We start from the raw sequence: 56,533 nt of genomic DNA on the forward strand, positions 1-56,533 counted from the left end.
CGGCCAGCCGCGGCAGGCCGAGCGCCCGGTAGCCGTCGAGCGCGGCGCTGTACGCCTGCTCGGCCTCGGCGGGGCGTCCTGCGTCCTGGTAGGTCCCGGCCAGACCGAGCGACGCGTCGGCCACCTGACGGTCGAGGCCGAGGCCCGAGTACAGGTTCCGGGAGTCGACGTACGCCACCTCGGCCTCGTCGTACCGCTCGAGCTCCCGGTACACCAGGCCGAGACCGATGGTGCAGTCGGCGACGCGCTGGCTCAGTCCGTGCGACTCGTAGTACGAGCGCGCCGCGAGGTACGCCTCTTCCGCGATCGCGTAGCGACGCGAGCTCGCATAGATGCCGGCGAGGCTCACCGTCGCGCTGGCGACCTCACGCTGCAGACCGTGCGCCTGGTAGTACTCGCGGGCCTGCTCGTACGCAGACTCCGCCTGGGCGAGCTGCTGGGTCCCCCAGTAGACGAGCCCGAGGTTCATCCGGCTGTCGGCGACCTGGCGGTGCAGCTGGAGGGCCTCGTAGTACTCGAGCGCTGAGGTGTAGGCGCGCTGGGCGTCGCCCGCGCGGTCCGCCTCCCAGTAGAGGTCCCCGAGGTTCACGGCGCACGTGGCGGCCTCGTGGTGGAGGTCGTTGCCCTGGAAGTAGTCACGGGCCTCACGGAACGCCCGCTCGGCCTCGGCGTGGCGACCGCTCGCCTGGTACACGTTGCCGAGGTTCGCCGTGCAGTTCGCGACGAGCCGGTCCATGTCCTTCGACCGGTAGAAGTCGCGGGCCTGGACGTAGGCGACCTCCGCCTCGTCGTACCTTCCGGTGGCGCGGTAGACGACCCCGAGCTTGACGGTGCAGTCGACCGCTCGCTCCTCAAGCCCGACGTCGTTGAACTCCTCCTGCGCGCGCAACCAGTCACGCTCGGCCCGCTGGTGGTCTCCGGTCGTGAAGGCCTCGATGGCGAGCTGAAAGTTCTCTTCGGCTGCGCGTCGTCGCGCTACGGGGTCCAGGGTGCGCTCCATGGCGCTGACTTTACGGGTAAAGGCGGGCACGTAGGGAGATTCAGCGGGTGATGAGGGGATGGAGTTTGGGTGGCCACCGTCCCGGGTGGCACGTTCTCGGGCACAGCGTAGTTTCGGACAATGGAGACAATTACCGCACTCCTCGGGGCGGCTGCCGAACCAGCGGGTCTGCTGCCCGCGCGTCAGCAGATGGCCCTGTCCCTGGGCTGGCACATCATCCTCGCGTGCTTCGGGGTCGCCTTCCCGGCGATGATCTTCGTGCTGCACCGGCGTGGGATCTACCGGGACGACGCGGCCGCGCTGGCGTTGGCCCGCCGGTGGGCCAAGGTGGCGGCCGTGCTCTTCGCCATCGGCGCCGTGTCCGGGACCGTCCTGAGCTTCGAGATGGGTCTGCTGTGGCCCGGACTCATGGGACCTTTCGGGGACGTGCTGGGCCTGCCCTTCGCCCTCGAAGGACTGTCCTTCTTCACCGAAGCCATCTTCCTCGGCATCTACCTCTACGGCTGGGGGCGGATGCCTCCGCGCCTGCACATGATGATGCTCGTGCCCATCGCCATCGCCGGCGTCGTGGGCACGTACTGCGTCGTCTCCGTCAACGCCTGGATGAACGAGCCCGCCGGGTTCCGCCTCGTCGACGGCGAGGTGACCGACGTCAACCCGTGGGAAGCGATGCTCACCCCGCTCTCCTTCCTGCAGTTCGGACACATGTGGGTGGCCGCCTTCATGGTCGTCGGGTTCACCGTCTCCGGCGTCTACGCCGTCGGCATGCTGCGGGGCCGGCGCGACGACAGGCACCGCCTCGGCTTCACCGTCCCGTTCGCGTTCGCGAGCGTCGCTGCCCTCGTCCAACCGTTCGTCGGGCACGTGCTGGGCATGAGCCTCGGTGACCGGCAACCAGCGAAGCTCGCCGCGTTCGAGCTCGCACTCACCACCGAGAGCCCGTCCCCCCTGCGGCTGGGTGGCGTGCTCGTCGACGGCCAGGTGCGGGGCGCGGTGGACATCCCCGTGCTCGGGTCGATCATCGCCCACAGCTCGTTCACCGAACCGGTGCGCGGGCTCGACACGTTCCCCGCCGACGACCTCCCACCCGTGAACATCACCCACTGGTCCTTCCAGACGATGATCGGGATCGGGTCCTTGTTCTTCCTGCTCGTCCTCGTGTTCTGGATCGCACGACGGCGTCGGCGGGACCTCACGGACCGTCGGTGGTTCCTGCGCGTCGCCGCCGTCTGCGGCCCGCTCGCCGTCGTCGCGCTCGAGGCGGGATGGGTCGCGACCGAGGTGGGCCGCCAGCCGTGGGTCGTCTACGACGTGCTGCGGACCGCCGACGCCGCCGGGGACAACCCGTGGGTGCCGTTCGTGCTCGGTGCCAGCATCGTGCTGTACACGGGCCTGACGATCGGTGCTGTCGCCGTGCTGAGATCGATGGCGCGCCGCTGGCGCGCCGGCGAGGAGGACCTGCCCAGCCCCTACGGACCGCAGGACAGGACCGTCGACGCAGCGGAGGAGGACGGACGATGACGGTCGCGGACATCGTCGCCGGCGCCCTGCTCGTCGGCATCATGGCCTACGCCCTGTTCGGCGGGGCGGACTTCGGCGCAGGGTTCTACGACCTCACCGCCGGCGGTCCCCGGCGCGGGGCACGGCTGCGCACCCTCGTCGACCACAGTATTGGGCCCGTGTGGGAGGCGAACCACGTGTGGCTCATCTACGTGCTCGTCATGTCCTGGACAGCGTTCCCGCGGGCCTTCACCGCCGTGATGACGACCCTGGCGTTCCCCCTTCTGCTGGCCCTGCTCGGCATCGTGCTGCGCGGCGCGAGCTTCGCGTTCCGCAAGTACTCCGCCACGCTCTCCCAGGCACGCCTGTTCGGCACCGTGTTCGCGGCCTCCTCGCTCATCGCGCCGTTCTTCCTCGGCACCATCGCGGGCGCCATCGCCTCCGGGCGCGTCCCGGCCGGGGGACGGGGAGACCTCGTGTCGTCCTGGGTGGCTCCCACCCCGCTCATCTGCGGCGTGCTCGCCGTCAGCACGAGCGTGTTCCTCGCGGGGACGTTCCTCACCGCGGACTCGGAGCGTGCCGGGTGGGCGCTGCTCACCGAGCAGCTGCGGCGGCGCACCGTCGTCGTGGGGATCATCACGGGCGTGCTCGTCGTCGGCGCGCTCTACCCGGTCTCGCAGGACGCGCCGACACTGGCAGACGGGCTCACCGGGCGAGCGGCCCCACTCATCATCCTCGCGCTCCTCGGCGGCTTCGGTGCCCTCGTGCTGCTGCTCCGACGACGCCTGGCAGCGGCCCGGGTCGCCGCCGTCGTCGCGGTCGCCGCGGTCATCGGCGGGTGGGCCGCCGGCCAGTACCCGTGGATGCTCGTCGACCAGATGACGATCGACGACGCCGCCGGAGCACCGGCCACCCTCCGCGCGCTGCTCCTCGTCGCCGTGCTCGCCGGGATCATCGTCGTCCCGCCGCTGGTCTACCTGTTCCGGCTCACGCAGTCCGAGTCATGGGTCGCGACGGAGCACGACGCGACCTGACCGCGTCCGCCGGACCCTCGGTGACCTCGGACCCCTCGCGGGCGTGCGCGAGCTCGGCGTTGACGACACCACCGGCGAGCACGACGATGCTGCTCAGCCACAACCAGAGGATGACTGCGAGCGCCGCGCCGAGCGTCTGGGCGGCCACCGTCACCGCTTCTCCCGGACGGCCGAGCTCGGGCACCGCCGGCCCGGCGAGGCCGAGGTACGCCTGGAGCGCGAACGCCACACCGACGAGCCCGACCGTCCCGAGGACCGCCCCGGGAAGGCCGGCCCGCCACGTGGTGACGACGTTGGGTCCGTGGCGGTAGAGCAGCACGAGGGAGCCGACGCACACGAGGCCGATGACGGGCCACCGGGCCAGCGTCCACACGACCTCGAAGGTCTCCCCCTGACCGATCCAGGAGGCGATCTGCCGGCCGCCACCCAGCAACGGGCCGACGACGACCATGGACAGCAGCGCCGCGAGCGTGACGACCGCACCGAAGGACAGACCGAGGCCCAGGACCAGCTGAGCACCGAGACCCCGCCGCTCCGGCACCTGGTACGCGTCGTCGAGCGCCCGGATCGCCGCCCGGAACATGCGGCTCGCGAGCCACAGGGCCACCGCGAGGCTGCCAAAAGCGATCCCGGAGCGCTCCTCCCGGAGGAGCCCCTCGACGAGCGGCCTGACGACCTCGTCCGTCACCTGCTTCTCGAACACTCCCGCGAGAGAGTCGACGACGGTCGTCTCGAGCCGGGTCACCTGATCGGCGCCGAGGACGCGCTCGAGGAACCCGAGCGTGGCGCCGAGAGCGGTGAGAAGGGGCAGCAGCGAGATGATCGCGTAATAGGTCATCTCGGCGGCGAGGCCCGTGACGCGCACGTCGATCATGCGACGCCAGCCGCGCGCGGCGACATGGGCGAGGTTGTACTGGCCGAGCTTCACGGGACGGCGGACGGCGAGCGCCTCGGCATGGTCGACGAGGGTGCCCTGCGCCTTCCAGCGCGCCCACCTGGAGCGCAACGCCGCACGTCTCATGACGGCGACCCTACGTCTGCGGCACCCGGTCGGCGAGGCGCACCCGTTAGCGACCCTGCACCGGGTGGGCCGGGGCCCCCGTCGTGCCACGGACCTGCAGCGACGGAACGGCCTCGAGGGCCGCGACGGGCTGCTCGCCGCCCATGACGTCGAAGAGCCGCCGCGCGACGTGCGCGCCGTAGGAGCCGACGTCGTGGCTCATGGCGGACATCGCCGGCATCACGAGCTTGCACATCGCCGAGTCGTCCCACGCGAGGATGCTCACGTCCTCGGGGACGCGCAGCCCGAGCTCGCTCGCGATCGGCAGGCTCGCGATGGCGATGGAGGAGTCGTCGTAGAGCAGTGCGGTGGGCCGGTCGGCCGAGCTGAGCACGCTCCGGGTGGCCAGCGAGCCGTCCTCGAGGTCGAAGCTCGCGTCGCGCCTGATCCCGGTGATCCCGGCCCGCTCGGTCGCCCGCGCGAACGCCTCGTTGCGGATCTCGACGTGGGACAGCCCGGGTGTGCCGGCGATGCGGGCGATCCTGCGATGACCGAGGCCGACGAGGTACCCCACCGCCTCCTCCATCGCCGGCCCGTCGTCGGTCCAGACGCAGCCGAGGGAACCCGCCGCCTCGGGCGGCCCGGCAACCATGGCCGGCAGCCCCAGGGACTCGACGAGCGTGACCCGCGGGTCGGACATCCGCAGGTCCATGAGCACGATGCCGTCGACCCGCCCGGCACCCGCCCACCGCGAGTACACGGCGAGCTCCTCCTCGACGTCCGGCACGACCTGGAGCAGCAGCCCGTAGCCGTGCTCGAACAGGGTGCGCTCGATGCCGCCGATGAACTCCATGAAGTAGGACGAGGTCCCGAGCATCCGTGCCGTCTCCGCGACGAGGACGAGCCCGATCGTCTCGTTGCGCGCTCCCGCGAGGCGGCGCGCCGCGACGTTGGGCGTCCAGCCGAGGGTGTGCGCAGCCTCCAGGACACGGTCACGCGTGGCTGCCGAGACACCCGGCCGGCCGTTGAGCGCGTACGAGACCGCCCCGGTGGACACGCCCGCGAGCGCAGCCACGTCCGCGATCGTCACCCGGGCCCTGCGGCCCCGGGCGACCTCCGTCGTACCGGTCCCCGAGGTGGCCGACGGGACGGAGTCGTCCGTGGCAGCGTCGGACCCAGCACCGGCCTGCCGATCGTCGGACACGGTCATGCGAGGAGCCCGTCGGCGACGGCGCGGCCGATGGCCGGAGCGAGCGGCAGCCGCGGCACGAGCACGGCCTGGACGGCGTGGTAGAGGTCCGCCTTGCCCGGCCACACGGTCGCGGTCGGCCGGTTCGCCGGGTCGAGCTGGTGGTGCCACGAACCCCGCTCGCGGTCGAGGACGTGCTCCTCGGCGTAGGCCCACCACCGGCCGTAGTCGTCGGCGAAGCGCGCCTCGTCGGTGCGTCGATGGAGGACCGCCGCGGCCGCGGTCGCCTCCGCGACGACCCAGTGCATGCGGTCACGCACGATGGGTGCGCCGGACCAGTCGGTCGTGTAGACGAAGCCGGGCGCCCCGTCGACAGCCCACCCGTCCGCGACCGCCCTGTCGTAGAGGCTCGTCGCCGCAGGCAGGGCGCCGCCCGGCACGTCCGCTCCCGCGGCCTCGACGTGCAGGAGCAGGCGCGCCCACTCCAGGCCGTGCCCGATGGTGGCGCCGTACGGCTTGAACTTGTCACCCGGCTTGTCGGCGTTGTACTCCAGCTGAGGACGCCAGGCCGCGTCGTAGTGCTCCGGGATGCGCCACCCGTTGGAGCCGGCGTGCCCGACGACGTTCGCCGAGATGCGTGCAACACGGTCGAGCCAGGCGTCGTCGCCGGTCACGTCGTGGGCGGCGAGCATCGCCTCGACGGCGTGCATGTTGCCGTTCACGCCGCGATAGGGCTCGACGCTCGTGAAGCCGCGGTCCCACGCGTCGACGCACATCCCGGCCTCGTCGTCCCAGAACCGGTGGAGCAGCACGCCGAGCGCGTCGTCGAGGAGCTCGCGCGCACCGGGGAGACCAGCGAGGGTCGCCGTCGAGGCGGCGAGCACGACGAACGCGTGCTCGTAGCAGCTCTTCGTGCCGTCGAGCGTCCCTGGCCCGGCGTCGGCGAACCACCCGCCGTGCTCGTCGTCCCGCAGGGGGCCGGTGAGTCCCGCGAGGGCCGCGACGGCGGTCGACCGGGCGCCGGGCACGCCGAGCATCGTCGCCAGCGCGTAGACGTGCGTCGTGCGCGCGGTGATCCACGTCTGCACGGGCTCGGACGTGCGCGGGTGGCCGTCGTCATCGAGCCACGCGGCACCTCCTCCGGGGACGGGCAGCTCACGACCGAACTCGAGCAGCCGCAGCAGCTCGCGGGCGAGCCGGTCGTCATCGGTGAGCAGGTCGGGCGTGCTGGTCATGCGTCTCCTTCAACAGGCGCTGAGTCTCGATGAGTGTCGGCCAGGGGCGCGCGGTGCCCCCCTGCCCGGCCTCCTAGGTCCAGTCCCTCACGAGCTGGTTGGCGGTCCGCAGGACGTCGGGCTGCTCGAAGCGGTCGAGCGGGACCGTCACGTCCGTCGTCACACGGAAGGTCACCTCCTCGCCCGGCAGCAGGGTGACGAGCATGTCGTCGACCAGCGCCGCGGGGTCGATCTTGTCGACGAGCAGGCTGAGCTCGCGCACGAGCGAACCCGCGCGCACCATGACGTCGTATCCCGTCGCCGACCGCGTCGCGACGACCGTGAGGTCGGCCGCGGGGAGCGCCGAGTCCCGGTGCTCCGCGAAGAACCAGAAGGCACGCTGCTCGCCCGACTGCACGACGACGAGCTCGTCGCCCGCGTTCTCCGCGACCGCGACCGACCCCGGCAGCGCGGTGGCGTGCGTCGACCGGCTGTCCAGGGTGTCCTGCCAGCTGTGCTCGGCGAGCACCGTGCCGTCGAACCGCACCCGTCGGGCCACGGTGAGCTCGTCCCAGCCAGCTGGCGAGTCGTTGACGGCGATCGCGGCGAGGCCACCGTCGCGCGGCTGGACCGTGAGCAGCCTGTCCTCGTACGCGTGCTTGAGGGCGTAGAGCAACGGCTTGGGGCGTCCGTAACCGTCGACGGCCGCCCACGAGACCACGGGCCAGCAGTCGTTGAGCTGCCAGACGACGGCCCCCATGCAGCGCGGCGACTCGGACCGCATGTGCTCGATCGCGACCGTCATGGCGAGCGCCTGGTTCACGGACATCGCCCAGTGCCAGTCCTCCATCTCGTCCGGGAGCGGCAGGTGCGCCACGAGGCCGTCGGTGAGCTTGTCGTTGCCGTCCACCGCCTTCTGGTGGTGGATCATCCCGGGTGACTCCGGGGTGAGCGGGTCGTCGGAGATCGACTGCGTGATCGTCGACCAGGTCGGAGGTCCCTGCCACCCGAACTCGGCGACGAACCTGGGGTGGACGTCACGGTAGGCGGGGTAGTCGACCCGGTTCCACAGCTCCCACAGGTGGACCGACCCGTGGTCGACGTCGTTGGCGAACCTCTCCGGGTCGCCGGACCAGGGGCTGCCCGGCGTGTAGGAGCGCGTCGGGTCGAGCTCGGCGACGAGCCGCGGCAGGAGGTCGAGGTAGTACCCCAGCCCCCAGGTGCGCTCGCGCAGGCGCTTGGCCCAGCCCCACTCCTCGTAGCCCCAGATGTTCTCGTTGTTCCCGTTCCACAGGGCCAGGCTGGGGTGGGACATGAGGCGCGTGATGTTGTCGCGCGCCTCGGCCTCCACCTCGGACCACAGGGGCTCCTCCTCCGCGTAGGCGGCGCAGGCGAACAGGAAGTCCTGCCACACGAGGATGCCGCGCTCGTCGCACAGCTCGTAGAAGTCGTCCGACTCGTAGTACCCGCCGCCCCAGATGCGCAGGAGGTTCATGTTGGCGAACTCCGCCTGGTCGAGCCGTTCCGCGAGCCGCTCCCGGGTGACCCGCGTGACGAACGCGTCGTCGGGGATCCAGTTGGCGCCACGGATCCACACGCTCTCCCCGTTGACGATGAACTCGAAGGACGTGCCGTCGTCGTCCGGGGCCAGCCGGACCTCGATCGACCGGAACCCGACCCGCAGCTCGCGGTCGGCGAGCGGGGCGTCCTCACGCAGGAGAGCGACCCGGAGGTCGTAGAGGGGCTGCTCGCCGTAGCCACGGGGCCACCAGCGCTGCACCTGCTCGACGGTGAGGTCGACGGTCGCGGTGGTCTCGCCGCCCGGAAGGGTGACGCTCGCCTCCGCCGCGCCCGGCACGCTGGCGACGACGGTGAGGTCCCCCTCGGAGCCGTCGCGCTCGAGCTCGACGTGGACCGTCGCGGTGCCCTGCTCGCCGTCCACGCCCGTGACCGGGCGGACGCTCGCGAGACGCGCGCCGGTCCAGCCCTCGAGGCGGCACGCCTTCCAGATGCCCGACGACGCGGCCTCGAGTCCCCAGTCCCACCCGAAGTTGCAGGCCGCCTTGCGGACGGCGTTGAAGGGGTGCGAGTACGTGTGCGCGCGGTACCCGATCTCGAGGCTCGCGCGGTCGGCCTCACGCACCGGGGACGCGAACGTCACGGTGAGGTCGTTCGAGCCCGGACGCAGGAACGCTCCGACGTCGAACCGGTACGTGCGGTGCTGGTTGCGCGTCGTGGCGACCGCGACGCCGTTGAGGACGATCGTCGCGAACGTGTCCAGGCCGTCGAACACGAGGTCGTGCCGCGTGTGCCCGTCGGGCGCCCAGTCGAACGTCGTCGAATACTCCCAGTTCGTCTCGCCGATCCACGTCACCGTGTTCTCGTTGCGGTCGAGGTACGGGTCGAGGATGTGACCGGCGGCCAGCAGGTCGGTGTGCACGAGCCCCGGCACCGTCGCGGCGACAGTCACGCCGACGAGCTGGGCCGGTACGGGCCCGTCGAGGGCACGCAGCATCCAGTGGGCAGGCAGGAGCTGCGCCGTCTGGGCGGTGGCCGGGGAGGTGGGTGCGGTCGTCACGGGGTGGCTCCTGACGTCGTTGCGCCGCCGACGTCACCATCGACGCGGACGGTTCCGACATTAACCGCTTAAGTAAGGGCGGTCAATGACCGTCCCCGGCAGGGAGATCGGCGGAAAGCCGTCGGCGGTCCTCTAGGCTTCGAGCCATGCTCATCTGGATCAACGGCGCATTTGGTGCGGGGAAGACCCAGACCGCGTTCGAGCTTCGGCGTCGCCTGACCGACGCGCACGTCGCCGACCCCGAGCTCCTCGGCTTCGCCTTCCACCGCACGCTCCCGCCCGGAGCGCGCCACGACTTCCAGGACCTCGCCCCCTGGCGTTCCGCTGTCGTCGACGTCCTTGAGTAGGCCGTCACCGCACACGCTGGCCCGGTGCTCGTGCCGATGACGATCGTGCGCGACGACTACTTCGACGAGATCATCGGTGGGCTTGTCGACCGCCGGGTGGACGTCCGCCACTACGCCCTCGTCGCGAGCCCGGAGACGCTGCTCAAGCGACTGAGCACCCGTGTCACAGCGGTGCGCTCCGGCCTGCGCCGCGAGACCTGGGCCGTGCAGCAGATCCCGCGATGCGTCTCCGCCCTCGCCCAGGGCGCTACGCCACGCACGTGCACACCGACGAGCGGACGACCGACGAGGTGGTCGAGTGGATCGCCCGTGACGCCGGCCTCACGCTGGAGGCGCCGCGGCTCACGCCGTGGCGGTACCAGGTGCAGCGCCTCAAGGTCGGCATCAGCCACATCCGGTAGGGACGCGGCGTCAGTCGGCCTCGTCCGGATTCCGCCGCGGCGGCCACGACCGCCTCGAGCGCCGCGCGGGCGAGACCGCGCCCGCGCGCCGACTGGCGCTTTCCGACCAGGCCGACGTACATCTCACGGTCGACCCACTGGCTCGTGAGCGCGTACGCGAGCACGGTGCCGTCGTCGTCTCTCATGACGCGGGAGTCGGCCGCGCGGAACGGCCGCGCGCCCACGAGGTCGGCCCACTGCTGCGAGCTCTGCGCCGTCGACCCCCAGTGGGTGGCGAAGGCGTCGTTGTGCGCGAGCCGCACGGCCTCGGACAGATCCGGGGTGAGGACCTCGACCCGGGCATCGACCGTGCCGAGGGGTGCTCCGGGGAGCACGACGATGTACAGTGCAAATTTCCACTATCTCCACAAATCGACGTCACCGCCGACGTCGTGAGGCGTCGGCGGGACGGACCCAACTCAGCACTGTGAGAAGGAGCCCGACGATGGTGCGAAAGATGATCTCGACCCTGGCGGCATCCGCCCTGCTGGCCCTGAGCCTGTTCGGCGCGACACAGCCCGCGCAGGCCGCGACGCCCGGCGCAGAGCTGCGCAACGAGGCCACCGGACTGTGCGTCGACCGCCGGGAGCACCCCGAGCGGCCGGTAGCGGCGTTCACCACGAAGTGCAACGGCTCGGCCACGCAGCGCTGGGTCTACTCGGCGGCCGACGACACCATCCGCACCCCGGACGGCCGATGCCTGGCCACAGGGAGCACCTCCGGCATCTTCGTCACGGACTGCGACAGCGGCCTGCTGGTGCGCTGGGGCTTCACCAGCGACGGCCGCATCCACCAGCTCGACTGGGGCATCGGTTGCATCGAGGACTTCCGCACGACCACGCTCACCTGGGGTACCTGCAACAACAACCCCAACGAGATCTGGTCGGCCCTGCCCACCGCCTGACCTGCCGACGTGCGCGTGCGGCAGGTCAGGCGGTGGGCTGCCGGACCGCACCCCTCGCCTCGGACTCCCCACCGGCCTCGCCGGGCCTGCCGTGGACCGAGATGAAGCCCTCGCGGTGGTGCGGGCGCGGTGTCAGTCGACCTCGATCTTCGCGTAGGCCGCCGTCGTGCGGATCGGGGTGAAGCCGACGGACTCGTACAGGCGACCCGCCCCGGTGGGGTGGTCGGAGTCGACGGTGAGCTCCACGCTGTCGTAACGTCCGGAGTCCGCCGCGGCCGCCACGACCGCCTCGAGCACCGCGCGGGCGAGACCGCGCCCATGCGCCGACTGGCGCGTTCCGACGAGGCTGACGTACAGCTCACGGTCCACCCACTGACCGGTGAGCGCGTACGCGAGCACGGTGCCGTCCTCGTCGCGGACGACGCGCGAGTCCTCGGCGCGGAACGATCGGGCGCCCAGGAAGTCGGCCCACTGCTGTGGGCTCTGCGCCGTGGATCCCCAGTGGGTGGCGAAGGCGTCGTTGTGGGCCAGCCGCACGGCCTCGGACAGCTCGGGCGTGAGGACCTCGGCCCGGGAGTCGACCGTGCCGAGTGGTGCTCCGGGGAGGTCGCGCCGCATGTCGGTGAACCACCGCACCGCGCGGTAGCCGTGCTCCTCGAGCAGGCCGCGGGCGTCGCTGCCCTCCGTGCCGCCGGCGGCACGGAGCTGCACGGGTGCGCCGGGGTGCCGCGCGGCCGCCAGCTCGCGGGCGCGTGGCTCCATGCGGGTGAGCAGCTCCGTGCCGATGCCCCGGCCCCGCCAGTCCGGGTGCACCCCTCCGTCGACGTTCGCGCGCGCCCAGCCCTCGGCTGTCAGAGCGCTGCTGACCCGCAGCTGGCCGTAGGCGACGAGCGTGTCCCCGTCCCACACGGCCCACGAGTCCCGCTCCGGGTCGAACCCGTGCTCCTGCAGCTCCTCAGCGAGGTCCTCGGCGGAGTAGATCTCGTCCGTGTCGTCATGGCGCGCGAGCACCTCGGTCAGCTCGGCCCAGGCGGGCGTGTCGGTTGCGGTCAGGTGGGTCCATGTGACTGTCACGGCGTACTCCTCGGGTTGGGCGGCCCACAGCATCGCCAGCAGTACCTTGGCTGGTCAACGTCATTTAACAAGCAGACCGGCGAGCACCACGCACACCACGGCCCATGACGTCGCGCCGCAAAGTGACCCGGCGACGGCGACAGAGTGGAGGCCCCGCACTCAACACATTGCCCCGGTCGGCCGGGGCGACCGCGCAACCCACCTCCGCGTGAACAAGCGATCGAACAGCGTCGCCACCTGGACGAGCTCTCACCGGGTGTCGATGCGCCTCTCCACCAACTGCGACGACTCCGTGTACCTCAGGGGGATGCATGTGGAGCCTGAGTCTGGCTTGGTTGAGCCATGACAGAAGACCGCGTCTCGCGCTTCGGGGCACCACTGGCGGCACCTCCCCTGTGGGCGCGTGTTGCCGCGCATGCTGCCGCGATGACACCGCTGCCCTCCGCACTCTGGCGGCTGTCTCTGGTCTTCGGCTTCTCCGGCGGTTTCACTGAGCAGGGGTTGCGAGACCTCGACCTCGCTGGATGGGGCTGGCTTTGGCTCGTTGCACTCAGCGTGCTGACTGAGCTGGCAGCTCTGCTCACTCTCGGCCTCGTTCAGCCGTGGGGTGACGTCCTTCCCCGTTGGGTGCCTTACGTCGGCGGCTACCGCATTCCCGCGACAGCCGTCGTCTTGACCGCATCGACAGGCGTACTGATCCTCGCGTTCCTGTGGACCCCGCTCCTCCTGTGGTGGAACCTGCCACACCCGGACATGACGGCGGAGGGAGCAAACGTGGTCGGCTTCCTCTATCTCCCCCTTGTCGCCTGGGCGCCACTCCTGGCCGCGGTCACAATCTCCTACGCGCGAAGACATCGCACAACGGCGGCGAGCCAGCGGTCGCAGAGGCCGACAGGTTAGGTCACAGGGTCCCGCGCAGGTCCTGACCGCCGATCGCGGGGGACCACGAGGTCACCGATGAGACTAGTGAATGCGAGGTCGTCCGCGTGCGCACCGGCGGTCGCGTCCGCACCGGATGCTCTCCTTGATTCAGGCCCACAGCCGGTGGACGGGCCGGCGTTGACGGATACCTCTAGCTCGACGCCGTTCCCGTATGTGTGGCGGGGGCATGAGACTGCAGGAGCTGTGGGAGGTCTGTCATCGAGGTGAACACGGTGGCCCCTTCGTCCTCGAGCCACTCGCGCGGAGTGAGGCCGCCGGCGTAGCCGAACGCGTGCATGCCGGCCGCGTGCGCTGCTTGCACGCCGTACTTGCTGTCTTCGATGACGACGCATCGGCTCGGCGGTACGCCCATCTGTGCGGCTGCGTGCAGGAAGAGGTCTGGCGCGGGCTTCCCCTGGGCAACCTCGGTGGCGCTGAATATCCGTCCCTCGAAACGCGGGTACAACTGCGTCAGACCTAGCGTCTTCCGGAGCTTCTGATGACTACCGCTCGAGGCGATGCATGTCCGTGCGGAAATGTTATCGAGGGCGTCTCCGACACCGTCAACCGGCTTGAGGTGAGATTCGAACGCTTCGGAGAACCAGTGTGTGTATTTGGCGTCCCAGTCTGGGGGTAAGCGATAGCCGAGGTGCTCCTCCAGGTGAGCCGTGAAACTCGCGGATGACTTCCCCATGAATTTCTCGACAACCTCTTCGGTCGACAGGTGCCAGCCGAATTCCGCAAGGACGCGCCTGTCGACCTCGACAGCGAGGACCTCGCTGTCAACGAGAACGCCGTCACAGTCGAAAATGACCAAGTCAAAGTGTGCATTCATGGATGATTCCTTGCGTGGCGTTGTGAAGCTCGAGGTCGGCTTCGATCTCCGTTCTCGGGCGCTGGGTCCGAGGCGGTCTAGGTGGATGCGCGAGGCACGGTGCAGTGGCGGGTGGGGGCCTCGGAGCGATCGACGCCTGTTGCGGATGGGTCGTCGAGCGTGGAAGGGCATGTGGCGTCGTCCGGGTGCTCGATCACTCCGATGAGCGCCGCGAGACGTCGCTCCGCCGCTTGCAGCTGCGTGATCTGGGACGTCAACCGGGCCTTCTCCGTGAGAAGGCGCCGGGACAGGTCGGGGGTGATGTGGCGCGCGTCGATCGCTGGCAGCAGCGTGACCAGAAGCGTGCTGCTGAGCCCGGCGGTGAAGAGCTCCTGAATCAGCCGGACCTTCGCTACGGCCGAGGCCGGGTAGATGCGCTGGCCGCTGGGAGTGCGCTCAGGCTGCAGCAGACGTTGTTCTTCGTAGTAGCGCAGCGCCCGGGTACTGACCCCGGCCTGACGAGCGACCTGCCCGATGCGCAGGGAGGCCGTCTCCGCTCGATCGTCGCGGCTCACGGTGGCGCCCATGCGATTTGCCCTTCACGTCGACGTCAACTCCTAGCGTACTCAGCACGGTCGCTGAACATCCGCGTTCGCTGCCGAGAAGGAGGACAACCATGGAGATCAACGGAGCTGTCGCGCTGGTGACCGGTGCCAACCGAGGCATCGGCCACCACTTCGTCGAGCACCTGCTGGCCGGCGGTGCTCGCAAGGTCTACGCGGCAGCCCGACGCCCCAAGCTCATCCAGAACTCTGACCCCCGGGTGGTACCTCTTCGCCTGGACATCCTCGATCCGGCGTCCATCGCACAGGCGGCAGCAGCTGCCGACGACGTCACCCTGCTGGTCAACAACGCTGGGATCACCACCGGGGCCACCCTGCTGTCCTCGCCCGTCGAGGAGATCCGGACCGACCTCGAGACCCACCTGTTCGGCACGTTGAACGTCATCCGGGCCTTCGCCCCCAGCCTGGTCGCCCACAGCCCGGGCGCGATCGTCAACGTCCTGTCCGTCCTGTCCTGGGTCGCGACGGCTGCCGGCTCGGGGTCCTACTCGGTAGCAAAGGCGGCGGAATGGAACATGACCAACGGTGTGCGCGTCGAACTCGCTGGACGGGGGATCCTCGTCCAGGGCGTCCACCTGGGGGCCGCGGACACCGACATGATGGCCGGCAGCGATGCGCCCAAGATCAACCCCGCCGAGGTGGCACGCGCCAGCCTCGCCGGGATCGAGAGCAACGCCATCGAGGTCCTCGTCGATGACACCGCCCGGTTCGTCAAATCGGCCTTGGCAGGAGACCCCGCACAGCTCTACGGCTGACCGGCTCGAACGCGGAACCGCTCGGAGTCGACTCGCCCGCACTGCTCAGGTGTTGCGTCAGCGTTTCACCTGCCCACCTTGGGTTCAGTCGGACTTAGCGGCAGGCTGCCAGACTGTGCGGATGAACGCGACCAGCGACTTGCTCGCAGTCCTTGTCGATGCCGACAACGTCCCTCCGTCTCGGATCGGGGCCGTCCTTGCGGAGGTAGCCCAGTTCGGCACGGCGTCAGTGAAGCGGGTCTACGGCGACTGGACGACAACCCAGCTCAACAGTTGGAAGACCGCGGCAAGCGAACACGCGATCCAACCCATGCAGCAGTTCGCGCACACTAAGGGCAAGAATTCGACAGACAGCGCACTCATCATCGATGCGATGGACCTGCTCTACACGGGCCGGTTCCAGGGGTTCTGCATCGTCTCGTCGGACAGTGACTTCACCCGGCTGGCCTCCCGCATCCGCGAGCAGGGCATCACCGTCTACGGATTCGGAGAGCTCAAAACGCCGGCCTCCTTCCGCAACGCCTGTGACCAGTTCACCTACCTCGAGGTCCTCGGCAGCGTCAACGGCGAGACTCCAACGGCAATTGCAACGCAGACGCCGGAACGACCGGTAACAACGTCGCCACAAGACGACAGGCGTCTCATGAAAGGACTCCGGCACAGCGTAAGCACAGCCTCCTCAGAGGACGGGTGGGCGAACCTCGCCTCCGTGGGCCAGCTCCTGCGCAAGCGGCAATCGGACTTTGACTCCCGCAACTGGGGCTACGCAAAGCTGTCAGAACTTCTCCGGGCGACCGGACAGTTCACGGTCGAGGGGCAAATGGTCCGGTTGGGAACTGATTCCAAAGAACAGCAGCCTCTTTTACCCCTACGCACCGCCGAACATTGACACGCCGAACAGGCTCAACGTACCGCTAAGCCATCTAGGCAAAACCGCATCTAGCACCGTCTCTTAACTCTGGGTTGCAAGACGTCTCGCAGCCGCCGGAGTCGATGACGGAAACTCGCGGCTCGGCGTGTCTCACAACTATGTCTCGCAAGGGGTCGACAGGCTGTCAGACTCTCCCTTTCCGATGCAGGAGCGTTCCGACGACTGCGCGATCAGGGGATGTCGAGCGGGTCGACGAGAAGGGCGACCCTCTCGTCGAGGTACGCCAAGACGTCCCGGGCTGCATGGTCCCCGAGAGCAGCGTTCCACCGCACCCTGATCGTCCCGTCGGGGCCGAACAGGAGCGGGCCGTCATCGGAACGGACGGAGGCCACGTCGAGCGGGATCGCACGCCAGCCGTGGTTGACGGTCTCGCCCGATGCGAACTTCCCACGCAGGGCCGCTGCGCGCAGGTCACGGCGCTCCTCGGCGGACTGCGACTGGTGGTTGCGCACACCTGGTTCACGCGCACGGACCAGTGCGCCCGTTGCGTACAGCGTGCCGTCGCGCCCGAGCATGAGCGCTCCGAGACGCCACGCCCGGCCCACCGGGCGCAGGACGGCGTCACGCCTCACGAGCATGACCCGTCGTGGCTCGACGAGCTCTGCGAGCGCCTCGTCCCTCGCCCCTGCCGCCTCGAGGCGCGCGATCGCCCGTGCGAGGGCAGCGTGAAGAGCGTCGAGGGCCGCCTCCTGGCGGACCCGCTCGTCGTCGGCGCCGCCGTCGTCGTGGGTGCGCTCGTCACCCGTGGTCGCGTCCTTGCTGCCGGTCATCCGACCATCATCTCGACGTGCGACCCGGTCGGCCAACACGGCTGTCACCCGAACGGTTCCACGGAGACCCGGCGCGGGGTGGGGGTCCCTCTGCGGGCTGTGGCGACCACCCCGACGCTGGCTGCTGTCACGAGTGCGACGGCGGCCAGCTGTGCGAGCGACAGCATCTGCTGCAGCACGACCAGCCCCGCCAGGGCAGCGACAGCCGGATTGAGGCTGGACAGCACTCCGAACACCCGCGACGGCATCGTCTTGAGCGCGACGAACTCGAGCGCGTAGGGGACCGCCGACGTCAGCAGTGCCACTCCCGCGAAGACGGCGAGCAGCCACGGGGCCGAGACGGTCGCGGTCACGGCGGGTGCGGCACCCAACGGCACGACGATCACCGCGGCGACGAGCATCGCCGCGGACAGACCGTCGACGCCTCGCACGCGGGGCCCGAGCCGGGCGGACGCGACGATGTAGAGCGCCCAGAAGGCGGCGGCGCCTGCGGCGAGCAGCAGCCCCACCACGGACAGGTCGCCGCCGGCCTCCATGCCGAGCAGCGCGACGCCTGCGATCGCGAGCAGGACCCACAGGACGTCCGCCGCGCGCCGGATCCCGGCAGCCGCGACGGCCAGCGGCCCCAGCAGCTCCACGGTCACCGCGACACCGATCGGGATCTCGTCGATGGAGAGGTAGATCAGGCTGTTCATCCCGGCGAGAGCGACACCGAGCGTCACGACTCCACGCCATGTGCGGGTGTCCCAACCGCGCATCCGAGGACGGACGACGACGGCCAGGAGGCTGGCGCTGAAGGCGAGCCGCAGCGCTGCGGCTCCCATCGGCCCGAGCTGCTCGAAGAAGGAACCTGCGAACGCGTTGCCGAACTGCACGCAGACGATCGCGAGGACCGCGAGAGCGGTCGCAGGGACCCGAGGGGCAGGTGTTGCGCTCACCTGACGAGGACCTGCACGGACCGCTCGCTCAGGCCTGCATGTCGACGAAGCGCGAGTAGTGCCCCTGGAACGCGACCGTCAGGACGTCCGTCGGCCCGTTACGGTGCTTGGCGACGATGAGGTCGGCCTCGCCGGCGCGCGGCGATTCCTTCTCGTAGGCGTCCTCGCGGTGGAGGAGGATGACGATGTCGGCGTCCTGCTCGATGGAGCCCGACTCACGGAGGTCGGACATCGCGGGCCGCTTGTCCTGCCGCTGCTCAGCTCCACGGTTGAGCTGGGAGATCGCGATGACCGGGACCTCGAGCTCCTTGGCGAGGAGCTTGAGCGCACGGGAGAACTCCGAGACCTCCTGCTGGCGGGACTCGACGCGCTTGCCCGAGGTCATGAGCTGGAGGTAGTCGATGACGACGAGCTTGAGGTCGTGGCGCTGCTTGAGACGCCGGCACTTGGCGCGGATCTCCATGAGCGACATGTTCGGGGAGTCGTCGATGAACAGCGGCGCCTCGGAGATGCGCCCCATCGTCCCGGCGAGCTTCTGCCAGTCCTCCTCACCCATGGAGCCGTTGCGCATCTTCTGCAGGTGGATGCGGGCCTCGGCGGCGAGCAGACGCATGGTGATCTCGTTGCGGCTCATCTCGAGGGAGAAGACAACCGACGTCAAACCGTGTTTAATAGATGCAGAACGTGCTATATCGATTCCCAGCGTCGATTTTCCAATTGCTGGACGCGCAGCTAAAACAATCATTTGACCGGGGTGCAAACCATTTGTCAGCCGGTCGAGGTCCGCGAATCCCGTAGGCACCCCGACCATGCCTTCGCCGCGGTGCCCGGCCGCCTCGATCTCGTCGACGGCACCCCCGATGACGTCGCCGAGGACGGCGTAGTCCTCGCTCGTACGGGTCTCGGTGACGGCGTACACCTCGGCCTGGGCGTTGTTGACGATGTCGTCGACGTCGCCGCCGTCCGTCGCGTAGCCGAGCTGGACGATCCTCGTCCCGGCCTGCACGAGGCGGCGCAGCACGGCGCGCTCCCGCACGATGCGGGCGTAGTACCCGGCGTTGGCGGCCGTCGGCACCATGGAGATGAGGGTGTGGATGTACGGCGCCCCGCCGATGCGGCCCATCTCGCCGCGCTTGGTGAGCTCCGCGACGACCGTGATGGCGTCCGCGGGCTCCCCGCGGCCGTAGAGGTCGAGGATCGTGTCGTAGATGGCCTCGTGCGCCGGGCGGTAGAAGTCGGTGCCCTTGATCTGCTCGATGACGTCCGCGATGGCATCCTTCGAGATGAGCATGCCGCCGAGGACGCTCTGCTCCGCAGCGACGTCCTGCGGAGGCGTGCGGTCGAAGCCCGGAGCCGCCGAGCTCTGTCCGCTGTAACCCGACTCGAGCTCGTCGATCGACATGCCGTCCCATTCCCGCGAGATGTGTGAAGACCCAGTGGTACACCGTGCTACCGACATCTGGACCCACGGGCACGCTACCGCCGGGTGACGGCCCCACCAAACGCGTTATCCACAGGGTTCTCCACACCTCTGGGGATAACTGGGCGCCTGGCAGGTCAGCCGTCATCCACAGTGTGGAAAGAGGTGTGGATAACTGGGGATAACCTGTTCACCAGAGTCCACATGCACCCCGCGGCCGCAGGATTCCGCGGCTGAGCCTGTGGACAGAGTATTGCTCTTGCTCACCATCCACGCCTTGGACCAGCGGAAGGACCACTCTGTGGACACCCCGGCGACCAGCCGCGCCCTCGACCGCAAGATCCTGCACCTCGCCCTCCCCGCGCTCGGCGCGCTCGTCGCCGAACCGCTCTTCGTCCTCGTCGACTCGATCGTCGTCGGGCGCCTCGGCACCCCGGAGCTCGCCGGCCTCACCGTCGCCTCGACGATTCTCGTCACCGTCGTCGGGCTGTGCGTCTTCCTTGCCTACGCGACCACCGCAGCGGTGGCTCGGCGGCTCGGCGCGCAGCGCAGGAGCGAGGCGCTGCAGGCAGGCATCGACGGGATGTGGCTGGCGCTCGGCCTCGGGGTCGTGCTCGCGGTCGCGCTCCTCGCACTCGCACCGTGGGCCGTCGGCGCACTCGGCGCGGACGGTGAGGTCGCCCGCCATGCGACCGCCTACCTGCGCTGGTCCGCGCCCGGACTGCCCGGCATGCTCGTCGTGCTTGCCGCAACCGGCGTGCTGCGCGGGCTCCAGGACACCCGCACCCCGATGGTCGTCGCCGCGTCCGGCGCCGCGGCCAACGCCGTCCTCAGCGTCGCCCTCGTGCACGGGGCGGGCATGGGTGTCGCGGGCTCCGGCCTCGGGACGAGCCTCGCCCAGCTCGGGATGGGCGCGGTGCTCGGCGCCGTCGTCCTGCGTGGTGCCCGCCGGGCCGGTGCGTCCGTGCGACCGCACCGGACAGGGATCCTCCGCAACGCCCGGGCCGGCGTCCCGCTCCTCGTACGGACCGTGTCCCTGCGGATCGCGATCCTCGTCACCGTCTTCGTCGCGACCGGGATGGGCGCCGTCGCCCTCGCCGGCCACCAGGTCGTCAACAGCGTGTGGGGACTCGCCGCCTTCGCCCTCGACGCGCTCGCCATCGCCGCCCAGGCGCTCGTCGGGCACAGCCTCGGGGCCTCGGACACCGCGACCACGCGGCGCATCCTCGCCCGGACGCTCCGCTGGGGAGTCCTCGCCGGCACCGTGCTCGGCGTCGTCGTCGCGGCCGGCGGCTGGTGGTTCGCGACCCTCTTCACCCAGGACGACGAGGTCCGCCTCGCCATCACCCTCGGGATGGCCGTGGCAGGGCTCCTCATGCCGGTCGCCGGGTACGTGTTCGTCCTCGACGGCGTGCTCATCGGCGCCGGGGACGGGCCCTATCTCGCCCGGGTGGGACTCGTCACGCTCGTCGTCTACGTGCCCGTCGCGCTGGCCGTGCGCGCCTGGGCCCCCGACGGCGCGGCCGGGCTCGCCTGGCTCTGGCTCGCCTTCGCGGGCGCCTTCATGCTCGCCCGCGCCGTGACCACCGGACTGCGGGCGCGCGGCACCGCGTGGATGGTCGCCGGCGCCTGACCACGGCCCCCCGGCTACGCCGTCGTGCCGGTCGTCGCCGTGCCTGTCGCCGCCGTGCCTGTCGCCGTCGTGCCCGTCGTCACCGACATGACGACCGCGTCGATCGCCTCCATCGGGGACCACACGCCGTCCTCCGCGTTGGAGACGACAGCGACCGTCACTTCGAGAGCGCGGTAGTGCCGCAGGAAGGCGCTCGCCCCGGCGTTGATGCCGTCCTTGGCGTAGGACACGACCGTCCGGGGACGACACAGGCCCGGCACCTCCCCTGAGGGAGGCGCCGGGCCTGTGGTCACAGCTGATCAGAGATCAGGCAGCGACGACGTTCACCGCGATCTTCGCCGAGACCTCGGCGTGCAGACGGATGGACACCGAGTACTCACCGACCGCCTTGATCGGCTGAGCGATCTCGATCTTGCGCTTGTCGACCGACACCTTGCCGACCTCGGCGACCGCGGCAGCGATCTCCCCGGTCGTCACGGCACCGAAGAGACGTCCACCCGGGCCGGCCGTGGCACGGACGGTGACGGGCTTCGACTGCAGCGCGTCGCGCGTGGCCTTGGCCTCGTCGAGCGTTGCGATCTCACGGGCCTTGCGAGCCTTGCGGATCGCCGAGACCTGCGTCTCGGCGCCCTTGGACCACGGGGTGGCCAGGCTGCGGGGGACGAGGTAGTTCCGGGCGTACCCGTCCTTCACCTCGACGACGTCCCCGGGTTCACCGAGACCGGTGACCTCGTGGGTCAGAATGAGCTTCGCCATGAGTGATCCCCTTTCTCAGCGTGCGGAGGACGAGTAGGGAAGCAGGGCCATCTCACGCGCGTTCTTGACGGCGCGTGCGATCTGACGCTGCTCCTGGACGTTGACGCCAGTCACCCGGCGGGCGCGGATCTTCCCGCGGTCCGAGATGAACTTGCGCAGCAGGGCGGTGTCCTTGTAGTCGACGGTCTCGATCTTCGCCGACTTCAGCGGGTTGGACTTCTTCTTGGGCTTGCGCACAACGGGCTTTGCCATTGCGTTGCTCCTTCACAGGGTGCTTCTCCGGGCCCGGCCGTGACCGGAGGTCACGGGGACCAGGAAGCGAATATCTACGTGGTGGGGGTCAGAACGGAGGCTCGTCCGCGAACGAGCTCCCGCCGGACGACGCCGGACCTGCGGTCGCCCACGGGTCGTCGGCCTGTGCCCCCGAACTTGCGCCGAAGCCGTTGCCACCTCCGCCGCCACCGCCACCCGAGCGCTGGGCGCGGGTGACCTTGGCCGAGGCGTACTTCAGGGAAGGACCGATCTCCTCCACCTGCAGCTCGACGACAGTGCGCTTCTCGCCCTCACGGGTCTCGTACGAACGCTGCACAAGCCGCCCGGAGGCGATGACGCGAGTTCCCTTGGTGAGGGACTCGGCCACGTTCTCCGCCGCCTCGCGCCAGATCGAGCAGCGCATGAACAGCGTGTCGCCGTCCTTCCACTCGTTGCTCTGGCGGTCGAACGTGCGGGGAGTGGAGGCGATGGTGAAGTTGGCTACAGCCGCCCCGGAGGGGGTGAAGCGCAGTTCGGGGTCCCCCGTGAGGTTCCCGACCACCGTGATGATGGTGTCACCAGCCATGTGAGCTCTCCTTGCGAGTGCGGGTTCGTGAAAGTGAGGTCAGACGAGAGCGGGTGCTCAGACGTCTGCGCGCAGGACCTTGGTCCGCAGGACGACCTCGTTGAGGCCGAGCTGACGGTCGAGCTCCTTGGACGTCGCAGGCGTGGCGGTGTAGTTGATCACCGCGTAGATGCCCTCGGTCTTCTTGTTGATCTCGAAAGCCAGGCGGCGCCGGCCCCAGATGTCGACCTTGTCGACGGACCCGCCCTCGGTCGTGACGACCGACAGGTACTTGTCGAGCGACGGGGCGACGGTGCGCTCCTCGATCTCGGGGTCGAGGATGATCATCAATTCGTACTGACGCATGTGTGTAACCCACCTCCTACGGACTCAGCGGTCACGGTCTTTCCGTGACAGGAGGGTTGTGCGTACGCGCTGCGCGCCGACCGGGCCGATAGGCGACCAGGGTGAGGGCACGCAGCAAGGCTCAACGATACCTGGTGTGCGCAAGCCCCCCGGCCACGGCGTGGCCGGGGGGCTTGCACGCCCTGGGGCGTGGACGGGCTGGACTCAGCCGCCGGGGCGCGGGTTCGGCGGCTGCGCCCCTGCGCCCGACTGGCCACCCTGGCCGCCCTGCCCACCCTGGCCGCCGGCCGGGGCGGTCGGCGTCGGCGCTGGCTGCGCCGGCTGCGTCGGGGTCGGGGTGGGCGTCGGGGTCGGGGTGGGCGTCGCGAGCGCCGGGTCGGGTCCGGCGGACACGACGAGCGCGACCGTCGAGCCGGCCGGGACCGAGGCTCCCGTGGCAGGGCTCGCGCTGATGACGACTCCCGCGGGCACGGTGGCGCTGTACTGCTGGGACGCGGACGCGTTGAGGCCCGCGGCCGAGAGCGCGGAGCGAGCCTCGCCCTCTGAACGACCGGCCAGCCCACCGGGCACCGCCACCTCCTCCACGGTCGGCTCGACCGTGGGCTCCGGCGTCGGCTCGACGGTCGGGGTCGGCGTCGGCGTCGGGGTGGGCGTGGGCTTCTGCGCCTTCTTCGTCCGCTCGGGGAAGTCGACGACCTCCTTGCCGTCGAGCACCTTGCCCATGTAGCTCGTCCACAGGTCGAGCGGGACCGAGCTCCCGGTGATGGCCTTGTACCCACCGAACGGAGTGATCTGCTCCTCGCTGCCGTCCGCGCCGGGCTGGTAGAGCGCGACGGCCGTCGCGTACCGCGGGGTGAACCCGACGAACCACGCCGACCTGTTGTCCGACGATGTGCCCGTCTTCCCGGCGATGGGGACGTCGAGGTCGGCCGCCTTGTCACCGGACCCGTACTCGACGACCTTGGTCATCGCGTACACCACCTCCGCGACGTCCTCCGCGGCGAAGCTCTGCTCGGGCTTGTTCGCCGGCTGGTACACGACCTCCCCGTCGAGCTTGGTCACCGACGCGAGGATGTGCGGGTCGTAGCGGACGCCCTGTGCGGCGAAGGTCGCGTACGCGCTCGCCATGTCGATCGGGTGCACCGACGCGCTGCCGAGGACGTTCGTCAAGGTGTCGTCGAGGCCCGTCGTGTCGGGCGGGATGCCCGCCTTCTCCGCTGCTGCGCGGGTCGCAGCCGGACCGATCTCGGAGTTGAGCTCGACGAACGCCGTGTTCACGGAGTTCGCGGTCGCCCGCTCGAGGTTGACCTCCCCGAAGTCCTGCCCACCGAAGTTGCCGACCTCGACGTCGCCGAACTTCTTCGGAGAGTTGCCGTCGAAGGTGTCGGTGAGCCGCACGTCGGCCTCGATCGCCGCGGCAAGCGCGAACGGCTTGAACGTCGACCCCGCCTGGGCCTGGCCCTGCGTCGCGGCGTTGTACTGCTTGACCGTGAAGTCTGGTCCCCCGTACACGGCGAGCAGACCACCGGTGGTGGGGTCGATCGTGACGACCGCCTTCTCAAGGTTCGGTGCGGAGTCCGTCGGCATCTCGGCGACCGACGCGACGGCCATGTCCTGCATGCCCTTGTCGATCGTCGTGACGATCGTGTAGCCCTCCGTGTTGAGGTCGTCCTCGTCGATCGCGGCGTCCGCGGCCAGCTCCCGCTGCACCATGTCGAGGAGATATCCCTGCGGGCCGGCGAGGCGGTTGGTGTTCTCGTAGGGCAGCGCCTCCGGGTACACCTCTGCCGCGCGCTGTTCCGCCGTGATGGCGCCGGTGAGCACCATGCCGTCGAGCACGTAGTTCCAGCGCTCCTCCGACTTCTCGCGATCGTTCTGGGGGTCCCACCCCGTGGGCTGGGGGATGAGGCCGGCGAGCAGCGCTCCCTGGCTCACCGTGAGCTCGGAGGCGGGGACCCCGAAGTACTTCTGCGCAGCGGTCTCGATGCCGAACGCGCCCCGGCCGAAGTAGATGGTGTTCATGTAGTTGGCGAGGATCTCGGGCTTGTCCTGCGACCGGTCGAGCTTGATCGCGAGGAGCGCCTCCTTGAACTTGCCGACGTAGTCCTTGGTGGTCCCCGTGTAGTAGCGCTCGGCGTACTGCTGGGTGATCGTCGAGCCGCCGGTCGTCCGGCCGCCCTGGAGGTTGCCGAGGAACGCGCGTCCCATCGCCTTGAGGTCGATCCCGGGGTTGTCGTAGAACGACCGGTCCTCGGCAGCCACGACCGCGTCGCTGACGTGCTCGGGGATGGCGCTCTTGTCGATGATCACGCGGTTCTCCACCGCGAAGGTCGCCATCTCCGTGACACCGTCCGAGTAGTACACGGTGCTCGCCTGGGCCCGGGCGATCTCGTCCGGCTCGGGAATGTCCATGCTCACGTACGCAGCGATGACGACGCCGCACACGAGCGCGATGCCGGTGAGCATCGTGCCGACGACGACGCGCCACGACGGGATCCAGCGGCGCACCGGGCCCTTGCCGGTCCGCGGGTAGTCGAAGAAGCGTCGCTTGGTGGCGGCTGCTCCGCCGCGGGTGCGGGCGGATGATGTGCGCGCGGGACGCTTCGATCGAGATGTCGAGCTAGCCACGAGGGGCCTTCCTACCGGGGACAGGTCACGCAGGCGGGCGCCTCGCGGCGGTCCTGCGACTCGGGTGGCGGTCGATGAAGACTCACGTACCCAGGGTGCACTCTAGGGTGTCCGTGCCCTGATGCGGCAGGGGGAACGGCCCAGATCCACGGATCCTTCCCCCTCCTGACCGTCTTGTCCGCGATCCCTTCACACACGGTCGCGCCGGCGCTCCTTGCACCGCCCGTCGCAATGGGCATACTCTTCCGATGTATCGATCCGATACATCGAATTGTTGATCAGGGCTGAGGGGGTGCCGAAGATGCGGTCGAAGTCATCAGTCCTCGAGACGGCGGTCCTCGGTCTCCTCAACGACTCCCCGCTGCACGGGTACGAGCTGCGCAAGCGCCTCAACCTCGTTCTCGGGTCCTTCCGGGCGCTCTCCTACGGCTCGCTCTACCCGTGCCTCAAGGCGATGTCCCTGCGGGGCCTCATCGTCGGGACGGCTTCCGACGAAGCCCCGCCGCACGCCCTGTCCGGCAAGCGCGCACGGATCGTCTACCGGCTCACGGCCGACGGCAAGGAGCACCTGCAGTCCGTGCTCGCGTCCTCCGGTCCCGCGGCGTGGGAGGACGAGAGCTTCGACGTCCGGTTCGCCTTCTTCGGCCAGACCGACGCCGAGACGCGTATCCGTATCCTGGAGGGTCGCCGCAGCAGGCTCAACGAACGCCTCGAGGCCGTGCGCGACTCCTCCGCGCGGACCCTCGACAAGCTCGACGAGTACACCCTCGAGCTGCAACGACATGGCCTGGAGCAGGTCGAACGTGAAGTTCGATGGCTCGACGGCCTCATCAACACCGAGCGCGACCGTCGTCGTGCCCGGACCACGGGGGTCACCCCGGGCGCCAGCCTGACGGCGGACGCACAACCAGCACCACCCGCAACCAGCACCACACACCCCGTCGACGGCGATGACCGCCTCGACTCACACAGCAAGGAGCGAGGATGACCGCCATCCGCGTCGCCATCGTTGGCGTCGGAAACTGCGCCACGTCCCTCATTCAGGGCGTCGAGTTCTACCGGAACGCCGACGCTCACGACACTGTGCCGGGCCTCATGCACGTGCAGTTCGGTGACTACCACATCTCCGACCTCGAGTTCGTGGCGGCGTTCGACGTCGACGCGAAGAAGGTCGGCTTCGACCTCTCCGAGGCGATCGGTGCGTCCGAGAACAACACGATCAAGATTGCGGACGTCCCGCCCACCGGTGTCCTCGTGCAGCGCGGTCACACCCTCGACGGCCTCGGCAAGTACTACCGCGAGACCATCGAAGAGTCCGACGCCGAGCCCGTCAACATCGTGCAGACCCTCAAGGACGTCAAGGCTGACGTGCTCGTGTGCTACCTGCCCGTCGGGTCGGAGGCAGCTGCCAAGTTCTACGCGCAGGCTGCCATCGACGCGGGCGTCGCGTTCGTCAACGCGCTCCCCGTGTTCATCGCGTCCGACCCCGAGTGGGCCGCGAAGTTCGAGGCTGCCGGCGTCCCGATCGTCGGCGACGACATCAAGTCGCAGGTCGGTGCCACCATCACGCACCGCGTGCTCGCGAAGCTCTTCGAGGACCGCGGCGTCGCGCTGGACCGCACGTACCAGCTCAACGTCGGCGGCAACATGGACTTCAAGAACATGCTCGAGCGTGAGCGCCTGGAGTCCAAGAAGGTCTCGAAGACGCAGGCCGTCACGTCGAACCTCACCGGCACCCTCGCCGGCAAGAAGGACGACCGCAACGTGCACATCGGCCCGTCGGACTACGTCGCGTGGCTCGACGACCGCAAGTGGGCGTACGTCCGCCTCGAGGGCCGCGCGTTCGGTGAGGTTCCCCTCAACCTCGAGTACAAGCTCGAGGTCTGGGACTCGCCCAACTCGGCCGGCATCATCATCGACGCCGTCCGCGCCGCGAAGATCGCCCTCGACCGGGGTGTCGGTGGCCCGATCCTCTCCGCCTCGACGTACTTCATGAAGTCCCCGCCCGTGCAGATGGAGGACACCGCTGGGCGCGCCCAGCTCGAGGCCTTCATCCGTGGCGAGGCGGAGCGCTGAGTCGCTAGACCGCTCACCCGCTAGACCGCAGCGTCGCCCAGCGACCGCATACCGAAGGACCCGGTGCCCCGCGCGCCGGGTCCTTCGGTGTCCGCGGGGGTTCGTGTGCCCGGCTAGCCTGCTGGCGTGGACACCCTCCGAGATCTCGCGGCACTCGCGCGCGCCCGCGACTTCCGGTGGCTGTTCGCCGTGCGCCTGGCCAGCCAGTGCGGCGACGGCGCCTTCCAGGTGGGGCTCGCGGCGCTGTTCTTCTTCTCCCCGGAGAGCCAGGGGACCGCCGGGAGCATCGCGGTGGCGTTCGCCGTCCTCCTCGCGCCCTTCACGATCGTCGGTCCATGGGCAGGGGTGCTGCTCGACCGGTGGCGACGACGCCAGGTGCTCGTCGCCGCGAATCTCGTGCGCCTCGTCGTGACGCTCGTGCTCGCGGCCGTCATCCTCACCGGTGGCCTCACGCCGGTGGTGTACGTCCTCGCTCTCGTCGCCCTGTCGGTCAACCGGTTCCTCCTCGCGGCGCTGTCGGCATCGTTGCCGCACGTCGTGCCCGAGCGGCTCCTCCTCACGGCCAACTCCCTCGTCCCCACGCTCGGGGCCGCCGCCGCGGGCGCCGGAGCCGCCCTCGGACTCGTGGTCGCGCTCGTCCTGCCGCCCGGTGCTGGGCGTGACGCCGCGTCCCTCGCCGGGGCGGCCGTGCTCTTCGCCGTCGCCGCTGCGCTCCCCTTCGCGCTCCGGCGTGACCAGCTGGGTCCCAGCCGACGACCGGCCGGTCCCGGCGTGCGCCGTGCTGTCGCCGGGCTCGGGTCGGAGCTCGTCGACGGTGTGCGCCGGCTCGTCGCGCTCCGCGCCCCTGCGCTGGCGCTGCTGCTCATGGCGCTGCACCGGTTGCTCTACGGCGTGATGTTCGTCTCGAGCATCCTGCTCTCGCGGAACACGTTGGCCGGGCCTGGTGCAGGGAGCGGCGCCGACGACGGGCTCGCCCTGTTCACGTGGGTGCTCGGTGCCTCGGGTGTGGGTTTCGGCCTCGCCATCGTCCTCACGTCGACGGTCGGTCGCCGGACCGGTCCCGCTCGATGGATCACCGCGACCCTGCTCCTCGGGGCGCTGGCACAGCTCGTGCTGGCCGTGCACGTGTCCTGGACGACGGTCCTGGGCGCCGCCCTCGCGCTCGGTCTCGCGGTGCAGGGCGCCAAGATCGCAGTCGACACGATCGTTCAGCGCAGCACACCCGACGCGGTCCGGGGCAGGGCCTTCGCGCTCTACGACGTCCTCTACAACGCGGCGTTCGTCGGGGCAGCGTGCCTCGCGGCCCTCGTGCTGCCGGACTCCGGGGCCTCGACGGCCGTGTTCTGCGCCCTGGCCGTGGCCTACGTGGGTCTCGCCCTCGTCGCGACGCTCGGGCGCCGCACGCTCACGCGCGTCGACGTGCGGCCTGTCGCTCCCGCGCACCCGGCCTGAGCACGGACGTGCCCCCCGTCCCGGTGCGGGACGAGGGGCACGTTCGGCGCCGATGGCCTGCTGTGGGTCAGCGGGTCAGCGGACCAGGGTGAGCAGGCCGGGCCGGTACGGCAGGCGACCGTAGTCACCGCCGGAGCTCGGCGACCGGCCCTGGTAGAGCAGCTGGAGGTTGCACGGGTCGACCGTCATCGTCTGGTCGGCGTTCGTGCGGAGCAGCTCTCCGTGGCTGATGTCGTTGGTCCACGTGGCACCGCTGTTGGCCTTCCCCGCGAAGGGGTTGGACTCGGTGGCGGCCTGGGGGGTCCACGAACCACCGAGGCTCGTGGCGGTGAAGGACCGGAAGTACCGTCCCTGGGCGCCGATGGCCTCGACGATCATGAGGTACTGGTTCTGGCCCTGGACCTTGTACACCTGCACGGCCTCGAACAGGTTGTTCGTCGTGTCGCTCATGACGACGGTCGAGGTGTTCCCGAAGTTCCCCGGGAAGTTCCCGATGGGCATGCTCGCCCGGTAGATGTTGCCGTTGTCGCCGGCGAAGAACAGGTACATGTTCTGGTCGTCACCGATGAGCGCCTGGTCGATCGGTCCGGTCCCTGAGTTGGTGATGGTGCCGTTGAACAGCGTCTGGGCCGGGCCCCATCCGTTCGGGTTGGTCGGGTCGGAGGAGGTCCGGTAGGAGAACGCCGGCCCGCCCCACTGGTAGGCCATCACCCAGATGTTCTTGGGCGCGAAGTAGAACAGGGAGGGGGCGACGGCGGTGAACTGGGTCATCGCGTTCTGGCTCGCCGAGGCCATCTCCGAGTAGTTGGTGAAGAGGCCGAAGTTCATGGACCCCCACGTCGACCCGTTGTCGTGGGTCGTGGCGTAGACGAGCTGCTTGCCGTTGTACGGAGCGACGGTGAAGTCCTTGAGCGAGGCCCATCCGGACCGGGGGGTCGCCAACGAGCCTGTCGACGTCCAGCGGTACGTCGACGGGAGGGCGCAGGTGCCACCGCCCGTCGGCGGTGGCGTGGTGGGCGGTGGCGTCGTCCCGCCGCCGACGGCGACGAGCTGCCACTGCTGGTTGGCGCCGCCCCAGCTGGAGTACTGGACGATGTTCGCGCCGTCCGCGGTGGAGGCACCCTGGACCTCGACGGCCTTGTTCGAGTTCCGGTTGATGAGCGTGACGTAGCCTCCGGCGACGTCCTGGAGGCGGAACTGCTGGTTCGTCTGGTTCCGGTCGGTGTACTGGACGATGCTCCCGCCGTCGGCGGTCGAGAAGTTGGAGACGTCGAGCACCTTGCCGGACAGCTTCGACTTCAGGCGGTAGTACCCGTCCCCGGAGTCGACGAACTGCCACTGCTGCTGCGCGCCGTCGTTGCGGGACCACTGCGTGATGCGGGCGCCGTCGGACGTCGAGAGGTTGTACACGTCGAGGGCCTTGCCGCTGCCCCTGTTCACGAGGATGTACGACGCGTTGACGTCGACGGTCGCGGCGGAGGCTGCCGGCGCTGCTGCGACGGCGACGATCCCTCCGGACACCGCGGTCGCGAGGGCGACGGCCGCTGCCGCCCACCGCCGCCGGATCCCTTGTGCGCGGACCGCTCCGCGCTCACCTGCTCGTCTCACGTTGCTCTCCTTCGAGTCAGCCCCGCGGTCGTCCTCGTCGACGACCGCTCAGGTGTTCTCCGCCCCGGGCACGGCGCTGCACCGCGCACTCCGCGGATGTTCACGTTCACATTCGCACGCGCGAGGCGCCCGCGATAGGGCTTTCTTCGGGAATGAAACGTTTAGGCGGGCGCCAGACCCTGGTGTCGGACGCGCGCACCGGGGTAGGCACCGGCGCGTGTTCCACGTGAAACAGCGCTACACGATCTCCCACGGAGCGACGGGGCCCGGAACGACGACGAACACCGGGTGCGGATCCGGCTGCTCGACGTCGTGCCAGCGCGCGTACACCTCGGGGCTGCGGGTCTCGAGCTTGCGCAGCAGGTGCTCCCACTCGTACTCGAGCTGACCCTCGGTGACCGGGAGCTGCTCGACCTCGACCGCCGGACCCATGACCCTCGTCCGGTCGAAGCGGTAACCCCGCGCCGTCGCCTCGTCGGCGAGACCGTGGAGGTATGCCACGACGTGGGCGCCCGGATGGGCGAGCGCCGGCGCGACCGGGCCCGTCCCACCGCCCGGACCCGGGACGACCGTCGGCGCGGGCTCCCCGAACCGGACGAGCTGAGGGTGGTGGCGGTACCCGCGAGTCCCGCCAGCCATGACCTTCTGGGCGAGCAGCGCCTCGCGCCAGGCCGCGATCAGCCCCTGACGGTCGAGGTACCGCGGGTGCACGGACCAGATCCTCACGGCACTCCTGCGCTCAGGCGGACGGACCGTCGGACCCCGGTGCGCCGGACCGGTCGGCCCACCACTCGAGGAGCACCCGGCGGACCTCGTCCTCGGGGAGCGGCCCGCGGTCGAGACGGAGCTCGAGGAGGAACCGGTACGCCTCGCCGACCACGGGCCCCGGCGACACACCGAGGATCTCCATGATCTGCGCCCCGTCGAGCCCGGGACGGATGGATGCCAGCTCCTCCTGCTCGCGCAGCTGCGCGATGCGGGACTCGAGCTCGTCGTACGCGGAGGACAACCGCTGGGCCTTGCGCTTGTTCCGGGTGGTGCAGTCCGCGCGCGTCAGTCGGTGCAGACGCTCGAGCAACGGTCCGGCATCGGTGACGTAGCGGCGCACCGCGGAATCCGTCCATGCTCCGTCGCCATAGCCGTGGAACCGCAGGTGCAGCTCCACGAGCCGCGACACCTGCTGCAGCGTCTCCTTGTCGTAACGCAGCGCCCGCAGCCGCTTCGCCGTCATCTTGGCTCCGACCACCTCGTGGTGGTGGAAGCTCACGGCGCCGCCGGGCTCGAAGCGGCGCGTCGCGGGCTTGCCGCAGTCGTGGAGCAGCGCGGCGAGCCGCAGCACGAGGTCCGGGCCGGGCACCGGCCCGTCGGGCCCCGTCTCCAGGTCGATCGCCTGCTCGAGGACCGTGAGCGAGTGCTGGTACACGTCCTTGTGCCGGTGGTGCTCGTCGACGGCCAGCTTCATGCCCGGGAGCTCCGGCAGCACGTGGTCCGCCAGGCCCAGCTCGACGAGGACCTCGAGACCGAGCCGGGGCCGGGCGCCCAGGAGGAGCTTGTTGAGCTCGTCCCGCACCCGCTCCGCCGAGACGATGGCGATCCGCGGGGCCATGTCCGCGATCGCCGCCCGCGCCTCGTCGTGCACCGTGAAGCCGAGCTGCGCGGCGAACCGGGCGGCGCGCATCATCCGTAGCGGGTCGTCGTCGAAGGACTGCGTCGCGGCGACCGGTGTCCGCAGGATGCCTGCCGCGAGGTCCGCGAGCCCGTCGTGCGGGTCGACGAACTCGAGCTCGGGAAGGCGTACGGCCATGGCGTTGACCGTGAAGTCGCGGCGGGAGAGGTCACCGGCGAGCGTGTCGCCGAACGCCACCACCGGCTTGCGCGACGCGGGGTCGTACTCGTCGGAGCGGTACGTCGTCACCTCGACGACGACCTCCGGCGCACCGTCGCGTGCCGACCGCTTGGCTCCGATGGTGCCGAACTCCTTGCCGATGTCCCAGTGCGCGTCGCCCCACCGGGCGAGCAGGGCCTGGGTCGCGTCGGGATCTGCCGACGTCGCGAAGTCGAGGTCCGCGCTCACCCGGCCGAGGAACGCGTCGCGGACGGGACCGCCGACGAGCGCGAGCTCGTGGCCGGCGTCACGGAACAGCGCTCCGAGCTCCGTCGCGACGGGCGCCACCTGCGTGAGGACGGTCGCTGCCCGACGCCGGAGCGCGGCGACCGCGGGGTCCTGCGCGCCCCCCTGGTCGGGCCGGTGGGCGAGGTTCTCGAGGGGGCTCTCGGGCTGGACGTCGCTGTGTGGATCTGGCACAACATCACAGCCTGCCAGATAAAGATAAAGTGGCGGGCATGTCCACTGCCGCGCGCTCCGAGGGATCGTCCCGGGTGCCCGCGCCTCCGGGCGGCCACCCGCTGCGGATCGACCCGCACGCGCACCGCCCGACCGGAGGGCACGGCACGTCCACGTCCGGGCTGTCCTCCGACCTGCCGGTCGTCGAGGAGACGTCCGCCGGCGGGCTCGTCGTCGAGGTCATCGACGGTGTGTTCCACGCAGCCGTCATCGCACGGCGCAACCGTGCGGGGCGCCTCGAGTGGTGCCTGCCGAAGGGGCACCTCGAGGGAGAAGAGACTGCCGAGGAGGCAGCCGTCCGGGAGATCGCGGAGGAGACCGGCATCACCGGGCTCGTCCAGCGCCGGCTCGGGGTCATCGACTACTGGTTCACGGGCGACGACCGACGCGTGCACAAGGTCGTCCACCACTTCCTCCTCGAGGCCGTCAGCGGCTACCTCACGGTCGAGGGCGACCCGGACAGCGAGGCGGAGGACGTCGCCTGGATCGCGTTCGAGGACATGCCCACCCGCCTGAGCTACCCCAACGAGCGCCGGCTCGCGGCCGTCGCGTTCGATCTCATGACCCTGCCCGAGGCAGGTCGGCGCCCCCCCAGCGAGCGATGATGAACGTCGCGGTACCTCAGGACACAGCCGCCCGGGTGGCTCGGAGCGGCGCGGGAGCGGCCGGGCGGAGCCTCGTCGGGGCGTGCCTCGCGCTCGTCGTCCTTCTCCTCCTCGCCGTCGTCCTCCCCGCATCACCCGCGCGCTCCGACACGCCCTTCCGGGCAGCGGTCCCGACCGCTCCGGACGCGACGTCCGACCTCCCCGTCGACGTCCGGCTCGTCTCCCTGTCGCCCGAGGTGACCCGGCCCGGCGAGGACCTCACCGTCGTCGTCGAGGTGGAGAACGTCTCGGACGCGACCATCGAGTCCCCGGTCGTCGACGTCCTCCTTGCACGGTCAGCGTTCGTCACCCGCACCACCCTGGCGCGGTGGTCCGACTCCCAGCCGGACGACCCGGCCGGTTCGGTGATCCACACCGTCGAGCTGCCCCAGGCGCTCGCGCCGGGCACGACGACCCTCGTCACCCTGCAGGTCCCCGCGGCGGCGCTCCAGCTCGGGACACGCCAGAGCACGTGGGGTCCGCGGGGTCTCGCCGTGACCGTCCGCGGCGAGACGGACGGGTACAGCGCCCGGGACAGGCTGGGGATCAACCGCACCTACATCGTCTGGTACCCGGTCGACGACCCCGAGCTCGTCCCCGTCGACGTCAGCGTCCTCGTCCCCGTCGTCGGGCCGCCCTACGATCCCCTCGCTCCCGAGCAGTCCCTGCCCGAGCTCATCGCGGAGACCACCGGCACAGGCCGGCTCGCCGAGCTGCTCGAGAGCACGCACGACATCCCCGGTGTGACGTGGGCGGTCGACCCGGCGCTCATCGAGGTGGCCCGGACGTCGGACCAGGCCCTCGACGCCGGGAGCGACGACGAGGCCCTGCCCACGACCCCCGCGCCGGACGCGCAGAAGGCGCCGGCGGCGACCGACGACTCCGCCGAGGCGGCGCAGACCGGCGTCACCGCCGCCGAGGAGTCCGGGCGATGGGCAGACACGCTGCTCTCCGCCTCCGCGGGGCGCGAGGTCTATGCGCTGCCCCGCTACGACCAGGACCTCGCGGCCTATGCCGCGGCCGACGTCCTCCCGCCGCCCGAGACACCGCTGACCGGCGACGAGGCGGCGTGGCGCACGGACCTCGCCTGGCCCGTCGACATCGGCCCCGACGACGACGTGCTCGAGCTCGCCGCCGTCCTCGGGGACACCACCGTCATCCTCACCCCCGACAGCCTCCTGCCCGACCCGGCTCTCACCTACACGCCCTCGGGCAACGTGACGACCGTGACCGACGAGGGCACCGTGCACGCGCTCGTCCCCGACGGCGGGCTGAGCTCCCAGCTCACGTCACCGACGGACTCCGCAGCAGGAGCACGGCAACGGCTGGCCGCCGAGCTCGCGGTCATCCAGCGGGAACGGCCCTCGGACGCGCGCCACATCCTCCTCACGGTGCCCCGCGACTGGGCACCGGACGCGGAGGTCGCCCGCGCCCAGCTCGGAGCGATCTCCGCCGTGCCGTGGGCGTCCCTCGCCCCCGTCTCGGCCCTCGCCGAGACGGACCAGGTGGAGGTTCCGCGCGCGCCGCTGCCCGGTGACCCGTCGAACGACCGAGCCCTGAGCCCCACGGCGTTCGCGCAGCTCGCCGCGGTGCGGGCCGAGCTCGCGTCGTTCGCGCAGATCGCCGCCGACCCGAACGCGCTCCTCGCCCCCGTCGACGACGCCATCACGGCCGTCACGTCCGTCGAGTGGCGCAGCGACCGCGCCGGGCGTTCGGCCGCGATCGCCCGCATCAACGACGAGGTCGCTGCCGTGAGGTCCTCGGTCTCGATCGCCGGAGGCAGCGACTTCACCCTCATCAGCTCCGCGAGCACCCTCTTCCGCACCGTGCGCAACGACCTCGACCAGCCTGTGACGATCATCGTGCACCTGTCACCGGACGACCCTCGACTGAGCACGGAGAACAGCCTCCCCGTGACGATCGAGCCACGGTCGGAGGTCCAGGTGGACATCCCCGTCGAGGCCGTCGGCAGCGGCAACGTGAGCGTCAGCGTCGAGATCCTCGCCCTGGACGGCACCGTCGTCGCGCAGCCCTCGACGTTCGACGTGCGGGTGCGCGCCGACTGGGAGAACCGGGGCACGGCCGTCGTCGCCGGTCTCCTCGTGCTCCTCCTCCTCGGCGGCATCTGGCGGACCATCCACCGCGGGCGCTCGGACCGCCGTGCGAGCGCGGCCGTCGTCGACCAGCTCGAGCTCGTCGAGCAGACGGGCGAGCTCGACGCCCTCATCGACCACGGCGCCACCCTCACGGTGCCCGACGACACCCCCACCGACGACCCGACCGACGCGACCGGACCGGCGTCGCACGGACGGCACCGATCATCGACGGAGACGACGTGAGTACCGAGCGCGGCACGACGAGCGCAGCCGGACCGGCCGACGGGGTGACCCCCGGCGACCCGAGCGCCTCCACCGACCCCACGGACCCCAGCGCCCCCGGTGCCGGTGGTGGGCTGGGACGCAGCTCGCTCGTGATGGCCGCGGGCACCGCGGTCTCGCGGGCGCTCGGGCTCGTCCGCAACATCCTTCTCGTGGCCGTCCTGGGCGCGACGGGGGCCACGGCGGACGCGTTCGACATCGCGAACAAGGTGCCCAACATCCTCTTCGCGATCATCGCGGGCGGTGTTCTCAACGCCGTGATCGTGCCGCAGGTGATGAAGGCCTACCGGTCGCCCAACGCCCAGGAGTACCTCGACAAGCTCCTCACGCTCACCGGCTCGGCCCTGCTCGTTCTCACCCTCGTCATGACGCTGGGTGCCTCGGTCACGGTCGGCATCTACATCGACTCCAGCTGGACGCCCGAGCAGGTGTCCCTCGCCGTCGGGTTCGGCTTCTGGTGCATCCCGCAGCTGTTCTTCTACGGGCTGTACTCCGTCCTGGGTCAGGTCCTCAACGCCCGCAGCCAGTTCGGCCCCTTCATGTGGGCGCCGGCGCTCAACAACGTCATCTCGATCATCGGCTTCGGGGTCTTCCTGCTCGTGTTCGGTCCCGCCCGCGAACGCGTCGGCGTCTCGGAGTGGACCGCGACCGAGATCGGGATCTTCGGTGGCGTGGCGACGTTGGGCGTCGTCTGCCAGGCGCTCGTCCTCATCGTGCCGCTGTGGCGCTCGGGCTTCCGCTGGCACCCGCGGTTCGGCGTCCGCGGGGTCGGGCTGCGCTCCGTGGGGCGCGTGGGCATGTGGACGTTCGCCGCGGTCCTCCTCGACCAGCTGGCCGTCTGGGTGACCACGAAGATCGCGACCGCCGCCCCGCAGCACGCCCTCGACGCCGGGTTCCAGGGTCCGGTCGCCGGAAACGGTGCCTACACCCAGGCCCTCATGGTCTACCTCCTCCCGCACTCCCTCGTCACGGTGTCCGTGGCCACCGCGCTCTTCACGGGGATGAGCGCGGCCGCCGCGAGGGGGGACCTCGCGACGGTCCGGGAGAACGTCTCGCGCGGACTGCGGATCATCGGCGTCTTCACCGTCTTCGCGACCGCGCTGTTCGTCGTGCTCTCGCAGCCGGTCATGAAGCTCCTCGTGCCCACGCTCAGCGCCGACGAGGTCGTCGTCGTCGCACGCGTCATGGTGGCGATGTCCCTCGGGCTCATGCCGCTCGGCGCGATGGTCCTCATGAAGTGGGTGTACTTCGCGTTCGAGGACGGCCGCACGGTGTTCCTCATCCAGATCCCCGTGACCGTCACCCTCATGCTCGTCGCCTGGCTGTCCTCGCTCCTGCTCCCCGCCCAGTGGTGGGTCGTCGGCATCGGCGCCGCGATCGCGTTGTCGAACCTCGTCGCCGTGCTCCTGCGCGTGGGTGGCATGGTCAGACGCCTCGACGGGCTGGACCTCCCCAGGATCGTGCGGCTGCACGTCCAGCTCATCATCGCCGCCCTGCTCGCCGGGGTGATCGGGTGGGTGGTGCTGCGCGTGTGGGGATTCGACGCGAGCGACTCGTGGTGGACGGCCCTCGGCGTGACCCTCCTCGTCGGCTCGACGATGACCGCCGTCTACGTGCTCGCGCTCCAGGTCATGCGGGTCGAGGAGCTGTCCGGGCTGGCCGAGCCGGTGATGCGCAAGCTCTCGCGGCGCTGAGCAGCACCGCGCAGTACTGAGCAGCACCGCGCAGCGCCGAGCAGTACCGCGCAGCGCCGAGCAGTACCGGGCAGCGCCGCGCGGACGTTCACATCGCCCTCACAGGCCTGGCCGTCGGTGGCAGGGGCGTGCCGCGTACGATGTTGACGATGCCGATCGGGCTCAGGACAGCGAACGGGGTGGACTTCGTGGACAGCGTTGAACGCGGCACGCTCGTCGTCGCCCGGTACCTCCTCGTCGAACCCGTCCCGAGCGAGTTCGCCAGCGCGAGCGTGTGGCACGGCATCGACCAGATCCTCGACCGACCCGTACGTGTGACGATCCTCGAGGGCGACGGTGCCGCGCTCACCCTCGACGCCGCCCGGCGGGCCGCACTCGTCTCCGACGCACGCCTCGCGCGCGTCCTCGACGTCCTCCAGGACCACGGTCGTCGCTACGTCGTCACCGAGCCCTACCTCGGCGCGAGCCTCACCGACCTCGTCGCGGACGGCCCGCTCGACGCGGCGGCCGCACGCGCCGTCATCGGGGACGCGGCGCTCGCCCTCGAGGCCGCCCGTCGGCGTGGGGTCCACCACCTTGCGCTGCGCCCCGAGTCCGTGCGCGTGCACCGGGGCGCGGTGCGCGTCACAGGTCTCGGCATCGACGGGACCCTCTCGCTGTCCGATGCCGGGCGCCCCACCGGTGACGAAGCGTCCCGGGCGGACACGGTCGCCCTCGTGGCGCTCCTGCACTACCTCCTCACCGGCGTGCTGCCGCGAGCCGGGATGCCGCTGACGGGCCGCAACGTCGAGCTCGACCTCCCTGCAGGGCTGCAGGCCGAGGGCGAGCCGCTCGCTGCTCCCCGGGACGTCGTCCCCGACGTTCCCCGGGACCTGGACACCCTCTGCGTCGTCACGCTCGGACCCCACGACGACGGACCACACACACCTGGACAGCTCGTCAAGGAGCTGCAGCCCTGGGACGACGAGGCGGTACCGACCATCCCTGAAGCAGCAGAGACCACGCCGAAGGTCATCGAGGACCAGATCGGGCAGGGGGTGAACCGGCAGTCCGTGCGGACGACGCTCGGCGCAGCGACCCTCCCTGGTGCCTCCAAGCCCGGCACGCCGCCGCCCGCCGGGCCCGCCCGGCGCCCGAGCACGGGGCGGATCCCACGCGTCTCCGCGACAGGCCGGGCGCCCGGCGTCGCGGCCGGTGCCACGGGTGCCGCCGGGGCTGCCGGGGCCATGGGTGCGGCCGGGGCCGCGTCGCACACCGCAGCCGGCGCTCCCGCCACGCTCGCCCCAGGACAGGGTGCACCGGCCGCTCCTTCCCTTCCGCCCCGCACGAGCGCACTGCCGCCGTCGTTCACCCCGACCGACACGGCGGCCCGCGCGTCCGAGGCACGAACGAACCGACCTGACACGTTCGACTCGCTCGCGAGCGACATCGGCCGGCCCGCGGCGCCCGTTCCTACGGCCAGCGAGCCCCTGACCGTCGAACGCGTGAAGCGCCTGCGCTTCAACCCCGCGCCCTACATCCTCGTCCTCATGCTCGGGGTGGTCATCGCGGGCGGGAGCTGGGCGCTGTCCGCCCTCGGCCGGGGCATCGGCCCGGTCCTCGTCACGGAGAACGGGGTCGAGGAGGTCGACGCGCCGGCTGCGGTGGAACCCGGCGAGGTCCCGCCCGACGCTGCGCCCGACGCCCCGCCACCCGTCGTGGCGCTGCCTCCCATCATCGCGTCCGGTCAGCAGATCGACCCGCCCCCGGACGGTGACAACAACGAGCACCCCGAGCTCGTCGACCGTGCCTTCGACCTCGACGGCGCGACGGGCTGGAAGTCCCGCACGTACAAGACGGCACAGTTCGGCGGGCTGAAGAAGGGCTTCGGGTACGCCGTCACGCTGCAGGAGGCGACGGACGTCTCCACCGTGTACCTGTCGACCCCCAACACGGGCGGCAACGTCGAGGTCCGCGCGACGGATCCCGCGAACCCCACCGCCGGCGAGGTGCTTGCGTCCGGGCCCCTCGCTCCGGACACCACGCTGACGTTCGCGGCGCCCGTCTCGACGCAGACGATCGTCCTGTGGTTCACCGAGCTGCCCCAGGCGATCAATGGTGGGCACTACGTGCAGATCAACGAGCTCGCGCTGTCCTGACCGACGGCTCCGCGGGAACAACGTCCGACCCGACGGCGTTCTTGTGGGCAGACCATCCCGGCATCGTCGATGCCGTCCGACAGACCGAAGGACCGACACCGTGACTGCAGCACCCACGCACGAGCTGATCATCATCGGCTCCGGCCCGGCCGGGTACACGGCCGCCGTGTACGCCGCGCGCGCAGGGCTCGCACCACTCGTCCTCGCGGGGTCGATCACGGCCGGCGGTGCGCTGATGAACACCACCGAGGTGGAGAACTTCCCCGGGTTCACCGACGGGATCCTCGGCCCGGAGCTCATGGAGAACATGCAGAAGCAGGCCGAGCGCTTCGGTGCCGTCATCGAGTGGGACGACGCCACCGAGGTCGAGCTGGACGGCCCCATCAAGACCGTGCGGACCGGTAACGGCGACACGTACACCGCTCGCGCGATCATCCTCGCGACCGGCTCCGCGTACCGGGAGCTGGGCCTGCCCGACGAGAAGCGCCTCTCCGGCCGCGGTGTCTCCTGGTGCGCCACGTGCGACGGGTTCTTCTTCCGCGACCAGCACATCGTCGTCGTCGGTGGTGGGGACTCGGCGGTGGAGGAGGCGACGTTCCTCACCCGGTTCGCCTCGAAGGTGACGATGGTGCACCGCCGCGACGCGCTCCGGGCCTCGAAGATCATGGCTGAACGTGCGATGAGCGACCCGAAGATCGAGTTCGCGTGGAACACCGAGGTCGTCGGGATCGCGGGCGAGAACAAGGTCGAGGGCCTGCGCCTGCGGGACACGATCACCGGCGAGGAGCGTGACATCGACGCGACCGGCCTCTTCGTCGCCATCGGCCACGACCCGCGCACCGAGCTCGTCAAGGGCCAGGTGGACCTCGACGCCGAGGGGTACATCCGCGTCGAGGGCCGCACCACGCGCACGAACCTCGAGGGTGTGTTCGCCTGCGGTGACGCGGTGGACCACCTCTACCGCCAGGCCATCACGGCGGCCGGGTCCGGCTGCTCGGCCGCGATCGACGCCCAGAACTACCTCGCGTCCCTCGTGGACGTCGTGGAGTCCCCGTCCGAGCTCGTCGAAGCACTGGAGTCACTGTGAGCACCCACATCGTCACGGACGACACGTTCAAGGCCGAGGTCATCGAGGCCGACATCCCCGTCCTCGTCGACTTCTGGGCCGAGTGGTGCGGTCCCTGCCGCATGGTGGCACCGGTCCTCGAGGAGCTCTCGACGGAGTACGAGGGACGTCTGAAGATCGCGAAGCTCGACACCGAGGCCAACCCGCAGACCACTGCGGCGTACGGCGTCGTGTCGATCCCGCTGCTCAACGTCTACTCCGGCGGCGAGCTCGTCCGCTCGATCCTCGGGGCGCGGCCCAAGCGCGCACTGCGCGAGGAGATCGAGGAGATCCTCGCCGAGGTCGCCACCAGGTCGGGCGCCGGGGCCTGACGACGAGCACCCTGGGGTCAGGTCTGCGCGTCGTGCGAGACTAGGGGGCGTGACTTCCTCACCGCGCCCGACCCCAGGTACTCGGCTCGATCCCTGGTTCGGTGCGTACGCCACGCGCGCGCACAAGATGCGGGCGTCCGAGGTGCGTGCCCTCTTCGCGGTCGTCAACCGGCCCGAGGTCGTGTCGCTCGCGGGCGGTATGCCCAACCTCGCCGGCCTGCCGCTCGACACCATCGCGGACACGGTGCAGCGCGTCGTGGCGACCCAGGGCCTCTCCGCCCTGCAGTACGGCTCCGGGCAGGGTCACGAGGTGCTCCGTGAGCAGATCCTCGACGTCATGCGGCTCGAGGGCATCGAGGCGCACCCGGACGACGTCGTCGTGACCACGGGGTCCCAGCAGGCCCTCGACCTCGTCACGCGCATCTTCATCGACCCGGGTGACGTCATCATCGCCGAGGCCCCGAGCTATGTCGGTGCTCTCGGGGTGTTCCGCTCGTACGAGGCCGACGTCGTCCACGTGCCCATGGACGAGGACGGGCTCATACCCGAGGCCCTCGAGTCGACGCTCGCCTCCGTCGTGGCGCAGGGCCGCCGCGTGAAGCTGCTGTACACGATCCCGACGTTCCACAACCCGGCCGGCGTGACCTTGAGCCCCGAGCGCCGACCACGCATCCTCGAGATCGCGAAGCGGTACGGGGTGCTCGTCGTCGAGGACAACCCGTACGGGCTCCTCGGGTTCTCCGGCGACCCCGTCCCCGCGTTGCGGTCCATGGACGACGAGGGGGTCCTCTACCTCGGGTCGTTCTCCAAGACGTTCGCCCCGGGGTTCCGCGTCGGGTGGGTCGTCGCGCCGCACGCGGTGCGCGAGAAGCTCGTGCTGGCCTCCGAGTCCGCCATCCTCTGCCCGTCCAACGCCTCGCAGATGGCCATCTCCGCGTACCTCGCCTCGAGCGACTGGAAGGGGCAGATCAAGTCCTTCCAGGTCATGTACCGCGAACGCCGGGACGCCATGGTGTCCTCGCTCGCCGAGCACCTGCCGGACGCCTCGTGGACAGTGCCCGACGGGGGCTTCTACACGTGGGTCCGCCTCCCACCGGGCCTCGACTCCAAGTCGATGCTGCCGCGGGCCGTCACAGGACGTGTGGCGTACGTGCCCGGGACGGCGTTCTTCGCCGACGGGACGGGCGCTGACCACATGCGTCTGTCCTTCTGCTACCCCACCCCCGAGCGCATCCGTGAGGGTGTGCGCCGCCTCGCCTCGGTCGTCAACGCCGAGCAGGAGCTCGTCGAGATCTTCGGGACGAGCCCTTCCCTCGACGACGTCACCGACGTCGACAACCCTGGACCGGATACCGCATGAGCACCTCTGACCTTCGCGTCGTCATCCTCGCCGGAGGCCTGTCCCACGAGCGCGACGTCTCGATCCGCTCCGGACGTCGCGTCGCGGAGGCGCTGCGCTCGGTGGGCACCGAGGCCACCGTGCACGACGTCGACGCCGACCTCGTCCCGATGCTCCGGGAGGTCAAGCCCGACGTCGTCTGGCCCATCCTGCACGGCGCCAGCGGCGAGGACGGATCGCTCCGGGACATCCTCGAGCTGCTCGACGTGCCCTACGTCGGTACGGGGCCGCGCGCGAGCAGGATCGCCTGGGACAAGCCGGTCGCGAAGTCCGTCGTGGCCCGTGCCGGACTCGCGACCCCCGAGTACGTCACGCTGCCCCAGAGCCTCTTCCGGGAGCTCGGGGCACGGACGGTCATGTCCGCGGTCGTCGACCGGCTCGGTCTGCCTCTCGTCGTCAAGCCCTCCCGTGGCGGCTCCGCCCTGGGCGTCACCCTCGTCACCGATGCGGCGCACCTCCCACGGGCGATGGTCGACTGCTTCGCCTACGGGGACACGGCGCTCATCGAGCGCGCGGTGGTCGGCACAGAGGTCGCTGCGTCGGTCGTCGAGACCGCTGACGGTCTCACCGTCCTCCCGCTCGTCGAGATCGTCACCGACGGTCCGTACGACTACGACGCGCGCTACAACCCCGGCCGTACCGAGTACTTCTGCCCCGCGCGCCTCTCGGAGGCTCAGGAGTCGAGCGTCGTCGCGTTCGCCCTCGCCGCCCACGAAGCCCTCGACCTGCGGCACGTGTCACGGACGGACCTCATCCTCGACGAGCACGGCACGCCGCACTTCCTCGAGGTGAACGTCGCCCCCGGGATGACCGAGACCTCCCTGCTGCCGCAGTCGGCCCTGGCGTCGGGCCGTGCCCCAGCGGCGCTCTACCAGGGCATCGTCGAACGCGCCGCCGGCCGGGCCTGAGCCCGTCGGCGCCGGCTCGCACCGAGGCCCACCTGGTCAGGGGGTCTTGAACAGCCCGTCCTCTTCGGGGGCCATGACCGCGAGGATCCGGTTGAGGTCCTCGACCGAGGCGAACTCGACCGTGAGCTTCCCTTTCGTCTTGCCGAGATCGACCTTCACCCGGGTCTCGAACCGGTCCGAGAGTCGACCTGCGAGCTCGTCGACAGCCTGGCTCCGGCCCCCGCGACGCGGACGCCGGACGACGGGCTTCTCCTCCGAGGACGCGCCGCCGAGCGCCACGATCTCCTCGGTGGCTCGGACGGACAGTCCTTCTGCGACGATGCGCTGCGCGAGGCGTTCGATGTCTGCGCCGTCCGCGAGACCGAGCAGCGCGCGGGCGTGCCCGGCCGAGAGCACCCCGGCCGCGACGCGGCGTTGGACGAGCGGTGGAAGCCGCAACAGACGCAGCGTGTTGGAGATCTGCGGCCGCGAACGCGAGATGCGTGACGCCAGCTCCTCGTGGGTGCACCCGAAGTCGTCGAGGAGCTGGCGATAGGCCGCGGCCTCCTCGAGCGGGTTGAGGGCACTGCGGTGGAGGTTCTCCAGGAGCGCGTCCCGGAGCAGGTCGGCGTCGTCGGTCTCACGGATGATCGCCGGGATGACCGTGAGACCGGCCTCCCGCGACGCGCGCCAGCGGCGCTCACCCATGATGAGCTCGTAGCCTGCGCCGTCGGGCTCTGTCCGGACGACGATGGGCTGGAGCACACCGATCTCGCGGATCGAGCCGACGAGCTCCGCGAGGTCGTTCTCGTCGAACACCGTACGGGGCTGGCGGGAGTTCGGGCGGATGCTGTCGATCGGAAGCTCGGCAAACGTCGCGCCGGGCACCGGGACGAGCTCGGTCGGCGAGAGGTCGCCCATCGCGGCGGCGTATGTTTCACGTGAAACAGAGGAGATCTCGCGCGGGCCGGTACTCACGGTGGTGGAGCCCTCCGCGACGCGCCCGCTCCCGTCATTCAACCCGGACCCGTCAACCGGACCCGACGCCGGACGGCGTTCGGTCACCGGTTTGAGCACGCCGGACATGGCGGCTGAGCGTCCGGACGCGGTACGCCTCCGGGCGGTGGTCTGTCGGGCCGCTCGGGTCGCCGACGACTCGTCGGCCGCTCCCTCGTCCCGCCCGGGCGTGGGCGCCGAGCCACCTCGGTCCGCATCCGGGGACGAGGGAGCATCAACGCCTGCCCCAGGACCGTCGGGTGCGTCGGAACCCTCAGCGACCATGTCGTCGCTGTCCACGACTGTGCTCGTGGGAACGAGAGCGTCCATGACCCCCGCCGCGCTCCCCGGTCGCGGTGCACGCGGCTCGTTCGGGAAGAAGACATCGACGGGCCGGTCGCCCGCGGCCACCGTGGGGATGAGCGCACCGAGTCCCCGGCCCAACCCGCGTCGCTTCTCACTCATGGTCGTACCTTCCCATCTCTGAGCTGCTGCTCATACGCCCGGCCGGTGTCTCGGAGCGGACCGGGCCGGTCATGCCACGACCGCACGCTCAGCAAGCTCCCGCGCGGCCTCGCGGTACGCGAGAGCGCCGGTGGAGTTCGGTTCATAGGAGATGACGCTCTGTCCATGGCTCGGTGCCTCCGAGACCCGCACAGACCTCGGCACAGCCGTCTGGAGCGTCTGCTCCGGGAAATGTTCCCGGACCTCGGCAGCAACCTGCTGCGCGAGGTTCGTCCGGGCGTCGTACATGGTGAGCAGGATCGTCGAGACGTGCAGCGCCGGGTTGAGGTGCGCCTGGATGAGCTGGATCGTCTTGAGCAGCTGGCTCAGCCCTTCGAGCGCGTAGTACTCGCACTGGATGGGGATGAGCACCTCCCGGGCCGTGACGAAGGCGTTGAGGGTGAGCAGCCCGAGGCTCGGCGGGCAGTCGACGAGGACATAGTCGATCCGCTCCTCCCCGGCCGCTGCTCGGCGCTGGAGGTAGGCGTCGAGGGCGCTGCGCAGTCGTGTTTCACGTGAAACAAGCGACACGAGCTCGATCTCTGCTCCGGAGAGGTCGATCGTCGCGGGGACGCAGAGGAGGTTCGGGAAGTGCGGGCAGGTCTGGATGCTCTCCTCGAGAGGAGCGCCTTCCACGAGAACTTCGTAGACGGACGGGGTGCCCGACCGGTGCTCGATCCCGAGCGCGGTCGACGCGTTGCCCTGGGGATCGTTGTCGATGACGAGCACGTTGAGCCCGCCCTGCGCGAGGCTCGCAGCCAGGTTGACGGTCGTCGTGGTCTTGCCGACGCCACCCTTCTGGTTCGCCACCGTGATGATCCGCGTGTCACGGGGCCGCGCGAACTGGTGCCCGTCGAGGGACACCCGTCGGCGGGTGTCCTCGTGGAGCTGCGCCGCCAGGGGCGTCGAGTCGTCCACCGCCGGCAGGCTGCTGAGGATCGCGTTGACCCGGTCGCCCCGCGTCCACATCTCCCGTGGGACTGTCGCCGTCGGCCGGGTCCCTGAGGACTCCCGGTCTGGTGTCACGGCCACTCGAGTCTCCTCCACGTGCTTGTCTGCCACTGGGGCTCGTACCCGAGGTGCTCGTCTGATCCGCCGCGGGAGACCCCGCGCGGGACGGTCATCTCCGCGGCCCGTGCTTACCCTACGCGGCGTTGTCAGTCATGTGGGGCACGCCCCACCGGGAGATCCCCCGAACGGTGAGAATCACACGGACGGGCTCCGACACCGTCACGAGAAGACCGACCGCCACGGAGGTCGCGCCTATCCCTTCGTGGAGCGGACCACGGTTGTCGTCTCGGCGCCCTCGACGGTGCGTGCCTCAAGGATCTCCGGCTCCGACATCCGATGCTTCCGGAAGGTCTTGCGCGCGGGTTCGATCTCGCGCGCCACGTTGCGTCCCTTGAGGATCACCAGCTGGCCGCCGCGGTCCAGCAGGGGAAGCGACCAGGCTGCCAGCTTGTCCAACGAGGCAACCGCGCGTGAGGTGATCGCGTCCACCGTCATCGCGCCGTGGAACTCCTCGGCGCGCCCGCGCTTGATGATGACGTTCTCCAGCCCGAGCACCTCGACCATCTCCGTGAGCCACTGGCACCGCTTCTCCATCGGTTCCATGAGGATGACCGTGAGGTCCGGCCGCATGGCCGCGATGACGAGCCCGGGCAGGCCCGCGCCGGAGCCGACGTCGATGACGCTGCCACTGTCGGGCAGGAAGGGGACCACCGCCGCCGAGTTGAGGATGTGCCGGTCCCAGATCCGGTCGAGCTCACGTGGTCCGATGAGCCCACGCACCTCGCCCTGGGTACGGAGCTCGTCCGCGAACCGTGCCAGGGTCGGGTACGCGTCACCGAGGTAGGCGCGTACCGCGTCGGGGTCGAGCGTGTCCATCGGGCTCCTCAGAAATCGGCACGGATCGTGTTTCACGTGGAACGGTGGTCGTCCACCGCCCTCGCTCAGGGCGTTGCGCTGACCTCGATGTGCCGGTTGGGGTCGACGCCGAACGACTCGCTCACGAGGCCGGCATCGGTCACGACGTCGTGGACGACCTTGCGCTCGAAGGCGTTGAGCGGCGGCAGCACGACCTTCTCGCCGGTCCTGCGGACCGTCTCGATGGTCTGCAGCGCGAGGGCGGTGAGCTCGACCTTGCGCCCGGCCCGGTATCCCGCGACGTCCAGCATCAGCCGGCTCCGCTCCCCGGTCTTGGTCTGCACCGCGAGCCGGGTGAGCTCCTGCAGCGCGTCGAGGACCTCGCCGCCCTCCCCGACGAGCTGGCTCAGGGAACCCTTCTCCTCCGCGACAACCTCGACGGCGGCACGCCCGTGATCGATGTCGATCTCGATGTCACCATCGAGGTCGGCGATGTCGAGGAGCTCCTCGAGGTAGTCAGCGGCTACCTCCCCCTCCTCCTCGAGGAGGCTGTCCTTGTCGGGCAGGATCTCCTCGTCACGCGGCTCGGGCTGGTCCACGGCGGCGTCAGATGAAGCAGTCACGTCACTCTCCATTCAGCAAGAAGTTCGCAGGTTCCGGTCGAACCGTCGTCACCGCTTAGAACCCTTCGCGCCCTTCGGGCGTGGCTTCGCCTTGCCCGGCCGCGGGGCAGATCCCGGCTTGGTCGGAGCTGACTTCTTCGTGAGGTCCGGTCCGGACCCGGTCGTACCGCCGCCAGAGCTGGTGGTCGCAGCCCCAGGAGCGGTCTCGCTGCCCCCGGATCCGGGCGTGGGGGTCGCCGCCGGGGTCGTCGTCGGGCCGGCCGCCGGACGCGGCTTCTGGCGGTCCTTGCGCTTGGGCTGCTGACGCTGCCCGCGAGGCTGCTCGATGACGGTGGGGCGGGTCTCCTCGATGACGATGCCCTTGCGCGCAGCGCGACGTGCCTTGCGCTCGTTGAGCAGCCGCTCCGCCTCCGATCCGGGGGCCGGCATCCTGCGGATCGTGTAGAACTGCTGGCCCATGGACCAGAGGTTCGTCGTCGTCCAGTAGATGAGCACACCGATGGGGAAGTTCACGCCGGAGATCCCCATGATCACGGGGAGCATGTAGAGCATGATCTTCTGCGTCTGCATCATGGGGCCCTCGAGGGCCGCCTGAGGCATGTTCTTCATCGTCAGCTGACGCTGGGTGAGGAACTGGGTGGCCGCCATGGCGACGATGAGCACACCAGCCACGATCTTCGTCGTGAGGCTCGTGGGCTCGTGCAGGAACGAGGAGGAGAGCGGGGCGCCGAACAAGGTCGAGCTCTCCGCGGCGCGCGCGACGACCTGATCGATCGGACCGATGGGATCGGCGGTGCCGTCGGCGATCGCCTTGAGACGGTTGAGCACCCGGAACAGCGCGAAGAACACCGGTGCCTGGAGCAGAACCGGCAGGCAGGAGGCGAACGGGTTGGTCTGGTGCTTCTTGTACAGCGCCATGGTCTCGCGGCTCATCGCCTCGCGAGACGCGGGATCCTTCTTGTTCTTGTACTTCTTCTGGATCGCCTGGAGCTCCGGCTGGATCATCTGCATCCCGCGGGAGGCGCGGATCTGCTTGAAGAACAGCGGGATCATGACCGTGCGGATGATGATCACGAGACCGACGATCGACAGGACCCAGGCGAGCCCGGCCCCGTCGGACATGCCCAGCAGCGTGAACACCTTGTGGCACAGGTACATGATCCACGCCACGACCCACTCGATGGGGTAGAGGAACGCGAAGAAATTCATTGCTGCTGCTCCTAGTGCACGCCTGTCCTGCTCGAACCACCGGGTAGGCCCCTGGCGGGAAATCTCGTGACCGTTAGCGGTGTCCTGCCGCGTGCGGACGTACGTCCGGGACGTCGTCGATCCCACCCGGGTTCCACGGGTGACACCTACCTAACCGCCGGACGGCCAGCCAAGTTCCCCGGAGCGCCCCGTGCCGCTCGATCGAGGTGACCGCGTAGCTCGAGCACGAGGGGTAGAACCGGCAGCGCGGTGGTGAGAGCGGGGAGATCCACCGCTGGTAGGACCGGACCACAGCGAGAAGGATCCGAGAGACGCCCTTCATCGCTGGGCCTCTCGCCGAGCCAGCCTGCGCACGCACCCGAGGTAGTCGCTCTCGAGCTGGTGCGAGTCGGCGTCGGACGCCGCTGGAAGGGCTCGCACGACGACGAGGCTCCCGCTGGTCAGGTCCCCGAGGTGCCTGGCCACGATCGCACGCATCCGGCGCTTGACCCGGTTCCGCACCACTGCGTTCCCCACGGCCTTGGATACGACAAAACCGACCGATGGACCGTCCACCTCGTCCGACGAGCGGGCGAGGTGGACGACCATGGTCGATCGTCCGGCACGCGCACCCGCGCGTACCGCTCGGTCGAAATCGTCCGAGCGACGCATGCGGTGCGGTGCAGGCAGCACCGAGGTCAGGCGGAGAGCTCGGTGCGGCCCTTGCGACGGCGGGCAGCGAGGATCGCACGACCGGCGCGGGTGCGCATACGCAGGCGGAAGCCGTGCGTCTTGGCACGACGCCGGTTGTTCGGCTGGAAAGTCCGCTTAGTCACGAGGTACTCCAAAAAACGTCGGGGAAGCACGTCCTCGATGGACGTGCCGTTCACCACTCCGACGAACGCTGCGACATGACCTCGACCTGGGTCGTGGACCTGCGCACTGAAGGCATGCGGAAGCGACGGGAATGGCTATGAAACGGTACGTGGCGCAGGGCCTGCCGGTCAAACCGCGGATCCACGGTGTTCTCCACAGGTGTGGATGATCGCCGCCCACGTGTGGACGATCCGTCTGGGGAACAGGTCGTCGACCACCCGGGAGAGGCCGTCATACGGGCTGAGAGCCGCAGGATCCCCAGGTTCACCACCGTCGATTCCCGATGCCCACAGGTTGTGGAAAACTATGTGGACGACAGTTTCCCGTGGGACGCTGCAGACCCGGTTCTCCACGGGTCCGTGCAGACGAGCGCCGGATGTCGCTAGCCCGTCCCCCGCCCCGCAGATGGGCGCCACCGCCCGTGCAGGGTCAGATCAAGGAAGTCTCCAGGAACACCATGGCCAACCAGGACGACATCGGCGGGATCTGGAAGCAGGCGATCGCGGAGCTCGAGGCGAGCCCGGACATCACGCCCCGCCAGCTCGCCTTCGTCAAGCTCGCCAAGCCCCTCGGGGTCTTCGACGGCACGGTGATCATCGCCGTCGCCAACGACCACACCCGGGACTACCTCGAGACGCGGGTCCGGGCCGAGGTGGTGCAGGCGTTGTCGAACGCTCTCGGACGCGACGCCCGCTTCGCGATCACCGTCGACCCGGAGCTCGGTTTCGACCAGGAGGCCGCCGTCTCGCCGGTCGTCGCGGCCCCCGCTCCCGAGCCCATCGACTTCGCGGCGCGCGACGACTCGGCAGAGCTGGGTGAGATCACCCGACGGCGCGCGACGCTGTCGATGGCATCCGGTGGATCCTCCAAGAGCGCGGTCGAACCGGCGCGGCTCAACCCGAAGTACCTGTTCGAGACGTTCGTCATCGGCTCGTCCAACCGGTTCGCCCACGCCGCGGCGGTCGCGGTGGCCGAGGCCCCGGCAAAGGCCTACAACCCCCTGTTCATCTACGGCGACTCGGGGCTCGGCAAGACCCACCTCCTGCACGCGATCGGCCACTACGCGTACAACCTCTACCCGGGCGTGCGCGTGAAGTACGTGAGCTCCGAGGAGTTCACGAACGACTTCATCAACTCGATCCGCGACGAGAAGGCTGGTGCGTTCCAGCGCCGCTACCGCGAGGTCGACTTCCTCCTCATCGACGACATCCAGTTCCTGCAGGGCAAGGAACAGACCGTCGAGGAGTTCTTCCACACCTTCAACACGCTGCACAACGCGAACAAGCAGGTGGTCATCACCTCCGACCTTCCGCCGAAGCAGCTCAACGGGTTCGAGGACCGGCTGCGCTCCCGTTTCGAGTGGGGCCTCATCACCGACGTGCAGCCCCCGGACCTCGAGACGCGTATCGCGATCCTCCGCAAGAAGGCCAGCGGGGAGCGTCTTGCTGCTCCCGACGACGTCCTCGAGTACATCGCCTCGAAGATCTCGTCGAACATCCGTGAGCTCGAGGGCGCCCTCATCCGGGTCACGGCCTTCGCCAACCTCAACCGGCAGCACGTCGACCTCGCTCTGGCCGAGATCGTGCTCAAGGACCTCATCACGGACGACGACGCCTCTCAGATCACCGCGGGCAGCGTCATCGCCCAGACCGCGGCGTACTTCGGTCTGACGATCGACGACCTCTGCGGCAGCTCGAGGTCGCGTGTGCTCGTCACGGCTCGGCAGATCGCGATGTACCTGTGCCGGGAGCTGACGGATCTGTCGTTGCCGAAGATCGGGCAGCAGTTCGGCGGACGGGACCACACGACCGTGATGCACGCGAACCGCAAGATCACGGAGCAGATGGCGGAACGCCGGTCGACCTTCAACCAGGTCACGGAGCTCACGAGCCGCATCAAGCAGCAGCACCGCGGCTGAGCCGGCCGCGGTGCCACCCGGTGGACCGCAGGTGGCCGGGGGGTGACTGCACAGCGAATGTTCACACCTGTGCATAGCCCTGTGGACAGCCGTGGACCAGTGCCGCTCAGCCTGTGGATAACGTCGGCGGAACGGTGGACGCTCGTCGGTGGAAAACCCGTCGTCCACCGAAGTGACACGTCATCCACAGGGACGACGACTGTCGCCGCACAGACCAACCTTGCGTGTGACCTGCGGCAACACCCTCGATCCACAGGTTCCACAGGTGCTACTACAACGACTACTCATCTCTCAGAAGGACATCCACACGCCTTCATTGCCGTGCCGCGCCCACCGCGCGACACCGACCACGCCACCTCACATCTGCCCCTCCGGGGCAGTCGCCACCTACAGAGAGACTCGCGTAGGGTTCAACCACGTCGACCGCTGGAAGGACTACGGACGACGCCGATCGTGGTGCTGACCCATTCCGGGCCGTCAGCACCTGACGCATGCCGACGAGGCGTGCCCAGGAGGGGTGTGCAATGAAGTTCCGGGTCGAACGCGACGTGCTCGCAGAAGCCGTCACCTGGACAGCTCGCACCCTCCCGACCCGCCCTCCGGCACCAGTTCTCGCAGGCGTGCGCATCGACGCCGCGAGTGACGGCACCCTGGGTCTGTCGAGCTTCGACTACGAGGTCTCTGCACGTTCTGAGATTCCCGCCGAGGTCACCGAGCCGGGCACCGTCCTCGTGTCCGGTCGCCTCCTAGCGGAGATCTCGCGGTCCCTGCCAGCGCGTCCCGTCGACTTCGTCGTCGAGGGGTCCAAGGTCACGGTCACCTGCGGAGCAAGCCGCTTCACCTTGCTCACCATGCCGGTCGAGGACTACCCGGCGCTGCCGGTGATGCCCGACATCGCGGGTGCCATCACCGGTGAGGAGCTGACGAATGCCGTCGCCCAGGTGACGGTCGCCGCGAGCAGGGACGACACGCTGCCGCTGCTCACGGGCGTCCGTGTCGAGATCGAGGGGGAGAACATCACGCTCCTCGCCACGGACCGCTACCGGCTCGCGCTCCGTGAGCTCACCTGGAAGCCGGCGTCACCGGACATCTCCACGGTCGCGCTCGTCCGCGCCCGGACGCTCTCGGACGTCGCGAAGTCTCTCGGCGGCGCGGGCGAGGTCAACGTCGCACTGTCGACCGGGAGCGGGGTCGACATCATCGGTTTCGAGGCAGGCGGCCGGCACACGACGTCGCTCCTCGTCGACGGCGACTACCCCCACGTGCGGCGTCTGTTCCCGGACGAGACCCCCATCCATGCGGTGATCCCGACGCAGCCGCTCATCGACGCCGCGAAGCGCGTCGCCCTCGTCGCAGAACGCAACACCGCGATCCGCATGAGCTTCTCCGAGGGCCAGGTCGTGCTCGACGCAGGCCAGGGCGACGACGCGCAGGCATCAGAGGCCCTCGAGGCGGTCCTCGTCGGGGACGACATCTCGGTGGCGTTCAACCCCCAGTTCCTCCTCGACGGGTTGGGAGCGCTGGGTACACCGTTCGTGCGGCTGAGCTTCACGCACCCCAACAAGCCTGTCGAGTTCACCGGGCAGGGGTCCCTCGACGGCGAGGACAGCTCTCACTACCGCTACCTGCTGGTGCCCATCCGCTTCGCCAGCTGAGCCAAAGGAGATGCACACGTGCGCATAGGCCTCGTCGGACTGGGGAAGATGGGCGGGAACATGCGTTCCCGCCTCCGCGCCGGCGGCATCGAGGTCGTCGGTTACGACCGCGATCCGCAGGTGTCGGACGTCGCATCCCTCGCTGACCTGGTCGCTGAGCTCCCCGCGGGCGAGCGGTTCGTGTGGGTGATGGTGCCCGCCGGGGACATCACGCGGGCCGTTCTGACGGACCTCGCCGGACTGCTGAGCGAGGGTGACGCTGTCATCGAGGGAGGGAACACGCACTACGTCGAGGATGCAGCCCGTGCGGCGGAGCTCGCCGAGCACGGCATCGGGTACCTCGACGTCGGGGTCTCGGGCGGTGTCTGGGGTCTCGAGAACGGGTACGGGCTCATGGTCGGCGGCGACGTCGAGCTCGTCGCCCGCGCGATGCCGATCTTCGACGCGCTGCGGCCGGAGGGCCCGCGCGACGAGGGATTCGTCCACGCCGGGAAGGTGGGGGCCGGGCACTACGCCAAGATGGTGCACAACGGGATCGAGTACGGCCTCATGCAGGCGTACGCCGAGGGGTACGAGCTGCTCGACGCCAAGGACATCGTGCTCGACGTCCCGGGGACCCTCAAGGCGTGGACACGGGGTACGGTCGTGCGGTCGTGGTTGCTGGACCTGCTCGTCAAGGCGCTCGAGGAGGACCCCTCTCTCGCGGAGATCAGCGACTGGGTCGAGGACTCGGGTGAGGGCAGGTGGACCGTCGACGAGGCGATCGACTCAGCGGTGCCGCTCCCGGTGATCTCTGCGGCACTCTTCGCTCGGTTCGCCTCCCGCCAGGGGGCGTCGCCCGCGATGAAGGCGGTCGCCGCGCTACGGCACCAGTTCGGTGGGCACGCGACCCGTCCCGCCGACGGCTGACCGCCCGACGACCTTGTTCCACGTGAAACACGACGCCCCCGCGGGGTAGAGATCCGTAGGTCTGATGTACGTCTCGCACCTCTCGCTCCTCGACTTCCGCTCGTACGAGCAGGTCGACGTCGAGTTCACCCCCGGCATCAACGCTCTCGTCGGCCCGAACGGCCAGGGCAAGACGAACCTCGTCGAGGCCATCGGGTACGTCGCGACGCTCAGCAGCCACCGGGTCGCTGCGGACGCCGCCCTCATCCGTGCCGGGGCCTCACGAGCCGTCATCCGCACGCGGATCGTGCGGGGCGACAGGGCGAGCGTCGTCGAGATCGAGCTCGTTCCGGGCAAGGCCAACCGTGCACGTCTCAACCGGGCACCTGTCCAGCGGCCGCGTGACGTCCTCGGCGTCGCACGCACCGTGCTCTTCGCGCCCGAGGACCTCGTCCTCGTCAAGGGCGACCCCGACGCACGTCGCCGGTTCCTCGACGAGCTGACCGTCCTCCTCGTGCCACGGATGGCCGGGACGTTGTCCGACTACGACCGGGTCCTGCGCCAGCGCAGCGCGCTGCTCAAGTCTGCTGGCGCAGCGCGTCGCTCGTCGTCCGCCCCGGACCTGCGGACGCTCGACGTCTGGGACGCGAAGCTCGCGCAGACCGGCGCCCAGATCATCGCGCTGCGCCAGCGCCTCGTCGCGGCCCTGCGGGCGCCCGTCGCCACGGCCTACGAGCAGGTGAGCGCCGGGCAGGGGCACGCGGAGATCACCTACCGTTCGTCCCTCGTCGCCGCGATGGGCGGTGACGAGATCGCGCAGTACGCGGAACCGGCGGACGTCGCGGTCGTCGAGTCGCAGCTGCTCGAGGCGATGGCGGCCGTCCGCACCAAGGAGCTCGAGCGTGGTGTCTGCCTCGTCGGACCGCACCGCGACGAGCTCGTCCTCACGCTCGGCGGCCTGCCTGCCAAGGGCTATGCGAGCCACGGTGAGTCGTGGTCCTTCGCCCTCGCGCTGCGTCTCGCGTCCTACCGGTTGCTCACCGACGGTCCGGACCTTCCCGTGGCGGGCGACGACGAGACGTTCTGGTTCGCCGAGTCGGGACCGGACACGGAGCCGATCCTCGTCCTCGACGACGTGTTCGCCGAGCTCGACGTCCGCCGTCGCTCCCGGCTCGCGGACCTCGTCGCCGGTGCCGGCCAGGTCCTCATCACCGCCGCCGTCGCGCAGGACGTGCCGGAACAGCTCGTCGGGACGCACCTCGAGGTGCGGGGAGGGCAGGTGCGCCGTGCCGACTGACCCTGACGACGCGGTGCGCCCGGCATCCGGGGGCCGGGACGACGCGGCGGACGACGCCGCGCGCGACGATGCGGGCGAGACCTCGGACGGGTCTCCGGTCGTCGCCGACGGACGGCCCGTCGGCGAGATCATCGACCTCACGCCACCAGGGGACGTTGCGCGTGAGGCCCTGAACCGGGCGCGTGCTGCCGCGCGGGCGAAGGGTCTCTACCCGGGTGCGCAGCGTCGTCGCATCCTTGCCGAGCCCCCGCGCAGCGGTCCGGGCAAGGACGGGCGCGACCCGAAGCTCTTCGCGGAGACGCTCGCCGCCCTGCTCCAGCAGCGCGGGTGGGTCCAGGAGGTGTCGGTCGGCGGCGTCATCGGGCGGTGGCGGGAGGTTGTGGGCGCGGACATCGCGGACCACTGCACGCCCGAGACCTTCGAGGATCACGCGCTGGTCGTCCGGGCGGACTCCACGGCGTGGGCGACGCAGATCCGGCTGCTCGTGCCACGGTTGCTCGCCCTCATGGAGCAGGAGGTGGGTCAGGACGTCGTCCAGTCGATCACGGTGCTCGGCCCGGCCGGCCCGGGGTTCGGCAAGGGGTTGCGGTCGGTGCGCGGGCGCGGAGTGCGGGACACGTACGGGTGAGGGGTCGGGCCGTCTCTTGCCGTCGCGGGTGCCCGCAGGAGCATGATCCCCACCTGTGGGCAGCCCTGTGGAAATCTCGTGTGAATCCCTGAGATTTCGCTGTTCTCCGGTAGACTCAGGGGTGGAATTCCGATCGCTGACCGCGATCGGAGAAAAGCAGCCCCCCAGCTTCCAGCCCGGTCCGAGAACTGTCTCGCCCGGGCTGGACCACGGTGTGCTGCAGAAGGACTGAGGAGCACCACCACCCGTGGCAGAATCCAACGACGCCGCCGTTCCCGAGCCGACGACTCCGGTCGGAGCGGTCCGCGACGACAGCTACGACGCCAGCGCGATCACCGTCCTCGAAGGACTTGAAGCAGTCCGCAAGCGTCCCGGCATGTACATC

General features: G+C 70.0%; 54 protein-coding genes (2 of these 54 only partly in view). 25 read left to right on the plus strand and 29 right to left on the minus strand.

Going from position 1 to position 56,533, the window contains the following annotated elements; genetic code table 11:
• Positions 1-1,000, minus strand: the 5' portion of a protein-coding gene (locus tag AC2AXK_RS02695) for a tetratricopeptide repeat protein (RefSeq protein ID WP_484343794.1). Its footprint begins 122 nt before the window's first position; the window shows 1,000 of its 1,122 coding nt (coding positions 1-1,000); the start codon lies at positions 998-1,000; its stop codon lies off the left edge, out of view.
• A gap of 120 nt (positions 1,001-1,120) precedes the next feature.
• Between AC2AXK_RS02695 and AC2AXK_RS02700 the strand changes: the two genes are divergently transcribed.
• Both AC2AXK_RS02700 and AC2AXK_RS02705 read left to right on the plus strand, forming a co-directional pair.
• The gene (locus tag AC2AXK_RS02700) at positions 1,121-2,521 is read left to right on the plus strand and encodes a cytochrome ubiquinol oxidase subunit I (protein WP_484343795.1); all 1,401 of its coding nucleotides are present in this window, start codon (positions 1,121-1,123) and stop codon (positions 2,519-2,521) included.
• Positions 2,518-3,534, plus strand: coding sequence for a cytochrome d ubiquinol oxidase subunit II (locus tag AC2AXK_RS02705; protein WP_484343796.1), 1,017 nt, complete (start codon positions 2,518-2,520; stop codon positions 3,532-3,534). The genes AC2AXK_RS02700 and AC2AXK_RS02705 overlap by 4 nt, the downstream gene beginning before the upstream one ends.
• Here AC2AXK_RS02705 and AC2AXK_RS02710 read toward each other — a convergent pair.
• From AC2AXK_RS02710 to AC2AXK_RS02725, 4 genes are all read right to left on the minus strand, one after another.
• Positions 3,488-4,555 (minus strand): YihY/virulence factor BrkB family protein, encoded by a 1,068-nt coding sequence (locus AC2AXK_RS02710; protein ID WP_484343797.1) that lies wholly within the window; start codon positions 4,553-4,555, stop codon positions 3,488-3,490. The two genes, AC2AXK_RS02705 and AC2AXK_RS02710, sit on opposite strands and share 47 nt — an antisense overlap.
• 46 nt (positions 4,556-4,601) lie before the next feature.
• Entirely contained in the window at positions 4,602-5,744 is a 1,143-nt protein-coding gene (locus AC2AXK_RS02715) for a LacI family DNA-binding transcriptional regulator (RefSeq protein WP_484343798.1), read from the minus strand.
• On the minus strand, positions 5,741-6,958 hold the full coding sequence (locus AC2AXK_RS02720; RefSeq protein ID WP_484343799.1) for an AGE family epimerase/isomerase: 1,218 nt from the start codon (positions 6,956-6,958) through the stop codon (positions 5,741-5,743). The genes AC2AXK_RS02715 and AC2AXK_RS02720 overlap by 4 nt, the downstream gene beginning before the upstream one ends.
• A 73-nt stretch (positions 6,959-7,031) precedes the next feature.
• The gene (locus AC2AXK_RS02725) at positions 7,032-9,515 is read right to left on the minus strand and encodes a glycoside hydrolase family 2 protein (RefSeq protein ID WP_484343800.1); all 2,484 of its coding nucleotides are present in this window, start codon (positions 9,513-9,515) and stop codon (positions 7,032-7,034) included.
• A 146-nt stretch (positions 9,516-9,661) separates the two neighbouring features.
• Here AC2AXK_RS02725 and AC2AXK_RS02730 point away from each other — a divergent pair, with 146 nt between their 5' ends.
• Entirely contained in the window at positions 9,662-9,862 is a 201-nt protein-coding gene (locus tag AC2AXK_RS02730; protein WP_484343801.1) for a hypothetical protein, read from the plus strand.
• Between the two features lie 247 nt (positions 9,863-10,109).
• Here the strand turns inward: AC2AXK_RS02730 and AC2AXK_RS02735 are convergent, their stop codons facing one another.
• Complete coding sequence (locus AC2AXK_RS02735) at positions 10,110-10,637, minus strand: GNAT family N-acetyltransferase (RefSeq protein WP_484343802.1); 528 nt, start codon at positions 10,635-10,637, stop codon at positions 10,110-10,112.
• A 122-nt stretch (positions 10,638-10,759) separates the two neighbouring features.
• Between AC2AXK_RS02735 and AC2AXK_RS02740 the strand changes: the two genes are divergently transcribed.
• Positions 10,760-11,206 carry a ricin-type beta-trefoil lectin domain protein gene (locus tag AC2AXK_RS02740; RefSeq protein WP_484343803.1) on the plus strand — a complete coding sequence of 149 codons (447 nt, stop codon included), beginning with the start codon at positions 10,760-10,762 and terminating at the stop codon, positions 11,204-11,206.
• A gap of 132 nt (positions 11,207-11,338) precedes the next feature.
• Here AC2AXK_RS02740 and AC2AXK_RS02745 read toward each other — a convergent pair whose 3' ends face one another.
• Positions 11,339-12,280: a GNAT family N-acetyltransferase gene (locus tag AC2AXK_RS02745; protein ID WP_484343804.1), complete on the minus strand. Its 942-nt coding sequence runs from the start codon at positions 12,278-12,280 to the stop codon at positions 11,339-11,341.
• A 426-nt stretch (positions 12,281-12,706) separates the two neighbouring features.
• On the opposite strand from AC2AXK_RS02745, the gene AC2AXK_RS02750 reads away from it, so the two are divergent.
• Complete coding sequence (locus tag AC2AXK_RS02750; RefSeq protein ID WP_484343805.1) at positions 12,707-13,180, plus strand: hypothetical protein; 474 nt, start codon at positions 12,707-12,709, stop codon at positions 13,178-13,180.
• Positions 13,181-13,352: 172 nt separating this feature from the next.
• Here AC2AXK_RS02750 and AC2AXK_RS02755 read toward each other — a convergent pair whose 3' ends face one another.
• Complete coding sequence (locus AC2AXK_RS02755; RefSeq protein ID WP_484343806.1) at positions 13,353-14,036, minus strand: HAD family hydrolase; 684 nt, start codon at positions 14,034-14,036, stop codon at positions 13,353-13,355.
• A gap of 77 nt (positions 14,037-14,113) precedes the next feature.
• Positions 14,114-14,602, minus strand: a complete 489-nt coding sequence (locus AC2AXK_RS02760; protein ID WP_484343807.1) for a MerR family transcriptional regulator — start codon at positions 14,600-14,602, stop codon at positions 14,114-14,116.
• Between the two features lie 89 nt (positions 14,603-14,691).
• Between AC2AXK_RS02760 and AC2AXK_RS02765 the strand changes: the two genes are divergently transcribed.
• Together AC2AXK_RS02765 and AC2AXK_RS02770 are read left to right on the plus strand one after the other, a co-directional pair.
• Positions 14,692-15,393, plus strand: a complete 702-nt coding sequence (locus AC2AXK_RS02765) for an SDR family oxidoreductase (RefSeq protein WP_484343808.1) — start codon at positions 14,692-14,694, stop codon at positions 15,391-15,393.
• A gap of 121 nt (positions 15,394-15,514) precedes the next feature.
• Positions 15,515-16,282 (plus strand): NYN domain-containing protein, encoded by a 768-nt coding sequence (locus AC2AXK_RS02770; RefSeq protein WP_484343809.1) that lies wholly within the window; start codon positions 15,515-15,517, stop codon positions 16,280-16,282.
• A 212-nt stretch (positions 16,283-16,494) separates the two neighbouring features.
• On the opposite strand, the gene AC2AXK_RS02775 is transcribed toward AC2AXK_RS02770, so the two are convergent.
• Genes AC2AXK_RS02775 through dnaB form a run of 3 tightly spaced genes read right to left on the minus strand, consistent with a single transcriptional unit; the run spans position 16,495 to position 19,434 of the window.
• Positions 16,495-17,094, minus strand: coding sequence for a hypothetical protein (locus AC2AXK_RS02775; RefSeq protein WP_484343810.1), 600 nt, complete (start codon positions 17,092-17,094; stop codon positions 16,495-16,497).
• Between the two features lie 44 nt (positions 17,095-17,138).
• On the minus strand, positions 17,139-18,032 hold the full coding sequence (locus AC2AXK_RS02780) for an EamA family transporter (protein ID WP_484343811.1): 894 nt from the start codon (positions 18,030-18,032) through the stop codon (positions 17,139-17,141).
• Positions 18,033-18,060: 28 nt separating this feature from the next.
• Complete coding sequence (gene dnaB / locus AC2AXK_RS02785; RefSeq protein WP_484343812.1) at positions 18,061-19,434, minus strand: replicative DNA helicase; 1,374 nt, start codon at positions 19,432-19,434, stop codon at positions 18,061-18,063.
• A 295-nt stretch (positions 19,435-19,729) separates the two neighbouring features.
• Here dnaB and AC2AXK_RS02790 point away from each other — a divergent pair, with 295 nt between their 5' ends.
• The gene (locus AC2AXK_RS02790) at positions 19,730-21,085 is read left to right on the plus strand and encodes an MATE family efflux transporter (protein ID WP_484343813.1); all 1,356 of its coding nucleotides are present in this window, start codon (positions 19,730-19,732) and stop codon (positions 21,083-21,085) included.
• 14 nt (positions 21,086-21,099) lie between these two features.
• Here AC2AXK_RS02790 and AC2AXK_RS02795 read toward each other — a convergent pair whose 3' ends face one another.
• The 6 genes from AC2AXK_RS02795 to AC2AXK_RS02820 all read right to left on the minus strand — a co-directional run bounded on the left by AC2AXK_RS02795 (position 21,100) and on the right by AC2AXK_RS02820 (position 25,652).
• On the minus strand, positions 21,100-21,315 hold the full coding sequence (locus AC2AXK_RS02795; RefSeq protein WP_484343814.1) for a hypothetical protein: 216 nt from the start codon (positions 21,313-21,315) through the stop codon (positions 21,100-21,102).
• A 76-nt stretch (positions 21,316-21,391) separates the two neighbouring features.
• Positions 21,392-21,841 carry a 50S ribosomal protein L9 gene (rplI, locus tag AC2AXK_RS02800; protein ID WP_484343815.1) on the minus strand — a complete coding sequence of 150 codons (450 nt, stop codon included), beginning with the start codon at positions 21,839-21,841 and terminating at the stop codon, positions 21,392-21,394.
• A 15-nt stretch (positions 21,842-21,856) separates the two neighbouring features.
• Positions 21,857-22,093, minus strand: coding sequence for a 30S ribosomal protein S18 (gene rpsR / locus AC2AXK_RS02805; RefSeq protein WP_484343816.1), 237 nt, complete (start codon positions 22,091-22,093; stop codon positions 21,857-21,859).
• 88 nt (positions 22,094-22,181) lie between these two features.
• A complete protein-coding gene (locus AC2AXK_RS02810; protein ID WP_484343817.1) occupies positions 22,182-22,679 on the minus strand; it encodes a single-stranded DNA-binding protein in 498 nt (165 codons plus the stop codon).
• Positions 22,680-22,736: 57 nt separating this feature from the next.
• Positions 22,737-23,024, minus strand: a complete 288-nt coding sequence (rpsF, locus tag AC2AXK_RS02815) for a 30S ribosomal protein S6 (RefSeq protein WP_484343818.1) — start codon at positions 23,022-23,024, stop codon at positions 22,737-22,739.
• A 204-nt stretch (positions 23,025-23,228) separates the two neighbouring features.
• Positions 23,229-25,652, minus strand: a complete 2,424-nt coding sequence (locus tag AC2AXK_RS02820; RefSeq protein ID WP_484343819.1) for a transglycosylase domain-containing protein — start codon at positions 25,650-25,652, stop codon at positions 23,229-23,231.
• Positions 25,653-25,953: 301 nt separating this feature from the next.
• Between AC2AXK_RS02820 and AC2AXK_RS02825 the strand changes: the two genes are divergently transcribed.
• The 3 genes from AC2AXK_RS02825 (at position 25,954) to AC2AXK_RS02835 (ending at position 29,180) form a co-directional block, all read left to right on the plus strand.
• Positions 25,954-26,640, plus strand: coding sequence for a PadR family transcriptional regulator (locus tag AC2AXK_RS02825; RefSeq protein ID WP_484343820.1), 687 nt, complete (start codon positions 25,954-25,956; stop codon positions 26,638-26,640).
• Positions 26,637-27,728, plus strand: coding sequence for an inositol-3-phosphate synthase (locus AC2AXK_RS02830; protein WP_484343821.1), 1,092 nt, complete (start codon positions 26,637-26,639; stop codon positions 27,726-27,728). The genes AC2AXK_RS02825 and AC2AXK_RS02830 overlap by 4 nt, the downstream gene beginning before the upstream one ends.
• Positions 27,729-27,854: 126 nt before the next feature.
• Positions 27,855-29,180, plus strand: a complete 1,326-nt coding sequence (locus AC2AXK_RS02835) for an MFS transporter (RefSeq protein WP_484343822.1) — start codon at positions 27,855-27,857, stop codon at positions 29,178-29,180.
• A 75-nt stretch (positions 29,181-29,255) separates the two neighbouring features.
• On the opposite strand, the gene AC2AXK_RS02840 is transcribed toward AC2AXK_RS02835, so the two are convergent.
• The 3 genes from AC2AXK_RS02840 to AC2AXK_RS02850 all read right to left on the minus strand — a co-directional run bounded on the left by AC2AXK_RS02840 (position 29,256) and on the right by AC2AXK_RS02850 (position 32,961).
• On the minus strand, positions 29,256-30,788 hold the full coding sequence (locus AC2AXK_RS02840) for a non-reducing end alpha-L-arabinofuranosidase family hydrolase (RefSeq protein WP_484343823.1): 1,533 nt from the start codon (positions 30,786-30,788) through the stop codon (positions 29,256-29,258).
• A gap of 237 nt (positions 30,789-31,025) precedes the next feature.
• The gene (locus tag AC2AXK_RS02845) at positions 31,026-31,514 is read right to left on the minus strand and encodes a pyrimidine dimer DNA glycosylase/endonuclease V (protein ID WP_484343824.1); all 489 of its coding nucleotides are present in this window, start codon (positions 31,512-31,514) and stop codon (positions 31,026-31,028) included.
• A 13-nt stretch (positions 31,515-31,527) separates the two neighbouring features.
• Complete coding sequence (locus AC2AXK_RS02850) at positions 31,528-32,961, minus strand: CCA tRNA nucleotidyltransferase (RefSeq protein WP_484344241.1); 1,434 nt, start codon at positions 32,959-32,961, stop codon at positions 31,528-31,530.
• A 170-nt stretch (positions 32,962-33,131) separates the two neighbouring features.
• Between AC2AXK_RS02850 and AC2AXK_RS02855 the strand changes: the two genes are divergently transcribed.
• The 8 genes from AC2AXK_RS02855 to AC2AXK_RS02890 all read left to right on the plus strand — a co-directional run bounded on the left by AC2AXK_RS02855 (position 33,132) and on the right by AC2AXK_RS02890 (position 43,730).
• The gene (locus AC2AXK_RS02855) at positions 33,132-33,737 is read left to right on the plus strand and encodes an NUDIX domain-containing protein (protein ID WP_484343825.1); all 606 of its coding nucleotides are present in this window, start codon (positions 33,132-33,134) and stop codon (positions 33,735-33,737) included.
• Positions 33,737-36,115 (plus strand): DUF6049 family protein, encoded by a 2,379-nt coding sequence (locus AC2AXK_RS02860; protein ID WP_484343826.1) that lies wholly within the window; start codon positions 33,737-33,739, stop codon positions 36,113-36,115. The genes AC2AXK_RS02855 and AC2AXK_RS02860 overlap by 1 nt, the downstream gene beginning before the upstream one ends.
• Complete coding sequence (murJ, locus tag AC2AXK_RS02865; protein WP_484343827.1) at positions 36,112-37,848, plus strand: murein biosynthesis integral membrane protein MurJ; 1,737 nt, start codon at positions 36,112-36,114, stop codon at positions 37,846-37,848. The genes AC2AXK_RS02860 and murJ overlap by 4 nt, the downstream gene beginning before the upstream one ends.
• A gap of 149 nt (positions 37,849-37,997) precedes the next feature.
• Positions 37,998-39,986, plus strand: a complete 1,989-nt coding sequence (locus AC2AXK_RS02870) for a protein kinase family protein (protein ID WP_484343828.1) — start codon at positions 37,998-38,000, stop codon at positions 39,984-39,986.
• A gap of 100 nt (positions 39,987-40,086) precedes the next feature.
• Entirely contained in the window at positions 40,087-41,073 is a 987-nt protein-coding gene (gene trxB / locus AC2AXK_RS02875) for a thioredoxin-disulfide reductase (RefSeq protein WP_484343829.1), read from the plus strand.
• Entirely contained in the window at positions 41,070-41,423 is a 354-nt protein-coding gene (gene trxA, locus AC2AXK_RS02880) for a thioredoxin (protein WP_484343830.1), read from the plus strand. The genes trxB and trxA overlap by 4 nt, the downstream gene beginning before the upstream one ends.
• Before the next feature lie 127 nt (positions 41,424-41,550).
• The gene (locus AC2AXK_RS02885; protein ID WP_484344242.1) at positions 41,551-42,783 is read left to right on the plus strand and encodes an aminotransferase-like domain-containing protein; all 1,233 of its coding nucleotides are present in this window, start codon (positions 41,551-41,553) and stop codon (positions 42,781-42,783) included.
• Positions 42,780-43,730, plus strand: a complete 951-nt coding sequence (locus tag AC2AXK_RS02890; RefSeq protein ID WP_484343831.1) for a D-alanine--D-alanine ligase family protein — start codon at positions 42,780-42,782, stop codon at positions 43,728-43,730. Before AC2AXK_RS02885 ends, AC2AXK_RS02890 begins: the two co-directional genes overlap by 4 nt.
• A 36-nt stretch (positions 43,731-43,766) precedes the next feature.
• Here the strand turns inward: AC2AXK_RS02890 and AC2AXK_RS02895 are convergent, their stop codons facing one another.
• From AC2AXK_RS02895 to rpmH, 8 genes are all read right to left on the minus strand, one after another.
• A complete protein-coding gene (locus AC2AXK_RS02895; RefSeq protein ID WP_484343832.1) occupies positions 43,767-45,170 on the minus strand; it encodes a ParB/RepB/Spo0J family partition protein in 1,404 nt (467 codons plus the stop codon).
• A gap of 69 nt (positions 45,171-45,239) precedes the next feature.
• A complete protein-coding gene (locus tag AC2AXK_RS02900; protein ID WP_484344243.1) occupies positions 45,240-46,178 on the minus strand; it encodes a ParA family protein in 939 nt (312 codons plus the stop codon).
• Positions 46,179-46,472: 294 nt separating this feature from the next.
• A complete protein-coding gene (gene rsmG / locus AC2AXK_RS02905) occupies positions 46,473-47,096 on the minus strand; it encodes a 16S rRNA (guanine(527)-N(7))-methyltransferase RsmG (RefSeq protein WP_484343833.1) in 624 nt (207 codons plus the stop codon).
• Between the two features lie 65 nt (positions 47,097-47,161).
• Positions 47,162-47,698: a Jag family protein gene (locus tag AC2AXK_RS02910; protein ID WP_484343834.1), complete on the minus strand. Its 537-nt coding sequence runs from the start codon at positions 47,696-47,698 to the stop codon at positions 47,162-47,164.
• Between the two features lie 48 nt (positions 47,699-47,746).
• Entirely contained in the window at positions 47,747-48,907 is a 1,161-nt protein-coding gene (gene yidC / locus AC2AXK_RS02915; RefSeq protein ID WP_484343835.1) for a membrane protein insertase YidC, read from the minus strand.
• A 73-nt stretch (positions 48,908-48,980) separates the two neighbouring features.
• The gene (gene yidD, locus AC2AXK_RS02920; RefSeq protein ID WP_484343836.1) at positions 48,981-49,229 is read right to left on the minus strand and encodes a membrane protein insertion efficiency factor YidD; all 249 of its coding nucleotides are present in this window, start codon (positions 49,227-49,229) and stop codon (positions 48,981-48,983) included.
• Positions 49,226-49,558: a ribonuclease P protein component gene (rnpA, locus tag AC2AXK_RS02925; protein ID WP_484343837.1), complete on the minus strand. Its 333-nt coding sequence runs from the start codon at positions 49,556-49,558 to the stop codon at positions 49,226-49,228. Before rnpA ends, yidD begins: the two co-directional genes overlap by 4 nt.
• Before the next feature lie 26 nt (positions 49,559-49,584).
• On the minus strand, positions 49,585-49,722 hold the full coding sequence (gene rpmH, locus AC2AXK_RS02930) for a 50S ribosomal protein L34 (RefSeq protein WP_191783193.1): 138 nt from the start codon (positions 49,720-49,722) through the stop codon (positions 49,585-49,587).
• A gap of 497 nt (positions 49,723-50,219) precedes the next feature.
• Between rpmH and dnaA the strand changes: the two genes are divergently transcribed.
• The 6 genes from dnaA to gyrB all read left to right on the plus strand — a co-directional run.
• Complete coding sequence (gene dnaA, locus AC2AXK_RS02935; protein ID WP_484343838.1) at positions 50,220-51,680, plus strand: chromosomal replication initiator protein DnaA; 1,461 nt, start codon at positions 50,220-50,222, stop codon at positions 51,678-51,680.
• A 524-nt stretch (positions 51,681-52,204) separates the two neighbouring features.
• Positions 52,205-53,335 (plus strand): DNA polymerase III subunit beta, encoded by a 1,131-nt coding sequence (dnaN, locus tag AC2AXK_RS02940; RefSeq protein WP_484343839.1) that lies wholly within the window; start codon positions 52,205-52,207, stop codon positions 53,333-53,335.
• A gap of 18 nt (positions 53,336-53,353) precedes the next feature.
• Positions 53,354-54,244, plus strand: a complete 891-nt coding sequence (gnd, locus tag AC2AXK_RS02945; protein WP_484343840.1) for a phosphogluconate dehydrogenase (NAD(+)-dependent, decarboxylating) — start codon at positions 53,354-53,356, stop codon at positions 54,242-54,244.
• A gap of 64 nt (positions 54,245-54,308) precedes the next feature.
• Entirely contained in the window at positions 54,309-55,520 is a 1,212-nt protein-coding gene (gene recF, locus AC2AXK_RS02950) for a DNA replication/repair protein RecF (protein ID WP_484343841.1), read from the plus strand.
• Positions 55,510-56,148: a DciA family protein gene (locus AC2AXK_RS02955; RefSeq protein ID WP_484343842.1), complete on the plus strand. Its 639-nt coding sequence runs from the start codon at positions 55,510-55,512 to the stop codon at positions 56,146-56,148. Before recF ends, AC2AXK_RS02955 begins: the two co-directional genes overlap by 11 nt.
• Before the next feature lie 247 nt (positions 56,149-56,395).
• Positions 56,396-56,533, plus strand: the start of a protein-coding gene (gyrB, locus tag AC2AXK_RS02960) for a DNA topoisomerase (ATP-hydrolyzing) subunit B (protein WP_484343843.1). Its footprint extends 1,935 nt past the window's final position; only the first 138 of its 2,073 coding nucleotides appear in the window; the start codon lies at positions 56,396-56,398; the stop codon falls past the right edge of the window.

The sequence above is a fragment of the Sanguibacter sp. Z6_81 genome (assembly GCF_057180625.1).

Excerpts from the sequence above, each read along its gene's own strand:
- AC2AXK_RS02755 (WP_484343806.1), bottom strand. The coding sequence starts at position 14,036 with ATGAATGCACACTTTGACTTGGTCATTTTCGACTGTGACGGCGTTCTC.
- dnaA (WP_484343838.1), top strand. The coding sequence starts at position 50,220 with ATGGCCAACCAGGACGACATCGGCGGGATCTGGAAGCAGGCGATCGCG.
- AC2AXK_RS02885 (WP_484344242.1), top strand. The coding sequence starts at position 41,551 with ATGCGGGCGTCCGAGGTGCGTGCCCTCTTCGCGGTCGTCAACCGGCCC.
- AC2AXK_RS02715 (WP_484343798.1), bottom strand. The coding sequence starts at position 5,744 with ATGACCGTGTCCGACGATCGGCAGGCCGGTGCTGGGTCCGACGCTGCC.
- AC2AXK_RS02750 (WP_484343805.1), top strand. The coding sequence starts at position 12,707 with ATGACACCGCTGCCCTCCGCACTCTGGCGGCTGTCTCTGGTCTTCGGC.
- AC2AXK_RS02730 (WP_484343801.1), top strand. The coding sequence starts at position 9,662 with ATGCTCATCTGGATCAACGGCGCATTTGGTGCGGGGAAGACCCAGACC.
- AC2AXK_RS02855 (WP_484343825.1), top strand. The coding sequence starts at position 33,132 with ATGTCCACTGCCGCGCGCTCCGAGGGATCGTCCCGGGTGCCCGCGCCT.
- rplI (WP_484343815.1), bottom strand. The coding sequence starts at position 21,841 with ATGGCGAAGCTCATTCTGACCCACGAGGTCACCGGTCTCGGTGAACCC.
- dnaN (WP_484343839.1), top strand. The coding sequence starts at position 52,205 with ATGAAGTTCCGGGTCGAACGCGACGTGCTCGCAGAAGCCGTCACCTGG.
- AC2AXK_RS02760 (WP_484343807.1), bottom strand. The coding sequence starts at position 14,602 with ATGGGCGCCACCGTGAGCCGCGACGATCGAGCGGAGACGGCCTCCCTG.
- recF (WP_484343841.1), top strand. The coding sequence starts at position 54,309 with ATGTACGTCTCGCACCTCTCGCTCCTCGACTTCCGCTCGTACGAGCAG.
- yidD (WP_484343836.1), bottom strand. The coding sequence starts at position 49,229 with ATGAAGGGCGTCTCTCGGATCCTTCTCGCTGTGGTCCGGTCCTACCAG.
- AC2AXK_RS02710 (WP_484343797.1), bottom strand. The coding sequence starts at position 4,555 with ATGAGACGTGCGGCGTTGCGCTCCAGGTGGGCGCGCTGGAAGGCGCAG.
- AC2AXK_RS02770 (WP_484343809.1), top strand. The coding sequence starts at position 15,515 with ATGAACGCGACCAGCGACTTGCTCGCAGTCCTTGTCGATGCCGACAAC.
- AC2AXK_RS02895 (WP_484343832.1), bottom strand. The coding sequence starts at position 45,170 with ATGAGTGAGAAGCGACGCGGGTTGGGCCGGGGACTCGGTGCGCTCATC.
- AC2AXK_RS02890 (WP_484343831.1), top strand. The coding sequence starts at position 42,780 with ATGAGCACCTCTGACCTTCGCGTCGTCATCCTCGCCGGAGGCCTGTCC.
- AC2AXK_RS02825 (WP_484343820.1), top strand. The coding sequence starts at position 25,954 with ATGCGGTCGAAGTCATCAGTCCTCGAGACGGCGGTCCTCGGTCTCCTC.
- rsmG (WP_484343833.1), bottom strand. The coding sequence starts at position 47,096 with ATGGACACGCTCGACCCCGACGCGGTACGCGCCTACCTCGGTGACGCG.
- rnpA (WP_484343837.1), bottom strand. The coding sequence starts at position 49,558 with ATGCGTCGCTCGGACGATTTCGACCGAGCGGTACGCGCGGGTGCGCGT.
- AC2AXK_RS02900 (WP_484344243.1), bottom strand. The coding sequence starts at position 46,178 with ATGTGGACGCGGGGCGACCGGGTCAACGCGATCCTCAGCAGCCTGCCG.
- AC2AXK_RS02720 (WP_484343799.1), bottom strand. The coding sequence starts at position 6,958 with ATGACCAGCACGCCCGACCTGCTCACCGATGACGACCGGCTCGCCCGC.
- AC2AXK_RS02810 (WP_484343817.1), bottom strand. The coding sequence starts at position 22,679 with ATGGCTGGTGACACCATCATCACGGTGGTCGGGAACCTCACGGGGGAC.
- rpsF (WP_484343818.1), bottom strand. The coding sequence starts at position 23,024 with ATGCGTCAGTACGAATTGATGATCATCCTCGACCCCGAGATCGAGGAG.
- AC2AXK_RS02705 (WP_484343796.1), top strand. The coding sequence starts at position 2,518 with ATGACGGTCGCGGACATCGTCGCCGGCGCCCTGCTCGTCGGCATCATG.
- rpsR (WP_484343816.1), bottom strand. The coding sequence starts at position 22,093 with ATGGCAAAGCCCGTTGTGCGCAAGCCCAAGAAGAAGTCCAACCCGCTG.
- AC2AXK_RS02740 (WP_484343803.1), top strand. The coding sequence starts at position 10,760 with ATGATCTCGACCCTGGCGGCATCCGCCCTGCTGGCCCTGAGCCTGTTC.
- AC2AXK_RS02870 (WP_484343828.1), top strand. The coding sequence starts at position 37,998 with ATGCCGATCGGGCTCAGGACAGCGAACGGGGTGGACTTCGTGGACAGC.
- AC2AXK_RS02765 (WP_484343808.1), top strand. The coding sequence starts at position 14,692 with ATGGAGATCAACGGAGCTGTCGCGCTGGTGACCGGTGCCAACCGAGGC.
- yidC (WP_484343835.1), bottom strand. The coding sequence starts at position 48,907 with ATGAATTTCTTCGCGTTCCTCTACCCCATCGAGTGGGTCGTGGCGTGG.
- AC2AXK_RS02700 (WP_484343795.1), top strand. The coding sequence starts at position 1,121 with ATGGAGACAATTACCGCACTCCTCGGGGCGGCTGCCGAACCAGCGGGT.
- dnaB (WP_484343812.1), bottom strand. The coding sequence starts at position 19,434 with ATGTCGATCGACGAGCTCGAGTCGGGTTACAGCGGACAGAGCTCGGCG.
- AC2AXK_RS02830 (WP_484343821.1), top strand. The coding sequence starts at position 26,637 with ATGACCGCCATCCGCGTCGCCATCGTTGGCGTCGGAAACTGCGCCACG.
- AC2AXK_RS02860 (WP_484343826.1), top strand. The coding sequence starts at position 33,737 with ATGAACGTCGCGGTACCTCAGGACACAGCCGCCCGGGTGGCTCGGAGC.
- AC2AXK_RS02775 (WP_484343810.1), bottom strand. The coding sequence starts at position 17,094 with ATGACCGGCAGCAAGGACGCGACCACGGGTGACGAGCGCACCCACGAC.